We start from the raw sequence: 57671 nt of genomic DNA, 5'->3' as shown, positions 1-57671 counted from the left end.
TCACGATCTTCGGACCGGGGCGGGCATACGCCTCCAGGTGCCAGAACGGGATGCCCGTATTGTCGGGATGGGCCGGCGCTGACATGCCCGCCTGGAACGGGTCGAACGTCGCAACGGTCCGCCCCTGGCGTGCCAGGAGATCGTAGCCGCTCTCGCCGGCCCTGAGGGTACGGCGCGCCAGCTCGCGCTCGGACGTCAGGCTGGCCACCAGGAAGTAGCGGTTTCCCTCGCACACCAGCCGCGCCACCGTGACGGGGTCCACGAACGTGGCGACCCGCTGGAGACGGTAGCCGCGTGGCGCTTCGTTGCCGGCCCAGGCCAGCGGCTGGCCGTAGATCTCTGTCGCCACGCGGGCGCCGTCCAGGCGCTGGCGCAGCCAGCGCCGCGCCAGCACACGCGTATCGGTCGTCATCGCAAGCTGGTTGTGCTGGACCGTCGTCAGGGCCGCAGGCCCGAGCTGTACGGCCAGGGTCATCAGGGCCAGTCCTCCCACCAGCAGCGGCCGTTGGCCGGAGTGCGCCACGCCGAACCGCACCAGCCCGACCGTCCCGATGCCGGCCAGGATCGCCAGCGATGGCAGCAGCGGCAGCGCGAACCGTGCGAAGAACAACTCCTGGCGCAGCATCACCGCGAGACACCCGAGCGGCACGCTGAGGGTTGCCGCCAGGAGCAGCGGTCGCCGCAGGCCCAGCGCCACACATCCGGCCACGGCCACCGCCAGGGCCGGCCAGCCCAACCCCTGTACCAGGGTCTCGGCGTAGAGCTGCCAGACCGGCAGGTCGGACTGGCCGTTCCAGCGCACCGCTCCCAGCCGAGCCTGCTCCGCGACGCCCGTCGCCACCGCCGTTGGGCTGAGCAGGATCTCGGGTGCGCCGAGCACGGCCCCGAGCGCCATCCCCGCCACCACGACGGTCCCGCCGAGCAGCCGGGACCGCCACCCGGCCCGGAGCATCGCCGCCGCGAGCGGCAGCAGCACCCCGACGGCGAAGCTGTACTTGGTGCTGAACGCCAGCCCGGCCAGCACCCCGCCGAGCAGCAGTTCTCGCCAGCGACCTCCGGCCAGCGCGCGCCCCCCGACGTACAGCGTGGCCGCCAGGAACAGCGACGCCGTCGCGTCGTTGACGGCGTAGTGGGACAGGTGGACGTGCAGCGGCGCCAGCGCCAGGATCAGGCCGGCCGCCAGCCCTGCCCAGGCGGCATCAGGGGCAGTTGTACCGGCCGCCTCGACGGTTCGGCGCGCGGCGAACGCCGTCAGCAGGCAGGCGAGGCCGCCGAGCAGCGCACTCGTCAGACGGGCCAGCCACAGCTCGGAGACGGCGATCTCCTGCGTCGTCGTCCCCCGGCGGACGACGGCCGCGACGGCGTACTCGGCCTGCAGGAGATGGTGGAAGAACGTGGGGTTGCGGAGGTCGGAGACGGCGGCGGTCGCATCGGACTTGGCGTTGCCAGCCCAGGCCACATACTTCAGCTCGTCGAAGTAGAGGGCGGCCGGCAGTTGCCAGTCGATGCCCCACAAGCGCACGAAGAGGGCCAGACTGAGCACAGCCAGCGGCCAGAGCCGCCCGACTCGCGAAACGACGCGGGCCAACGTGCGGGCGGGTGGTACACTCCGGCCTACCTCATCCACCGGATTCGCACTTCCGTGATCTCCAGCGGTCAGCCCGCCCCGCTCGCCTCGCAGACCGTCGTCGCGGCCCCGGACGCCGAGCGCGCCGCCGAGCCGGCGGTCGACGCTCCCGCTGATCCCGCCGCCCCCACCGACGCCCGTGCGTCCTCCGGTGGGCGGCTGGCGACGGTCTGGGAGGTTCTGCGTCGCTGGGAGAGCTCGTTCGCGCTGCTGCTCATCAGCACCGTGTACAGCCTGATCCAGGGGGCCACGCAGAACATCATCGGCGTTGACGGGTACTATCACGTCAAAGTCGCGGCGCTGATGTGGGAGCAGGGATGGCGATTGCTCGCCCCGCTCGACTTTCCGTGGCTCCAGTTGACGATCCTCGGGCCGGGGCGCTACACCGACCACCACTTTCTGTTTCATGTGCTGCAAGCGCCGTTTACCGTTGGCGACTTGCGGGTTGGCGCGAAGATGGCCGCCGTTCTGTTCGCGGTCCTCGGGTTGTACACCACGTACCACTTCCTGAGCCGATTCGGGGTGCGCTACCCGGGCCTCTGGATCGCCGTGCTGATCGCCTGCGCCCCGATCTTCCTCTGGCGGCAGTCGATGGCCCGCACGCAGTCGCTCTCGCTGCTGCTGATCGTGCTGGGGCTGTGGGCGCTGTTCTCCGGGCGCAGCCGCTGGCTGCTGCCCGTCGGCTTCCTGGCGGCCTGGCTGTTCAACGGCTTCTTCTTCGTGCTGGGCGCGCCGGCCGGGGCCGTTGCCGTGAGCGTCGGCTGCTGGCTGGCCCGGCGCTGGTGGCTCCGCGAGGCGGCTGACGCTGAGGGCGCGACCGCCCGCCTCTCGCCGCCGCTCTCGTTCGCCCTTGCCGCGCTCGGCTGGACGCTGCTCGGGCTGGCGATCGGGCTGCTGACGCACCCGTACTTCCCCCGCAACGTCGAGTTTGCGTTCTTCCACCTGTTGCCCAAGGCCGTCCCCGCCGAGGCCGGCGAGGTCGCCGTGGGGCAGGAGTGGGCGCCCTACTCGTTCAACGGCTTCGTCGTGCGTGTCGGCCCGACGATGGCGCTGACGCTGCTCGGCCTGCTGCCGCTCGTGCTGACGCTCTGGCGACGGCAGTGGCCGGAGTGGCGCGCGCTCGTGCTGGCGATCCTGGCCGTCGGGTTCCTGGCGATGGTAGCCGCCTCGCAGCGGATCATCGAGTACTACCCGGCCATCAGCGTGATCTTCTGCGCCTGGAGCCTGTCGCACGCCGGCGGACCGCTCTGGGAGGTGCTGGGCAGGTTCTGGCGCGCGCTCCGGGCGCGTACCCCTGCCGCCACCGAGCGGATCGGCGGTCTCGCGTGGCGGCTGCGCCGCGCCGCGCCCGTCCTGGCGTTCGCCGTGCTGCTGCCGTTCATCATCAGCAGCATCGGCGTGGCCGGGCGTCAGGCCAGCACCGGTCTCGCCTGGAACACCTACCGCGACGGTGCGCTCTGGCTGGCCCGCAACACGCCGGCCCAGGCCTGGGTCTTCACGACAGGCTGGGATGACTTCCCGCACATGTTCTTCTGGAACACCCACAACTACTATCTCATCGGGCTGGACCCGACGTACATGTCGCTGGAAGACCCCGAGGGATACACGCTCTGGCGCTCGGTGACCCAGGGGCGCGTGCCGAACCCGTCGAAGACAATCCGCGAGCGCTTCAACTCCGAGTGGGTGCTGACGGACCTGGAGCACCGAGGCTTCCTGCGGGTGGCCGCGCAGGATCCCGGGTTGGAAGAGGTGTTCCGCTCGTCCACGGTCGTCGTCTACCACGTGCGCGGTGACTGATCGCCGTCGACCAGGGCCGCTCGTCGCGCCGCTGGTGGGTCTCGCAGTCGGGCTGGCGTGCGCGGCCCTGCTGGCCCCCCGCGAGCCGGTCCCGCTGCTGCTGGAGGCCCGCTGGCTGGCAGCGTACGCTCTGTTCGTGGGGCTGCCCGGCTGGCTGCTGATCCGGTTGATTCTGCCGCCGGGCGGAGGCTGGACGCTCGAACGCGGCCTGCTGGCCCTGGCGTCCGGCTACAGCATCGCGGTCCTGTTGGGGCTGACGTTGCACGCCCTCTTCCGGCCGATAGCGCCGTGGCAGATCGCGGCCGGCGGCGGGCTGGTGGTGGCCGTGCTGGCAGCCGCGAACGTCCGAGGGATGGCCGTCACCCCCCCGCGAGGGGGTGACGGCCTCCTCCCTCGTTGGCCTGCGGGCCTCCTCCCTGTGCTCCTGCTGCTCCTGCTGGCCGGGGCGCTCCGGCTGGCGGACCTCGGCTGGAGCGAGTTCCAGGGCGACGAGGCCCGCGTCGTCCTGCGAGCGATGGCCGCGCTTCAGGGGGCTGACGGCGCACTGGCCGCCCACCGCAAGGTGCCCGGCGAGATCCTGCTCGCGTACCTGTTCGCGGGGAGCCTCGGGCAGATCGTGGAGAGCGTCGCGCGGCTGCCCTATGCCATCTCGGGCGTCGGGGCCGTCCTGGCGTTCTACGCGCTGGCGCGCTCGCTCCTGGGGGGACCGGCCGGTCTGGCGGCCGGGCTGCTGCTCGCCGTCAACGGCTACTTCGTGGCGTTTGGCCGCATCCTCCAGTACGACAGCCTCGCGTTCTTCTTGGGGATCGCCGGCCTGCTCTGCTGCTGGCGCTTCGGACGGACGGCCTCGGAGGGCGCCACCAGCGAGGGCGCCACCAGCGAGGACGCCACCGGCGAGGACGCCACCCCTGAGGATGGTTCGCCGGTCGTCTGGGCGGCGCTGGCCTCGTTGTTGGTCGCCAGCGCCGCGCTGGTGGCCCTCGGCGCGATCTTCCTGGTCCTGCCCGCTCTGACGCTGGCCTGGCCGGGCCTGCGGCGCCACTTCTGGCCCATCTGGCCGCTCTGGCCCACTCTTCGACGCTGGCCGGCCCGCTCGTGGGCTGTGCTGGTGGCCTGGTGCTGGCCGGTGCTGCCGGCGCTGCTGGCGGCCATCCTGGTGCTCGGTGCGAGCGGCCCGGCGGAGGGGCCGAGCGGCGTGATGTCTTACCTGGGGCCGCGCTTCGGCGGCGACCATCCGTACTGGAACTGGGCGCTGCTGCTCCAGTCGGCCAACCACTACCTCTCGACGCCGTACCTGCTGGTCATGCTGGGCGGGGGCGTGGTCGCCGTCGTGGTTGGCGTGCTGGCCAGCTTCCGCGTCGCCGATACGCGCGGCGTGGTGCTGCGGCTGGTTCCCGCCCTCGGGCTGGCGGTGCTGACCTGGGATCGGCCCCGCGCCGCCGTGGCGCTCGCTGGAGTGCTGGCCGTCGTACTGGCGTTCCAGGCTGCGCGCCGCGTTCCTGGCCTGATGGACAACGCCCCCGGCTCGGCACGGCCGGGACTCGGGATGCAGGTCGCGTTGGCCTGGGCGGCCGGCCCGCTGGTCGTGCATGGGCTGCTGATCCGCGTCCCCGGCACCCACTGGCGGGAGGCGTTCCCCGGCCTGATCCTGGTGCTGGTGGCGTTGCTCGCGCCGGTGCTGGCTGGCGGCGCGACGCGGGCCGCTCGTTGGATGCAGGCGACCTGTTACGCCGTGGTCGGCCTGCTGGTCGTCGGCGGCGCGCACTACGCCTGGGTGACGCTGATCCAGCACCAGCCGGAGTATCAGCAGACCTACCCGGCGAACCGCCACCCGCTGGACTGGACTGACCGCGACGGGCGCGGCATCGGCGGGGTCTTCGGCGTCGTCCACCGCCACGGCTGGAAGGCGCTCGGCGTGCTCTCGCGGGATGGTGTGCTGGCCGGTCAGTTCGTGACCAACGAGAGCCCGGCCATCGCCGCGTGGTACCTGCGCCGCCCTCAGGGCTGCGAGGGCGCGATTGAGTACATCTTCCGGGTGGACCGCGCCCCGCACGACCGCAACCTCGCGCTGCCGGTCCCGTTGCCATCGGGCTACGTCACACGGGGCCGCATCCGCGAGGACGGCCGCTCGACGATCTCGATCCAGCTTGCGCCAACAGACCCGCAGCGGTATGGCGACATCCCGGCCGCAAGCTACGAGGCACGCTTCGACCGGGAGCTGGCCTCGGCATGGGGGCCAGTCGGGCAGTTGTATCGCGCTGACCTGGGGCTGGCCCAGTCACGTCGAGACTGCCCGCCACGCAACCAGTCTCCGTAACCGACGTTAACGTCGGGTGAAACCTGTTTGAAACGAGCCGTCATTCAGGTCGCCCTGCGACTGTGACGCTACCGTAGTATCGGGACGCTGGCGTCAGGACGCGTCGAGCGGCCACAATGGCGGACTGCGGGCCTCGGTGTTCGGGCAGGAGTACCAGGCATGCCGGTGCTCCCTCCCCATCCCAGGCTGCTGCGAAAGGAACCCTTTCCCATGTCGAGTCGATTCGTCGCCTGGCTCCGCGCCGCCATGCTCGCGGGCGTTGTTCTGCTGATGGCTGCCGCCAGCGCCGGCGTGCTGCAAAGCCTCGGAACGTCGCTCCTCTCCTCGACCGCTCGCGTGCCGGCCTCGGAGCGCGCGCTTGAGATGTTGCCCGTCCGCGTCGCATCCGCCGCGGATGACAACGACGACGACGACGAGGACGACGACAACTCGGACGACGACAACTCCGACGACGAGGACAACTCCGACGACGAGGACGACGATAACTCGGACGACGAGGATAACTCGGACGACGAGGACAACTCGGACGACGAGGATAACTCGGACGACGAGGACAACTCGGACAACTCCGACGACGAGGACAACTCGGACGACGACAACTCGGACAACTCCGACGACGAGGACAACTCGGACGACGAAGATAACTCGGACGACGAAGATAACTCCGACGACGAAGACAATTCCGACGACGAGGACAACGAAGACGCCGACGACGATGCGAGTGACTCGGATCCCGACATCGTGATCGACAACATCTCCGCCGAGGACGGGTACGCCTGGTAAGGCGCTGGCGGCTCGTCAGGCGTCAATCACAGGGTCGCTCAGTGCCGGCCGTCATCCCGACCCCATTCGGCGCGCTCAGGGCAAGCTACGCCAGGCACGAGCACACCCGCTCGTCATCCCGACCGCGGCGAGGCACGAGCGGAGGGATCTTCCCCAGGTGAAGGACGACTGACGAGGAAGATCCCTCGACTTCGTTCGCACGCTCACTCCGCTCGGGATGACGATGAAGGGAGCGGCCTCACGTCGCTCGGGATGACGGGGAAGGTCGTCAGGTTTGCCCTGAGCGTGCCGAATGGGTCGCGTCGCTCGGGATGACGGTGAAGCGTCGGCAGAGGTCCAACCCGGTCGTTCACAACTGACAGACCACTAGGGAGTGCTTGCGGCGGCCAGGATACAGGCCGCCGGCACCACCACCAGCTCGCGCTCTTTGAGGACGCCGCAGCGGTCGAGCAGGGCCTCCAGCGCCGGAGGCCGCTCCCGCTCGCTCCGTCGCCGCCGTTCGAGCAGGTCGGCGTCGGCGATGACCACGCCCACGCCGTACTGCTGAATCACCTGGGCCAGCGGCACCAGCGTCGGCGCGTAGTACGCCGTGCGGAACGCCTCGGTGCGGGCGCGCAGCGGCTCGTAGTAGCCCGGCTGGTATGGCAGCAGGTGCTCGAAGGACGTCAGCACGCCGCGCTGCCCGAAGAGGGGGAGGTTGCTGCCGTCGGCGGGCAGCGTCGCGACGAGCGTCTCCTTCGGCGTCTGCCGGAGGAAGGCGTAGATCGCAGGGTGCCGGCCCGTCACGTAGAAATCGCCGGGCGGGGGTGGGTGCAGCGCGAGCAAGGCGATCCCCAGCAGCGCGCTGCCCTGCCCGGCGGTCAGGCCGAGTCTTCCCGCAGCAACCCTCACGGCCGACGCCCCCTCGCCGAGCCGCTCTCCCAGCAGCGTCCAGCACAAGCCGCCAGCCAGCGACCACACCAGTGGCAGGCTGAACTGGACGTGCCGGGCCGGCAGGTACAGCCGGTAGAGCAGCAGGTGCGCGGCGGCGAACAGCCCGAGCGACGCCACCAGCACGACCACCAGCAGCATGCCAGCCGTGGGCACGGCTGGCCGCCCCACCAGCCGCAGGCGGCCCAGCAGCAGCCATCCCCCGAACGCCACCGCCAGCCCGAACGGCAGCACCATCGCCGGCAGATTCCCCAACAGCGGGTCTCGCGGGCTGAGCGCGAAGCCGCTGCGGCTGCTCTCCAGCCAGAACCGGTACGGATCGTCCACAAAGTAGGCGGCGCGTCCGCCCTGCTGGAACTCCGGCAGGCTGCGGGCCTCCGCGCCGGTCACCGTCCGACCGAAGCTGGCGGCGTCGAGTTGCCCCCAGACCGTCAGCCCGAGCGCTAGCGCCGTCGCCGCCAGGAGCCATGCCCACGCGCGCACGAGCGGCCCCCAGGAGATGGCCGCCCGCCAATCGGGGACACCGCGCGCCGGCGTCGCCTGCCAGATGGCCCAGCCGCCGATGGTCACGGCGGACAGCGCGCAGCCGAGCGGGTAGAACACGGCCTGGAGCGGCAAGATCGACAGCGCCAGCCAGGAGCGGCCAGATGCCAGGGCGGCGAGCTGTATCACCAGCAGCGGCAGCGCGTAGGCGCGCGGCGTGGCCGAGGCTACGTCGTCGTACTGCCAGACGATCCACACCAGCAGGACCGTCGAGAGCGCGGCGGCATCCAACCGCCGCCAGAGCGTCCAGGCCAGCCAGAAGCCGCCGAGCGCCAGCACGACGGTCAGCACCAGCGGCAGCAGCTTGCTGACCCAGATCGCGTCGGTCAACAGCGTGGCGGCCCAGTAGACGGCCTGATAGCCAGCCGGCGCCTGGGCCTGGTAGTACTCGGCGATCCAGTCGCCGGCGAACAGGGCCGGATCGTGGAGGCGCGGCGCCCAGAAGACGTGCTGCCGGACGTCATCATGGACGACGAGCGGGTTGAACAGGGCCGGACGCGAGGCCCCGAACGCAAACCCGAGGCTGACAGCCATGGTCAGCGCGAACCAGAACGCCTGTTGCAGCCTCACCGACGCCGTGCGCCAGCAACCCGCGCGAGCAGCCCGCTCACGCCTGACAGCTGCGCCAGCGCCAGCAGGACGACCACGAGCCATGCGCCGGCCGCCGCCAGGCTGATGCCAGCCCCAAGCTGGAGCGGGAACGGCTCGTAGGCGAAGCGGACGGTGTGGGAGCCGGCCGGGACTGCCACCAGCCGCTCGACGCCGTTCGCCCGATAGATGGTGACGCGGGCGTCGTCGACGTAGGCCCGCCAGCCCTCGTCGAAGCGGTCGGCCAGGACGAGGTAGCCGGGCGCAGGTAGATCGGCCTGCGCCACGATCTCGGTCGGCAGGTACGAGAGCAGCCGGACCTGTCCGAGAGCGGCGCTGGCCGCGCCGGCCTGCGCGCCATCCGGCGGCGTGCCCTCGATGACGGCCTGCCGCGCCGGATCCCAGGCCTGCTCGTGCAGGCGATCCGTCGTCACCGCGCCGTTGGCCGAGATCACCTCGTTGACCAGCGAGACACGCTGGCGCGCCGCCACATTCTGCAGCAGGGCGGCGGCAGCATCCTGCTGCAGCGGGACGTACTTCTGCTTATCCAGCGCCCGCACCGCGAAGCCGCTGCCATCGGCTGCCCGGACCCCGAGTCCGTACAGGTGCAGCCTGCCGACCGGCGAGGTCATGCGGACCTCGACGGCGGTGGCATCAAACGGCTGCGCCAGGGGGATCGTCACACCGTAGATGCGAAACGGGTCGCCGCGCTCGTGGCGGTTGGGGACCTGCTCCGCCCCCGCGAAGGCCACGCGCGGCCCGGCGTAGTCCGCGAGCGGCCACCCTGGTTCCGGCGCGTTGTACTCGGCGGTCTCCAGGCCGCCGCGCAGGGGCGCCGCGAGGCGACTGCCGTCCGCGCCGATCAGCGTGACCTCGGCGACGGCGGCCCCGGCCTGCGATTCGCCCAGCCCTTCGACCGCCGAGAGCACCGTGAGTGAGGTGGCCTGCGTCGGCACGATCCTGAACGTCTCCTGGCCGGTCGGGTTGGCGGACGTGCCGCTCATCAAGCGGTCGTAGGGGTGGTAGGTGACGCCCTCGAACGTGCGCGAGCCGGGCGCCTGCACGGCGGCCAGCACGTACTGCACGTCGAACAGGTCGAGCAGCGCGTTGTCCTGGTGAACGACGCTCTGCCAGTAGTCGGCAAAGCGAGGCGGCTCCAGTGAGCTGTAGCCGTTGACGGTCGCAACGCCGGCTCCGGCCAGCTGGTTCGCGCCGTAGCGCTGGTTGAGCACCGGCTCCACGAAGAGGCGGAACGGCTGGGGCCGGCTCTCCAGCACCATGGTGGCCGGCGAGGACGGCGTCAGATCCTGGGCCGGGGACTGGAAGTAGAACGAGGTGCTGAACAGCCACAGGTCGCCGGCGGTCAGCCAGAGCAGCAACGCGCCACACAGCAGGTCCAGGCGCGGCCGGTGGAGCCAGAGTCTGAGTACGAGCGGCGTGACGGCCAGCAGCCCCAGCCCGATGGCCGTGCGCGCGTTGTCCGGCCGGGTGAACTCCATCAAGCCGTAGTAGACGTGCCACGGCCCGAGCTGCCCGTTCTCCTTGCTGGTGTGGAGGGCGACGCGGAGGAGGTCTGTCGCGCTGAGCGGGTCGAAGCGCAGCCACCAGCGGAGTGCGCCAATCGCGAGTGCCAGCCCCAGCGGCAGCAGGAGCATCACGTTCAGCAGCCCGACGATGGTGCCGGACGCGCCACGGAACCGCGCATGCCGCGCGATCCACGTCACCCCGAGCGCCGAGAGCACGGCCAGCGTGAAGCTGAGCAGCAGGCTGAAGCGGGCCGGTGCGCGCAGGTAGCTGAAGCCGGGCAGGTTCCAGACGACCGTGTACGGCTTGATGGGGAGATAGTCCCCGAACACCAGCAGCAGGCTGACCAGCCCGACCAGGGCGTAGAACATCACGGCCCGGCCGCGCACGTAGCCGAGCGCCACCAGCGCCAGCAGCAGGGGCGTCACGCCGACGTAGAGCGTCGTCTCGTGGGTCGCCCAGAGCGCCCAGTGCCGCTCCGCGTCGAAGTTGAACATGGCCGGGAAGGCGAACGTCAGCAACTGCGGCGGCGAGACGGCGAAGCTGGTGGCGTAGTCGTAGGTGACGAGCGAGGCGCGGATCGAGCGGAGCCCCAGCTCGTAGAGCGGGACGATCTGGATGGCGGCCAGTCCCAGCCCCAGCCCGACAACGAGCAGGCCGAGCACCACCCGGCTGAGCAGCCACTCCAACGGGTTCCCGCCGATGTTGCGCCGGGCGAGCAGCGCCCGCAGCTCGTAGACGAGCTTGCCAAGCTGCGCCATCCGGCTGATGCTTGGCGAGAGGATCGTCGGGACGGAGGTCTTGCCGAACGGCCCGAACAGCAGCGCCAACCCGAAGACGAGGACGCTCATCAGGACCGGTTGGATGTGGACGCCGACCGCTTCCAGCGCCAGGATCAGCCCGCCGGCCGCCGCCCAGAGCAGCCGGCGTGGCCCGCGCGCCTGGAGGGCCAGCTCGGCGGTGAGCATCAGCCAGGGCAGCCAGGCCGCGCTGCGGAGAATGTTGTCGTGCTGGAGGTGGCCCACCATGAAGCTGCCGTAGGCGAACGCCAGCCCGCCGATGGTAGCGCCCCGCCGGTTCGCGCCGAGCAGGCGGGCGTAGAGGTACATGCCAACGGATGCCAGCGCGTAGGCAACGACGCGCCCGGCGCTGTAGGCCAGCGGCATCGGGAGCAGCGCCAGCAGCCCGAGCTGCACCGGCGAGAGCAGGCCGATCTCGCCGTCGGCCAGGAGCGGGTAGCCGCCGAAGATCAGCGGCGACCAGAGCGGCAGCCGTCCGGCCGCGACCTCGCCGGCAGCCCAGAGCGTGTTGGGATAGTAAAACGTCGTGGTGTCGCGGCCGTAGTAGATCGGGCCGCCCGTCAGCTCGGTGACGAAGACGACGACACTGAAGCCGACCAGGAAGAGGATCGGCGCGAGCTCTAGCAGGGCCGCACGGGTGGCCGCGAACGCGCGCGGCAGCGGCCGGCGTGACGCCACCCGAGGCCCACCGTCCGAGGCGACTACCAACGCTGGGCTCCGTCTCTGGGGCGTCGAGTGCGAGGTGAGGCAACTGTAGCGGGCGGACGGAGGGGCGAACAAGGGCAGCGCGAAGGGGCGTGGATCTACGACCCTCGCCCCTCGCCCCACGCCGTGTCAGCGGTACGACAGACACGGCCATCCCCTCCCTGGTACGCTGATTTCGTTCATCGATATGTGCGACCGACGCGGCGCAGCAGAGTTCCTACTGGTGAGAGGGGTGCAGCGCACTCGTGACTGACGATCAGGCGCCCACGCCGAAGCCGTTCCCGGCCGATCCCCGCCTGCGCGAGCGTCGCCCCGGCCCGACGCAGCCGCTGCCGGTCCCGCCGGGGCCGACCTCGCCCGGCTCGATCCCGCCACCGCCGCAGTCCCGGGCCGAGGCTGGCGCCGGCCCGCGCGCCTGGGGGCAGGTCGCCGGGCCAGCCGACCGCACCAGCTTCTTTGCTGAGCAGGCCCGCCACCGCCGCGCGACGTGGCGGCTGTCCGTCGCCTCGTCTCTGTCGGTGGTGCTGGCGGGCCTGCCGCTGTCGCTCGTGGTGACGCCCATCGTCTTCCTGGCCGCCATCCTGCTGGCGAAGCTGATCAGCCTGGTCGGGCTGCTGCCGGCCAACGTGCCGGAGTCGTTCCGCTTCGTGGCCTGGACGATTGGCCGCCTGATGGATGCCATCGACGTGGCGGACAAGGGGCCGATCCCGCCGCTGCTGCTGTTCCAGGCCGGCCTGGGGGTCGTGTCGCTGCTGCTGCCGGGCGTCCTGGTCATGCTGGTGTTCTGGCTGCTGTTGCGCCGCCTCTTCTCCGGGGCGGGCGTCGGCGGGCTGGTGCTGGGGCTGGGCGCTCGCCATCCGAACCCCGGCGACCTGGAAGAGCGGCAGCTGGTGAACGTCGTCGAGGAGATGGCGATTGCCGCTGGCCTGCCGGCCCCACGGGTCATGCTGCTGGACGGCCAGATCGCCAACGCGGCGGTGGTTGGGTCGTCGCCGGCGGACGCGGTGATCGTGGTGTCGCGGCGGCTGCTGGACGAGATGGACCGCGACGAGACCCAGGGCGTCCTGGCGCAGCTTGTCGCCTCGATTGGCAACGGCGACCTGGGCGTCGCCCTCTCGATGGTGACGGTCTTCCGGACGTTCGGGCTGGTGAACGTGCTGCTGGATGCGCCGATCAGCACCTCGGCCCGGGCGACGCTCTGGCAGCTGTTCCGCGTGCTGACGGACAAGGCCGGCCGCGAGGCCGACGCACGCGCCGCTGAGGCTGCCCGACTGCTCGGCTCCCGCGTCTCGATGGTCGAGATGGAGGATGTCGATCTCGTCCTGGGAAGCGAGGAGCAGAAGTCCCGCGCACCGCGCGGCATTCGGGGCCTGCTGCTGAAGGTGCGCATTTTCGGCCTCTTCCCGATCTGGGCTGCCGCCGGCCTGGCGAAGACGGCCCTCATGATGATGGTCCTCGGGCTGCTCAGCCCGATGCTGGCCTGGACGTGGCGGACCCGCCGCTTCCTGGCCGACGCGACCGCCGTGCAGCTCACGCGGAACCCGGACGGCATCGCCCGGGGGCTTCAGGGCTTGCTGGCGCGCGGCGGCGGCATCAGGGGCGGCGCCTGGGCGGACCACCTCTTCGTGGTGGGCGGGGCGGTCACGGATCGGCACCGCGTCAACCAGGAGGTCGTGCAGGAGCTGCAAGCAGAGGTCGAGCGGGAGAGTGTGGGCAAGTCGGGCGCGGAGCGGGTGGCCGCCCGCCTGCGCGCGGGCCACAAGTATCGCCAGCGGCTTGAGGCCGAGGCCGACCAGACCACGCCGGACGAGTCAGAGATCGGGCAACTGGGCTGGCTGTCCATGCATCCGCCGCTGGCGAGCCGCCTGAAGCGGCTCCAGAAGATGGGCGCACACGTCGATCCTGAGGCGTTCGAGGGCAGCTGGACCAGCAAGCTGCAGCTGGTGATGCTGGCGATCTTCAGCCCGTTGTTCCTGCTCATCGCCTTCCTGATGGGCGTGGTGGTGGTCCTCTGCACCGGGCTGATTCTCGTGTTCATGATGATCCCGATGGCGATCGTGTACGCCATCTTCGAGTGGCTGTTCTAGCAAGAGAGAGGAGACGCCGATGCTGGGGGCATTGCTGGGGATGGTCGGGCTGCTGGTGATCGTGGTGGCGATTGTCGCGGCGATGGCGGTGATGATCTACAACGGGCTGGTGGGCGGCCGGAACCGGGTCCAGAATGCGTGGTCGCAGATCGACGTGCAGCTCAAGCGGCGGCACGACCTGATCCCCAACCTCGTCAACGCCGTCAAGGGGTACATGCAGCACGAGCGCGACATTCTGGAGCGGGTGACCCAGGCCCGGGCGAACGCCATCGCGGCCGGCAACGACGTGGCCGCCCGCGCCGACGCCGAGAACCAGTTGACGGGGGCGCTGCGCTCGCTGTTCGCGGTGGCCGAAGCGTACCCGCAGCTCCGCGCCAACGAGAACATGCTGGCGCTCCAGGAAGAGCTGACCTCGACGGAGAACCGCGTCGCGTTCTCGCGGCAGGCCTACAACGACGCGGTGATGGAGTACAACACGTCCCAGCAGACCTTCCCGGCGGTGCTGTTCGCGGCCAGCCTGGGCTTCCGGCCCGCCGACCCGTTCGCCATCGAGAACGGGGCCGAGCGGGCGGCGCCGACGGTCTCCTTCTGAAACGTCATGGCATCCTGAACGGCCCGAGCCCCTTCGGCTGGCTCAGTGAGTGACGTACAGAGCGTTGTCCTGGGGCTCCCATGTCATGTTGAGCGAAGCGAACACCTCACCCGCTGACCGTCAGCGCTCAGTAGCAGATCTGTCATCCTGAACGAGCGAGCTTGCGAGCGATGTGAAGGATCTCACCAACTGACCGTCAACGCTTGCGTCAGCGGGTGAGGTCCTTCGCTGCGCTCAGGATGACATGGGGAGTTGCGCTCTTTGCACAACTGGACGGCGGCCCGTGAGGGCCTCCTCAACAGTGGAGGTGAGGGCCTCCTCAACACTGGGGGTGAGGGCCTCCAAAACACGGCGCGGTCAGCCGTCCAGCGTCAGCGAAGGGCTGCTGCGCCGACCGGCTCCCGCATGGCGGCCTCGGCGTCGGCCGGCGGCGCACTGTGCGCTGGCAGGCGCAGCGTGAAGGTCGTTCCCCGCCCCAGCTCCGTCTGCACCTCGATGCGCCCCCGGTGCTGCTCCGCGATCCACTGGGCGATGGAGAGGCCCAGCCCCGTCCCACGCGCCGTGCCGGTGTCGCGGTGGCGGGCGTGGTCCGCCCGGTAGAACCGCTCGAACAGGTGCGGCACGTCGTCTGGGCCGATGCCGACGCCGTTGTCCTGCACGCCGATCAGCACCTCGCTGCCCTCGCGGGTGACCATCAGGCGGATCAGCCCGCCGTCCGGGGTGTACTGGATGGCGTTGTCCGCCAGCACCAGCAGCAGCTCTTTCAGGTAGTCGTGGTTCCCCAGGACCGCCGCGCGCTCGACCGGGTCGGCGATGACGGTGTGCTCGTGGGACATCGCCATCAGGCGGGCCTGCCGGTAGACCTCCTGGATCAGCCGGTCAACCTCGATGACCTCGTTGCGCTCGACCCGCAGGCCGGAGTCCACCCGTGCGAGCGTCAGGAGATCGCCGACCAGCCGGCTGAGCCGCTCGATCTCGGCCAGGGCATCGGCCATCGCCTCGTCGCGGTCGGCCGGGGGCAGATCGTCGCCGGCCCGCTGGAGCAGCTCGAGGTTGGTGCGGATGGTGGAGAGCGGTGTCCGCAGCTCGTGCGAGGCGTCCGCCACGAAGCGCCGTTGCGAGGCGAGCGTGTGCTCCTGCTCCTGGTACGCCTCCTGGAGCTGATGGAGCATCTGGTTGAACGTCAGCGCCAGCCGGGTGACCTCGTCCCGCGAGGCCCGCACCGTGCGCGGCACATCGACCCGCCGCCCGAAATCGCGCGATTCGCCGATGGAGCGGGCGTCCCGGGTGAGCCGTCCGATCGGGCTGAGGGCTGCGCGCGCCAGGATGTAGCCGGCCACCGTCACGAAGCAGAGGCTGACCGAGCCGATGCCGATGAGCACCAGCCGCAGCCGGGCCAGGGTGACCTCGACGTCCCGCAGGGTGCGGGTGACCTGGATCACGCCGGCGATGTTGCCGTCGAGCCGCGACAGCTCCAGGGGCGCGTAGTAGATGCGGACCGGCACCCGGTCGATGATCGCCGTGGTGTAGCTCGGGGTGCCGGCCAGCGCCAGCTCGACGTTCGGACGGTCGATGGGGACGGCGCGGTCCCGCAGGTTCTCGGACTGGACGTGGACGCGGCCATCCACGTTCAGCACCTGGACGGTCATGCCGGGCGAGGTGAAGGCATCCAGGTTCGGAAAGCGAATGTAGACGTTGACGCGCGGCTGGCTGATCTCTCGACGTAAGTCGAGATCGATGGTGCCGCTCAGCTCGCGCACTTGATTGCGGAGGCTGTCGTCGATCTCCGACTCCAGGTAGTGTTCCAGCGACAGGTACACCACTACGGCTGCCACCGAGAGCGTCATCCCGACGATGGCCATGTACAGCAGGGCGATGCGCCAGCGCAACGGCACCGGCGGATGGAGCGCGTAGCGAATGCCGAGCCGCAAGACCCGCCGTATGAGCGATCGTTGTGGACGCGGCTGATCGGACATCGGCTCCTCAGCAGGGCTGGCGGGTGCGTGGGCGTGGGCGGTCATCGGCTGTGGCGCTCGGGTGGCACGGCGGTCACTCGCGGAGCACGTAGCCGGCGTGCCGGACCGTGTGGATCAGGCGCGGCTCGCTGCTGGCTTCGAGCTTGCCCCGTAACTGTCCGACGTAGACCGGCACGAGGTTCGATTCGCCCTCGAAGTCGTAGCCCCAGACCTGTTCCAGAATGTAGGTGTGTGGCAGCACCCGGCGCGGGTGTCGCATGAACAGGTGGAGCAGGTCGTACTCCTTGGCCGTCAGCCGGATCACCCGCTCGCCGCGCCGCGCCTCACGCGCGCCGGTGTCGAGCATCAGATCTGCGAACCGCAGCACGGCCGGCGCGGCCTGGGCCGCCGCCTCTGGCTCGCGCCGGCGCAGGCGCGCCCGGACCCGCGCCAACAGCTCCTGAATCGCGAACGGCTTGACGAGGTAGTCGTCCGCGCCGGCCTCCAGGCCGGCCACCTTGTCCTCGATCTGGTCCCGCGCCGAGAGCATCAGCACCGGCACGCCGCCGGCCGCATGGACCCGCCGCGCGATCTCCAGCCCGTCCAGCCCCGGCAGCATCACGTCCAGGATGATCAGGTCCGGTGACTCGTCGCGGGCAAGCTGCAAGCCCTCAGGGCCGCTGGTGGCCGTCAGGACGCGGTAGCCCTCGTAGGCCAGCACGCGCCGCACGGACGAGACGAGCCGGTCGTCGTCGTCCACCACCAGCACGGTGGCCGGTCCCTCGCGATCTGCCTGTGCCGAGACGCTCATCTCTGCCTGACCCATCCGGCGGAGTGTCGGCGCGACTGCTCGCCGCCGAGTGACGGGCGCGGACGCCATGGCGGCGCGCCCTGGGGTCATTGTACGGTCAGGCGAGAGGCGCCTACCGCTATTCGGAGATTGACGCGCTCGGTGGCGGTGGCGTAGTTCGGCGAGACGTACTCGTCGCCCTGGCGCGGGAAGCGCCGCTCGTCGATCTCGATGCGGTTCGGGCCGCCGTCCACCGAGATCCGCGCCGCCACGTTCGGCGGCACGATCACCTCGATGCGCGCCGCACCGCCCTCGATGGAGGCGTTGGTCTGGCCCTGGGCCGGCAGCGTGATCCTGGCCTGACTCGCGCCGGTCTCGATGGCCAGGTTGGGAACGCGCAGGCTTTCGAGGTTGACGTTCAACTCGCTGATGGCGGCCTCGATACGAAGATCCGTGGGGACGGTCGGCGAGAGCCGCAGCTGGAACCGCCCCAGGTCGAAATGGCGATCGCCGTCGTCGGGTGCGATCCGGATGGTGTGGCGGTCGTTGCGGACCGTCGCGCGGGCGTCGAAGCGGATGTTCTGGTGGCCGGAGACCAGCCCGTCCACCAGCACCGTGTCGCGCAGGTCGGCTGGCAGCGGCCCGACGTCGAGCGCGCCCGCGCCATACTCCATCTCGACGGCGGCGGTCGCTGCGCCCTCCAGCGGCTGGCTGAATGCCTGGGTCAGCGGGGCGTTGCTCGGGCGGGTGGCCTCGTGCCAGTACGACGCGAAGTCGATGGCCGACACGCCGATCCCCAGCACCGGGATCAGGACGACCAGCAGCACCAGCATGCCCCAGGCGACCCGCCCGGTGGCGAGCGCCTCCAACCCCAACAGGATCAGCAGGACCGGCCAGTACTGCCAGATGTCTCGCCAGACGGACCAGGGCAGGATCTGGAGGTTGTTCAGCAGCAGGACGATGCCGGCGCCGAGCAGCACGAGCGGCCCGACAAGGTGCCGCCGGCCGCTGCGCCGCTGCTCGGACCCCCAGGCCTCGTGCCTAGCCACGCCGCCCCCGCCCGAACAGCAGCCAGGCGCCCGCGCCGACCAGCAGCAGCGGCATCAGGTACTGCATCTTCACCCACCACAGCAGCCCGAGGTTGTTCCCGAGGATCATCAGGCCGATCAGGATCAGGAGCGCGCCGGCCCAGTGCTGCCGTCGCCGCCTCCGCTCCGAGGGCGGTGCGCCCACGAACGGCGCGCCGGTGGACGGGCCGCCGCTGTACGACGAGCCGCCAGCCGGCCCCCAGCCAGGGCCGCCGGCTGGCCCACCAAACGGACCACTCGCTGGCCCGCCGGCTGGCCCGCCGAAGGGTGGCCCGAACGGCGGCGTGCCCGGCCCCTGCCCGAACGGCGCGCCGAAGGGCGGCATGCCGCCTGGGGGTGTGCCGCCTGGGGGTGTCCCGCCTGGGGGTGTCCCGGGGCCGAACGGGGCACCGGTACCCGTGCCTGCCCCCATACCTGCCCCCGTGCCTGCACCCAGGCCCGAGCCGGACCCCGGGCCATGTGGAGGGCTGCTCGGCGGTCCGGCCGGTGGGTCGATCTCCAGCGGCGTGTCGTCAGCCGGCGCGACGCTGTCGGATGGCGTGCTGCCGATCCGCGGGCCGCTGGCGCCAGCCGACCCGGCCGGGACCGGCTCGCCTCCCGCGGGCTGACTCATGGGGCGGTCGGCGGTGGCCGTCTGGCCGGGTGCATCGCTGGCTGGGGGTGGGGTGGTCGCAGCGCCGGGGACACGCGCGGAGGTGGAATCGCCGGTCATGGAAGCATCCTTGCTCGTGGTAAACGGCGTTGCGCCGGACGGCGCGCCGCCGGGTCCGTAGCCTGCTGGCCCGTAGCTGCCGTGGTAGCCCGTCACGTCGGGCTCGCCGCGCGGGGCCGGGCCGCCCGTCTGCGCGTCTGAGCGCGGCGGATCGACGAAGTCGCGGATGCGGCCGGTCAGATCGTCAACGTCGCGCTTGAACGTGTCCATCCGCGACGTGTCGCCCCCCTCGAACGGCACGACGATCCAGAGGACGATGTACGCCAGGATGCCGGCGCCGGAGATGAACGTCGTGACGACAAACAGCAGACGAATCAGGACGGGATCGACGTCGAAATACTCGCCGAGCCCGCCGCACACCCCTGCGAGCATTTTCTGCGAGCGGCTGCGGTAGAGCCGGCTCGGCACATGGGCGGCCATGGGGTTTCCTCCCTGAGATGCGAGCGGACTCGCCGCTCACCAGTGGGACGGGTGGCACGGCGGGATTGTTGCAGCCCGGCCGCGCGAATCTCCTGACCCACGGTCGCGCACGGCTGCGCGGCGCATGATGCCGCGCCTACCCACCAGGCCGAGTCCGCCAGGCCGGGTGTTCTTCATCGAGCAGGGCGGGCAGCTCCAGCAAGCTCTGAATCTCCGCGTTCGGCACGATGCCCGCCGTGTTCGGGATGCCCTCCCGGTTGAGCCAGATGCCGCGAATGCCGACGGCTTGCGCGCCGGCCACGTCGTGCGTCAACGAATCGCCCACGTGCAGAACGGCGGCCGGCTCGCAGGCTGCCGCTTCCAGCGCCGCGTCGAATAGCTGCCGGTGCGGCTTGGGCCGCCCGTACTGATCGGCGAACAACGCGAAGCGAAATCGGCCGGCCAGCCCGCAGCGGTTCGGGTCGGTGTTGCCGTTGCTGATGATGCCGAGCGTCAGGTGGGACAGGGCGTCGAGCGCCGCCACCGTGTCGTCGTAGAGGCGCGTAGCGGCGACACGCTGCTCCAGGTAGAGCGCGTTCAACTCGGCTGCCAGCGCCCGATCTGGAGCGCCGATGAGTTCCAGGGTGCGCTCGAACGCCGCCAGTCTGATCTCGATCAACGTCGCGCCGCGCGCCTCCATCTCGACGGCTGTGTCGTCGCGAATCGCCATCAGCCGCTCGACCGTCAGCCAGGAGGGGCAGTCCGGCCGCTGGTGGCGCAGCGCGTCGAGCACGGCGGCCTGCGCCTGCCGCATCGCCTGCTCGAAATCCCAGAGGGTGCCGTCCGCATCGAAGGTGACTGCCTGAATCATCGTCATCATGTCCGGTGTGCTCTTTCTGCCGACGCGCCGTCTCGCACTCGATTTCACTGCCTGCTATCCTGTCCGCCAGCCTGCGCGCCTGTGCATGAAATGGGTAGTCGTGCAGAATCGATATGGCAGGTGCTGGTCAGACACGATGTTGTGCGGTATCGTGAGGATGCGGTCCATTTCGGTAGGGAGTGGTCAGCAGATGTCAGTGCCGACAGCGGCGCCAACAGACCATCTCGCGTATCGTTTTCCCGTGTCGGTGAAGGGTGTGATTCTGCGGGGCCGACAGGTGCTGCTCCTGAAGAACGGGCGCGACGAGTGGGAGCTGCCGGGCGGCAAGCTGGAGCCTGACGAGGAGCCGCGCGCCTGTCTGCGCCGCGAGATCGAGGAGGAGTTGGGGCTGACGGTTTCCGTGCAGTCCATTATCGACACCTGGGTGTACCGCATCATCCCGGGCATCGACGTGCTGATCGTGACGTACGGCTGCCAGGCCGATCCAGCCGCCACGCCGCGCCACAGCGAGGAGCACAAGGCCTGGGGCCTGTTCGATCTTGACGATCTGGACGCGCTCCCGCTGCCGCCCGGTTACGCTGCCTCGATCCGCTCCTGGGCCGTCGCTGCGCCGCCGTCTCGTACCCGCCCGGCCGGCGTGATCTGGAGCTGCCGCACCGCACGCTGAGCGCCCGATGCCGCCCCCCACCCCTGCCTGGCCGACCCCTGTGCGTTGTCGCCTACGCGATTGTGCGCAGGCCGTGCATCCCGGCATCCACTACGCTGGCCTTATCGAGTGGACGCGCACGGTTCAGCTCTGCGCCGGCGCTGGCGGCGCACACCCCTGGAGGTCAGATGACGACGCCGCTGACCGTCATGACCTGGAACGTCGAGAACCTGTTTCCGCCCGGCTACCCGATCAGCCCCAGCAGGCAGGTGACCGCCGAGGCGTTCGATGCGAAGCTCATGTACCTCACAGAGCAGATCCGCGCGGTGCAGCCGGACGTGGTTGCCCTGCAGGAGCTTGGCGGCGCGTCCGACGCCGACGACAGCGCGTTCATGGCGCTGGCCGGCCGCCTTGCCGACATCCTGCCGCAGCCGGCGCTGTCCGCCCATCCGGACAGCCGGCCCACTGGCGGCGGCATCCGGGTCGGGTTCCTGTCGCGGCTGCCGATCCTGGCGACGGCCGAGGTGGTCGATTTTGCGCCGGGCGAGCTGGCCGCGGTGCCGGGCTTCGGGTCCGCGCAGCCGAGCCGCCGGCTCTCGCGGGGCGCGCTGTGCATCGAGGTCGAGCCGGCGCCTGGGCTGCGGGTCCACCTGATCTCGGCGCACCTGAAGTCGAAGCTGATCACCTACCCGCCGGCTCCGGGCGGGCATCAGGCGCGCTTCGACACGAACGACGAGGACGAGCGGGCGCGCGGCACGGGGCTGGCGCTCCTGCGGCGCACCGCCGAGGCTGTGGCGCTGCGGGTTCACGTCAACGCCGTGCTCCAGGCTGCCGACGCGCCGCAGGTCGTGCTGCTCGGCGACCTCAACGACGAGCCGCTGGCCGCCACCACCCAGCTCCTGCTCGGGCCGGCCGACAGCGACGTGACCTCGCCGGACCGGCGGGACGGCGTCCGCCTCTACAACCTGTGCGACACGATCCCCCTGAAGGGGTCTCGCCCGACGGACGTCAAGGAGTTCCTGGCGCCTGACCGTCGCTACTCACGCCTCTACGAGGGACGCGGCGAGCTGATCGACCACATCCTGGTCAGCCGGGGGCTGCTCGGCACGCCGGAGCAGAATCGGCAGGGGCAGTGGGCGGTGACCGAGGTGACGAGTCTGGTCGAGAGCATCCAGGGGGAGAGTGTCGGCAACAACCCGACGACGCGTGTGGACGAGTCACACCCCGACCATGCGCCCATCGTTGCGCGGTTCGCCCTGTAGTCTGCCGCCCTACGAGTCTGCAGCCGCCAGCAGCCCGTGCTCCACCACCCACACCGCCACCTGCGCTCGCGACCGACACTCCGGCCGGCGCAGGATGTGCGCGACGTGGTGCTCGCCGCGCCTCGCATCGGCGCCAGCTCCCGGGCGATCTGGGCGTCGGAGTAGCCACGGGCGATGCGCACGGCCACCGTGCGCTGCCGGTGGGGGGCCGCGACTGCGCTGGCCGCAGTGCAGGATGCTGCGGGGCACCCCTGCCGGTGGGTCAGGCGCGCGAGGTCCGCCTGCAGGTTGCCCGAGCTGCCGCGATGGCCTGTGCCTCTTCGGCATACCTGCGAGGGCGGCTGTCGGCGTCGTCCTCGATGTCCAGGCCCCAACCTGCGCCATCCTGTCGCGTGCGATCGGCGCAGGCGACCGGCCCAGGCCATCCGCCGTACCGAGGCAGGACACTCCCGAGAGCCGGCAGCGCGTTGCGTGTCCCGCGCACCGCGGCCGGCCTCGCAGCCATCGTCTGGCGGGGCCGTCCGTCGCCGACTCGCCAGGCAAGACCCTCACGCCCGTGGCTTGAGGTTCTCCCGGCGCAGGTTCAGGATGCCGGTGCCGTAGGGCCGAAAGTCGACGGTGTTGGCGATGCCGTACAGGCGGCGCGGCTGCACCACCGGGATCCACGGCAGCTGCTCCAGGCCGATCTCGTTCATGCGCCGGTAGTTCCGCAGCCGCAGCTCCCGATCCAGCGACGAGCGGGCCTCGGCCCCGAGTTGCTGCCACTCGGGGTGCTGCCACTGCTCCGGCGCGCCGCCAGGGCCGAGCAGCCGGACCATCATGCTGTCAGGGTCCAGCAGCGGGCTGGCGGGATCGGCCCAGAACAGCCCCTTGAACGAGGCGTCGCGCAGACGGGCGGCCCGCTGCTCGGCGGTGATGACCTCGACGCGGCTGTTGATCCCCACGGCTCGCCACATCCCGTCGATCAGGCTGGCCATCTCGCGGTCACCCGTCAGGTAGCCGTCCGTCGTCTCCAGGGTGACCGGCTCGCCAGCGTAGCCGGCCGCCTGCAACCGCTGCCGCGCCCGACCCTGGTGGTACTCCAGCGGCGGCAGCGTGGCGTCAAACCCGAAATCGCCCTGGGCGATCAGCCCGTTCGGGACGACGCCCTGCTCGCGATGGACGGTCTTGATGAGCGTCTCGCGGTCGATGGCGAGCGACAACGCCTGCCTGACGAGCGGCCGGTCGAGCGGCGCGACGCGGACGTTGACGGCCAGTACGTGCAGCCCGTTCACGAGCACGCCGTCGACGCGGGCACGGTTGCTGCGTTGCACCGCGTCGAGCTGCTGGGCCGGCAACTGCAGGGCCAGGCCGACCTCGCCGGCGACCAGCCCGGCCGCGCGGGCCGCGCCATCCGCCCGGCCGCGCACCACGATCTGCGAGAACTGCGGCGCACCGCCCCAGTACCCGTCGAAGCGTCCCAGCACGAGATGGTCGTCGCGGGTCCACTGCAGGAACCGGTATGGCCCGGTCCCGATGGGCCGGCGGGCGAACTCGTCAGGGCCGACGCGCTGCAGGTACGCCTTCGGGACGATCTGCCCGCCAAATGAGGCCAGCCGCGCCGGCAGCAGCGGGTCTGGCTGGCGTGTCACGAACGCCACCGTCAGCGGATCGGGCGACTCGATGCGGTCGACCGTCGAGAAGAGCGCCGTCACCGCCGTCTTCGCCGAGGCGTCCAGGGTACGCTCGATGGAGAATCTGACGTCGGCCGAGGTGAGCGTCGAGCCATCGTGGAAGGGCACGTTCGGGCGCAGCCGCAGCTCCCACCGCCGATCTTGCACCTTCCACTCGGTCGCCAGCAGCGGACGGATGACGCTTTGATCCTCGTTGCGGAAGGTGAGGGTGTCGAACAGGGCAAACGAGGCAGTGGCGTCGGCGGGGAGCGTCGAGCGGTGCGGATCGAGGGTGGTCGGCTCGGCGTCCTGCAGGATGACCAGCTCGCGCGGCGCGCCGACGCTCGGCGTCGCGGTTGGCGCGGGGGCCGTCGGGACCACCGCCGGCGTACCGTTGGCGGCCGGCGTTGCCGCGCGGGTGGGACGTACGTCTCCGGCTGGAACTGCCGTCGGCAGGACGGTGGACACCAGGGTCGGCTGGCCCTTGGCAGCCGGACGGGCGGCGCTCCCGCTGCTGCCGCCGACGCCGCTCCCGCAGGCGGCGAGCAAGCCGGCGCTCAGCACGCCACCGGCCACCGCCGAGAGGGACAGCAAGACGCGCCGCCTGGCAGGGGAAGCAGGCATCGGCCGGCTACGCGTCAGCGCGGGAGACAAGCGGATCTGGCGCAGTTGGACCTGGCGAAGGCGAAGGCAAGCCGGGCGTGGGCCGGTCCGGCGAGGGGTAGTCGGGCGAGGGCCGGTCGGCGGCGGGCGCGTCTGCCGTGCGCCAGTCGCCGTTCTGCCGCAGGATCTCGGCGAGGCGGTACGCCAGCGCGCGGGCCTCGTCGGCCTGGGCGCGGCTGATGCCGCCAGCCCGCACCGCTGCTTCGAGATCGTCCTCGTCCACGACCCGTACGATGCCGCCCGGCAGCCGCATGACGTCCACTTCCAGATCGATGTAGTGAACGGCGCCGTTCCGCAGCTGGGCGGGCGTCTGGATGTTGAACAGCTCGCCCACCAGCGTACCGTCGCGGCGGTAGTAGGTGCGCCGCAGCACCCGCCCGCCGATGGGCGTCTCGATGGTGCCCCAGTCGCCGGCCAGCTTGGGGAGGTTCAGGCTGTCGTACTGGCCGCCGCCCGAGAACTGCCGCTCCAGGGTCAGCAGCTCGCCGTCCCAGGCCGAGACGATCCCGCGCATGGTGATCGTGCGCTTCCAGGGCTTGGCGTGGACAATCGAGGCCGGCGAGCCGACGCCGAAGTCCGCCCGACCACCACTCACCGCCGCTGACCGTCGATCTGCCTTGCTCATCCTGTTGCCGGGCCTCCAGGCCAGATGGTGACCGAGCGCGTGACGATCAGCCCTGGCGCACGCGGAACAGGATCGCCGTGCCGCCGGCCAGCACGCACCATGTCAAGAGCGCGCCGATGGTGACCAGCAGCCAGCGGTCCTCGTCGAAGTACATCCGCAGGCTGTTCAAGAAGCGATCCAGCCAGAGCTCGGGCGTCGAGACGACGACTAATTGGACCGGCACGCTCACGGTGTCCGCCGTCGTGTTGAACTGGCTCGTCTCGGAGAGGCGCGGGGCCGTCACCCGCCCGGCGATGATGCCATCGATGACCGTGCCAGCGGGCGGCAGGCTGGCCGGCGCGACGAGCGTGGCCGGCAGGACGGTCTCCTGGTTCGCGCGCCCCTGACCGCGCCGCTCCACGATGGTGATCGTCTCGCCCCAGTTCTGAGGCCGGGCGGCGGTCACGGGGAACGTTGTGCCGGCGTCGTCCAGCTCGCGGTCGAGCGTCAGCTCCAGGCCGGACGAGGCCCAGAGGCCGCTCACCGAGCGCCCGCTGTGGACGTACCAGTTGGTCGCCGCGCCCGGCGCGACCTTGAGCTGCGCCGGCGTGGACGCCGCAACCTTCAACGGGGCCGACGCGGTCGCCGCGACCTCGACGGTCGGGCCGGGCGGGCGGCCCTCCAGGTAGAGCGCGACGGGGTTGACGACCAGCAGCGCCAGCAGCGCCACGGGCAGGATGACCAGGAAGACGAGGCCGAGCAGTACCAGCAGGGGGCCGGGCAGGGCCAGCCCTCGCCGACGTGGCCTCGGCACAGCGGCGGCGGCCTGCCCGTTGGGCGGCTCGGCCTCGTCTGGATCGTAGCGGTAGGCGGCCGGCAGGCGTTCGGTCTCGGCCGGGGCGGCCGGCCGGACTGATGTCGCGCGCAGGCGCCGGGCCTCCGCCAGCGACGCCTCGGCCGCCCCGTCCTCGCCGATCCGGTGGTACGACTCCCCAAGCCGCTCGAACAGCTCGGGCGAACGCACCCCGGCCCGCACGTTCGCCTCGTACAGCTCCGTCGCCTCTTCGTCCATGCCGCGACGGGTGAAGATCCGGGCCAGCGCCTCGCGAGCGGCGATCTTCTCGGAGGGCGAGCCATCCCGCAGCGTCTGCAAGCAGGAATGAGCCTCGTCCTCTTCGCTGTCGTAGCTCACCGCAGCCATCCTGGATCGTTCTCCATCCCCCGACGACTCAGTCGTCGCCGGGGGCGTCGCTGGCCTTGAGGATCGCCCCGCCCAGATCCTCCCAGACGGTGGCAATCGCCGAGGTGTCCCAGCGGCCCATCCCCTTGACGCGCGCGGCCGTCCGCAACTGCTGAACGAGCGCCCCGATGGGCAGGGCTGCGCCGACGTCGCCGCCAAGCTCCAGGGCCAGCCGGGCGTCCTTGTACTGGAGATCCAGGGCAAAGGATGGCGGCTGGAAGTTCCGCATGAACACTTTGTTCTTGATCATGCCGTGCAGCATGGCGTTGTTCGCGCCGGTCGTGGAGAGCACCTTGTACATGATCTCCGGCGTCAGGCCGGCCTTCGCCCCGAGCAGCAGCGACTCTGCGTTGACCGCCGCCACCACGCCGCCGAGCAGGTTGTTGACCAGCTTCATGGTGGCCCCGGCGCCGTTCGGGCCGCAGTGGTGGATGTCGGTAGCGACCTTGCTGAGCACGGGCATGGCCGCGTCGATATCCTCCTTCTCGCCGCCGATCATCAGCACGAGCGTGCCGTTCTCGGCCTCGGTCTTGCCGCGCGCCATCGCGCTGTCCAGCACGTGGACGCCGCGCTTCTTCCCCGCTTCGTAGAGCTGCATGCTAACTTTCGGGTGAACGGTGCTGAAGTCGGCGTGGATCATCCCCTCGCGTGCCGCGTGGTAGACGCCCTCCTCGCCGAGCATGGTCTGGAGCACGTCCGGGCCGTCCGGCAGCACGCTGATGACGAGATCCGAGCCCATGGCGATGTCGGACGGACGCTCGGCGGCCGTGGCTCCAAGCCCGACCAGCTCCGCGACAGCCTCCGGGTTCAGGTCGTACACCGCGACGTCAAACCCGGCCTTGCGAATGTTGCGGGCGATGGGCCGTCCCATGGTGCCGAGACCAATGACGCCGACCTTCTTCACGACGATCATCCTCCGTCCCGCGCCTCGGTGCGCGGTCCCTGGTGACTCTAGCGCGCCGTGCGGCCTGCGTCAAAGTGCGGGGAAGACGGCACACATCCTGCTTTTGGCGCGTCGTGATCCGTTCATCGCACGACCCCCTTCCAACCGATCGCGCACCGCTGGTCACGGTGGCTCGGGCCGCGTCTCCGACCGGCCAGGTCACCACACGCCATCCGGCCACGATACGCCAGCGGCTGGCGGCCGGCCTGCGCCGGGCCGGTGATGCCGAGCGTCGGATCTTCGGGCGGGGCGGGTGGCCGCGGATCGTGCGGAACGCCCTCGTCAGCTTTGTCTTGCAGGCCGGCACGCGGATGGCTGCCGCGCTCTCCTACTATGCGCTGCTGGCGGCCGGGCCGCTGCTGGTGCTGACCATTGCTCTGGGCAGCGCCGTCCTCGGAGAACAGGAGACGCGCGACATCGTGGCGCTGACGCTGCCACGTCTGCTGCCGGTGAGCGCGGAGCTGCCGTCACAACTGGTTGAGTCGGTGGTGCGGTCGTCGCCGCCAGCCACCGGGCTGGCGCTTGCGACGGGCATCTTCTCGATGATCGGCTTCGCCCGGGCGCTGACGTCCAGCCTGAACGTCACGCTGAACGAGATCGGCGGCGAGCCGATCCGTCGCACGGCCCGGATCGTCCCGCTGCTGTACCTGGCCGTGCTCGGGCTGCTGTGGGGATCGTGGGCCTTCGAGGTCGTGGGCCGCGTTGCCGAGGCGAACGCGGGCGACGCGGTAGTGCCGCACCCGGGCCTGCTCCTGGGCCGCGTGACGCCGCTGGTCCTGGCCATCGTCCATTTCAGCATCATCCTGGCGATCGTGCCGCGCGCCCCGCTGACGCTGCCGGAGATCGTCGGGCCGGCGGCCATCGGCGGGATGCTCTGGGAGGCGGCCCGGAACCTGTTCGGCTGGCTGGTGGGCACGGACAGCTTCTATCTCCAGTTGTTCGGGCCGCTGGGTGGGGCGGTGGCGCTGCTCGGCTGGATCTATCTCAGCTCGGTGATCCTGGTGCTGACTGGGCAGATCGCCTGGGCCTACGCGATGGAGCGGCGCGGGCGAGGTCACCTGGCGCGGCGGCTGCCCCGGCAGGCCGGCCTGGAAGAGCGGGCGCAGACGCCGTTCGAGGTGGAGAACGCCGTCAACGAAGCCCAGCTCTAGCGCGGCCTGGCCGCCCGGGCGATTGCCTGCTGGTCTCGTCGTACAGCGGCGCCGGGGGTTGAAGAAGATTGACGAAATACCCACGTATTCGCTCCGTCACTCTGGAGGCCCTCACCCCCCGGCCCCCTCTCCCGGTGCGCGGGCGAGGGGGAGACACACGAGGCTGTCGTTCCTCCCCCTCGCCCGCGCACAGGGAGAGGGGGTCGGGGGTGAGGGCCTTTACTACAGTAAGGAATCCATCTTCATCAACCCCCGACTGCGCGTCTCGTCGCGCTTCGGGAATACCAATGAACAGGCAATCGCCCTGGCCCGGCCGCCCGAATGACGGCACCGCGCGCCCTCCAGGTGGTAGCGTATCGGCTGCGCGCGGCGGCTCGCTGGCGAGGGCCGCCCGCTTCCACTGTTCCCTGCACGCCGGCTGCCATCGGGGGCGGCCGAGCACTCCTGGGAGGGCCTTGATGGCGACTGAGATCCGTGGCGCGGTTGCGCGGGAGGTCGGGCAGCCGGCGCCCGTTGAGCGGATTGTCCTGGAAGATCCAGGTCCGGGCGAGGTACTGGTCAGGGTGCTGGCGAGCGGCGTCTGCCACACCGACCTGCACTTCCAGACGGGCAGCATCGGCTCGCTGCCGGTGCTGATGGGCCACGAGGGCGCGGGCATCGTCGAGGCGGTTGGGGCGGGCGTCTCCGAGCCGAAGGTCGGCGACTTCGTGGTGCTGGCCTGGCGCGCGCCCTGCGGCAACTGCCGCTTCTGCCACATCGGACAGCCGCACCTGTGCGCCGCCAGCCTGAACGCCCAGCCGCGCCAGAAGTCGCCGGCCGGCGAGACCATCCCCACCATCATGGGGCTGGGCACGTTCGCCACCCACACGGTGGTGGCCGCGCTCCAGGCCGTGCCGATCCCGCGTGAGGTGCCGGCCGCGCAGGCCTCGCTGATCGGCTGCGGCGTGATGACCGGCCTCGGAGCGGTCTTCTACACGGCGGGCGTCCGCCGGGGCAGCACCGTCGCCGTGTTCGGCTCGGGCGCAGTCGGCACGAGCGTGATCCAGGGCGCGCGCATCGCCGACGCCGCGAAGATCATCGCGGTGGACCTGGAGCCGCGCAAGCTGGAGTGGGCGAAGAAGCTCGGCGCGACGCACGTCGTCAACGCCAGCGAGACGGACCCCGTCGCCGCGATCAAGGATCTGACCGACGGCCACGGCGTGGACTACGTCTTTGAGGCGGTCGGCAACCCGAAGGTCTTGTCCCAGGCGCTGCGGAGCCGCGACCTCGCCGGCGTCTGCACGCTGATCGGCGTCCCCAGCGCGACCTCGACCATCGAGTTCCCAGCCCAGGAGTTCTTCGGGATGGGCGGCTCGCTGCGGGTCTCCTGGTACGGCGACTGCCTGCCGACGCGCGACTTCCCGCTGCTGGCAGACCTCTACCTGAAGGGCCGGTTGAACCTGGACGACCTGGTCACCGAGAAGATCGGCCTCGGCGACGTCCAGCACGCCTTCGAGCGGATGGAGCGCGGCGAGACGCTGCGCTCGGTCATCACGTTCTAGGTTGCCGGTCCTGGGTTTCGGGTTTCAGGGACCATTGCCCCCGAAACCCGAAACCCGAAACCCCGCGCTAACTCTTGAAGAAGAGCGTCGTCGGGTGGGAGGAGCATGGGGTGCGGCAGTGCATCGCGTTCATCTGCCGCGACGGCACGTTCCCCAGGTTGTTCTTGACGATCCGCACGCCCATGACCGCCGGCGAGAGGCCGACCGTCCCGATGGAGTACGTCTCCTCGGCCAGGATCTTCCAGATGTCCTTGGCGGTCTGGATCCGCTCGGCGTCCGGCTTCCCGAACGCGCCGCGGTACATTTCCAGCGCCTTGACCATCTGCTCGTCGTCTGGCTTCTTGCCCTGCGCGCCGCCCGATGCGTACCACTTGCCGTACAGGTTGCCCATGAACACATCCGGGCGCATCGGCAAGGCGTGCGGCGGGAACGAGTAGAGCATCTCCGACCCGTCGTTCGCCCAGAGGACCGTCTGCAGCTCGTTGCCGTCGCGGCGGCGCTCCATCAGCGTCCGCTCCTGCTCGACGACGTCGATCTGGATGCCGATCCGCTTCAGGTGCTGGGAGATCATCTCGCCGATGCGGGTGAACGAGATGAACTGCCCGGCCGTGCCGACCAGCTCGATGCGGAGGCGTCCCTTGCCGTCCTTGCGGAGGCGGTAGCCCTCGCTGTCCTTGGTCGTCAGGCCGATCTTGTCGAGCAACTGATTGGCCTGGGCTACGTCGGTGGTCGCCCACTTCTTCCGCCACTCGGGGCCGGGGCTGTAGAGCGAGTCGTCCGCCGGGACAATCGAGCCGGGCGTGCCGATGCCGAGCCAGAACGTCTCGTTGAGCTGATCGCGGTCGATGCCGATGGCCAGGGCGTGGCGGAAGTCGCGGTTGCGGAGCCAGTCGCCGACCTCCGGGTCGGCCTCGTAGGACTGGTTGGTCTGCCAGGTGGCGTCCGCGCCGTTGGCGGCCGGGTCCAGCCGGACGGTGTAGTTGCCCTTCTGCTGGTTCTCCAGGAAGACGGGCAGCTTCGAGAGGTCGGTGTGGCGCTCCTGCCAGTCGTACTCGCCGGCGATGGCGCGGAGGTTCAGCACCTCGAGGTTCTCGGCCAGCGTCATCTGGATCTTGTCGATGTACGGAAGCTGGTTCCCCTCGGTGTCCACGGCGTAGTAGAACGGGTTCCGCTCCATCGCCCAGTTCGGCGTGTTGATCGGCGAGGTCATCTTCCAGGGCATCAGCACGGGCAGATCGACGTTCCGCCGCCAGTCCGCTGCGAAGGTTGTGAAGTAGGTCTTCCAGTTGTCGAAGCCGGCCGCCGTCGCCTGCTGATCGACCTTCTCCTGGCCCGCGTACTTCGGGTGGAACTTCGAGAGGTAGTGCTTCGGGGCGATGGGGCCGCGCAGGAGCGGCGCGCCGTTGCTCTGCGAGGTGCCGATGTAGCTGGCGCCGGTCAGGATGTCGATGATGCCGGGGTACGGCTCCGGGAAGACGAAGCGGACGGTCTGATCGTCCACCTTCTCGACCTTGCCGGGCTTGCCGTTGATCGACATCTCGGCGGTCGGCGTGGGCGTCAGATCCTTGTTGCCGTACAGGTCCTCGAACCAGAAGACCACGTCGTCCGCGCCGAACGGGGCGCCGTCCGACCACTTGTGGCCCTTGCGGAACACCAGCGTCAGGGTCTTGCCGCCGTCCCCAACTTCCCAGGACCTGGCCACGGACGGCATCAGCTTGGTGCCCGTGAAGTCCCAGAATATCATCTTGTCGGTCGAGTTGATCCGGTTGCCGTTCTCGTTGTCGCCGGGGCCGGTGAACGCACGCCGCCAGGTGCCGCCGTACTTGCCGATCTCCTGCAACGGTTTGACGACCATCGGCTCGTCGGGCACGCGCTGTTCGACGGGCGGCAGCTTGCCGGCTTTGACCAGCTCGGCCAGCATCGGGGCCTCGCCCAGCCTGGCGGGGCGTCTGGCCTCCGGCTGGACGGTCGGGCCTTCGATCTTCCCGATCAGCTGGCTCCCAAGGCCGCCCTGCGAGGCTGGCTTGGCGGCCGCCTCAGCCGGCTTGGCCGGCGCGGCAGCCGCGGCGGGCTTCGCTGCCTCGGTTGGCGCGGCAGCCGCGGCGGGCTTGGCCGCTTCGGCAGGCTTCGCAGCCTCGGTCGGCTTGCTGGCAGCGGCGGGGGCCGTAGTGGCTGCCGGCGCCGCGGCCTGGGTCGGCTTGGGCGCTTCGGCCGGCTTGGCAGCCGGCCCGGACGGGGCACAGGCGGCCAGCAGGCTCACCCCTCCCAGCCCGAACGCCCCCTGGATCAAGAGGGTACGGCGCGAGATGCCGCGAGATGTTCCGCGCGTCTTCGCCATGCGGATGGACCTCCATCGAGTCGTGAAGGCCACCCACCTCGGCGGCCCTCTCCACGCTGTGTTGCGTCAGGACAGCGACGCCAGGACAGCCAAACCGTTGTAGCATGGCGTCCCTGACAAAGCAACGTTCTCCAGCGCTGCGACGGGAGAAGGCCTCGTATCCTCGGGCCGCGCACGCGTGTACGCCTTGTCTTGAAAGATCGTGTACAGGCGCGGTCTGTCAGCCACAATCTTCTGACGGCCCTCTGGCTTTGTCAGCACCATGAACCGGAGGAATCGACAGCGCAATCGCCAGAGTGCATCCTGTGCATTCGCCAGTGCAACCGTGCCCTGCACGTTTCGCCTGTCCAGATCTTCTACCTATCCTGTCTGGCGGCGCTGCATGTTCCGTCCAACCCACGTCGACTCCAGGAGGCGCGTAGACCAGGAGTCCGAGACTCGGCTGGGATACATGATGCGGCTACCCGGACCGGATATTCGACGCGCGATCGAAGATCCAAGACGGTTTGCCAGCTCGACAAGGCGAGGTCAGCGAGCACGAGGAGCCGCACCCCGACGCCGTCCAGGGGGCTGCTGCGTAGCGTCGATTGAAGCACGCATCTCCCCAGCGAGTCGCAGGGATCACTGGCATCGACGGCCGTCCGGAGCGGCCACCGACACCGTGTCCTGCAGTGCGTCGTCAGGCGGCAGCCCGCCAGGCCTCCGACGACGCATGGCTGCCAACCACCCGTCCGGGCGACCGTTGTATCGGGTGAAAACGCATTCGTGGGAAAAGATCGCTATCGGTCAGGTGACCGATCATCGCCGTGATGAATGCGCCCCCAGAACGAAATCTCGACGGACACCGTACGGCGCTGCGTTCGGTATCGGATGGGCGGCGCGTACGGCCTACATCTGTGAGATACGCGCACAGATACGACAGGCAAGCACATCGCCTGCATCTGCAAGGATTCTGAGACATTTCGTGCACATGACACCCGTCTCCTTGCGCGCAATATCCTCGTTGATCCATCACAAGCAGCCTGAGAGCAGTAGTGTGCGGCCGAGACACTGCTGTGCCGGGGGGCAGGCGGCGACTGGTGGGGAACGAGTGGTGTGGGTGATGGTGTCGCGGGTTGCCCGTGGGCGGTCCGTCACTGTGGGCGCACCGATTCTCAGTGAGAGGATTGGCAAATGGTGCGGTGGTCGAATCTCGGCCTGCGATGGAAGCTCCTGAGTGCGATGGGTATCGCACTGGTGATGATGGTGCTCCTGACAGGCCTGACACTTAGCGGCACGGCGCATATGACAGATGCGAACCGGGTGGTTGTAGAGCGGGCCAGGGCGACAGCCCAGACTGATGCGGACCGGCAGGCGGTTGCGCGGGCCGAGCAGGAGTTTGTGTCGGCGGCGCAGTCGCTGACGTGGGAGATTCTGGCGGGCAGCAGCCTGGCCATTGTGGTTGGGCTGGCTTCAGTGCTCTGGATCTCCAACACGCTCTTGCGGGCGGTGAATGCCGTCGGCGTCACGACGCAATCCCTGGCGGAACACTGTGCCACAAGCCTCGCGGACGGTCTGGCGGCCTTCGCGAGCGGTGATCTGACGGTGAAGCTCCAGCCGGTTACACCGCCACTGCCAGACATGGGGCAGGATGAGATCGGGCAGATGGCGACCTCGACGAGCCTGCTCCGCACGAAGATCATCGCGACGATTCACAGTTACGAGCAGGCCCGCGCCGATCTTCAGTCGCTGCTCGGGCAGGTACAGGCGACGGCGGACGGCGTATCGGTGGCGTCCGGGCAGCTTGGCAGCGTCTCGACCCACACGCGCGCCGCTGTGCAGCAGGTCACCGGCGCGATTCAGCAGATGGCGGCCGGCGCGCAGCTGCAGTCCGGCTCGGCGCAGGTCACCAATACGGCGGTCAGCCAGCTCCTGACGGCTATCGACCAGGTGGCCCAGGGCGCGCAGGAGCAGGCGCAGACGGTTTCCGGTGCGTCGCAGATGACCAGCGAGATGGTCGAGAACGTCGAGCATGTCGCCGTCACATCCCAGTCCGTCGCGGCCTCCAGTCTCCAGATGCGGGCCTCGGCCGAGCATGGCGCAGAGGCGGTGCAGCGGACGGTGGCTGGCATGCGCGAGATCCGGGACGTGGTCTCGGATGCGGCCGGGCGCGTCGAGGAGCTGGGACGGCTGGGTGAGAAGATCGGCGCAGTGGTCGAGACCATCGACGACATCGCCGAGCAGACCAACCTCCTTGCCCTCAACGCGGCCATCGAGGCGGCCCGGGCGGGCGAGCACGGTCGCGGCTTCGCGGTGGTGGCTGACGAGGTCCGCAAGCTGGCCGAGCGCTCCCAGCGGGAGACCAAGGCGATCTCGGACCTGATCCGCGAGGTTCAGAGCGGCACCCAGAACGCCGTCGCCGCGATGGCCCTGGGGGCGCAGAAGGTTGAGGACGGCTCGGCGCAGACGGACCAGGCCGGCCAGGCCCTGGCCGAGATTCTGGCAGCGGTGGCGGGCACCGTCGAGCAGGTGCAGTCGATTGCCGACGCGACGCAGTCGATCAGCACGCGTGCTCGCAACGTGAGCGATGCGATGACCGCCATCTCGGGCGTGGGCGAGGAGGCGATGGCCGCCGCCGAGGAGATGACGGCGTCGGCGCAGGGCGTCGGTGCGGCCGTCGAGTCAATCGCCTCAGTGGCGGAGCAGAGCAGTGGCTCGGCTGAGGAGATGGCGGCGTCGGCGGAAGAGATGAGCGCGCAGGTCGACGAGATGTCCGCGCAGGCCGACGAGCTGACGGACGCCGCCGAGCAGCTGCGGACGCTGGTGAGCCGCTTCCACCTCGACACGGCGCGGGCGGCCCAGCCGGCCGCACAGCCGGCCGAGCGCGGACGCGGCGGCGGGCGGCGAGGCGTGGCCCGGCTGGTCAGCTAGGACAGGGCGGAGAGGGGGAGTACGTGAGTCTCCTCCTCTCCGGTGTACTGTCATTCCTCGTCACCGGCTGACACGTCAGTCATCACCGGGCGCTGAGGTTCGCCCGTCCTCCGGGCGGCTGTTTCCGACCTTGTGTGGAAAGATGCCTCGGCGAGCGCTCGCACGTGTGGATGACCTGCTCCGTCAGCCCGGGAACGATACGCCGCCGTTCACGCTCATCGTCACGCCGCTCATCTGGGCCGAGGCATCCGACGCCAGGAACGAAATCGCGTTGACGACATCCTCTGGGCTGTTCAGGCCGAACGGCGCCTCGCGCTCGAGCTTCTTGAAGGCCCGCACCAGGACATTGTCCGAATCCCCCTGCGAGGCGTACCAGTCGTAGCCAGGGGTGTCGCGGGTCAGGGTGATCGCGACGGCATTGATGCGTACGTGGTGGCGTGCCAGCTCACGCCCGAGCGCCCGCACCATGAAGATCAGCGCTGCTGCCGCCCCACCGATGAGCGACTCGCCGGGCGTCGGGGTGCGGCCGGCATCCGTCGTCAGCAGTACGATGCTGCCCGACCGAGCCGGCACCATCACGTCGAGGGCCGCGCGCACGGCATGAAGCCGCGTGAAGATGTGCGTCTGCACGTAGTTCAGGTAGTACGAAGGATCGATCTCGTGGAACGGGCGCGCGGGCGTATGGAGGCCCGCGCCGCCGCTGCCCACCAGGATATCCAGCTTCCCAAACTCTTCAACCGTCATCTCGACGGCCGTCCTCACCTCGTCGTAGCTGGTCAGGTCGGCGGGCAGGACGAGGCCGCGACGTCCCAGCGCCTCGATCTCCTCGACCAGCTCCAACGCGGGCGCCGGATCGCGTGCCAGGATGCCGACGTCGGCGCCATTGCGTGCCATCGCCAGGACTGCCGCCCGTCCGATACCGGCCGTGCCCCCCGTGACGAGCGTCACCTTGCCCGTCAGGTCCGTCCGAAGCTCGCGTGGCCCATTCACCGGTACATCAGCCATGTGTAACCCCTCCACCTACGCCACAGAAGGCTGGACCGACGCCGCCCACGGCTTGTGTCACGATGCCGCTCCCTGCCAGACAACAGCGCCGCCCAGGATCGTGCATCGAACCGGCGGCAAGCCGGTCCAGGTTGAGACGGGCGTCTCGCTTGCCAGAATCACGAGGTCGGCGCGCGCCCCCGGCCTGAGCACCCCGATCTCCCCTTCCAGGCCAGCCGTTGCCGCTGGCGCTGCTGTCAGGCAGGCCAGTGCCTCCTCGGCTGACAAGGCCTCGGCCCGACCGAACGGCAAGCCAGTGGCCGTCGTGCGGCCAGTCAGCGCCGCGAACGCCTCCTCCGGCGACGGCTCGCCGATGGGCGCGTCGGAGCTGGCCGCGTACGGAACCCGACTGTCGAGCAGCGAGCGGACGCGGTACAGCCAGCCATGCTGCTCCTGGGGATACTCGGCCAGGAAGTGGTCGCCACGCTGGCGCAGCAGGGCCGGCTGCCCAACGACGTGGACGCCAGCCGCCCGCAAGGACGGCAGGAAATCGTCCGGGATCACCGCGCCATGCTCGATGCGGTCTGGCGGCAGCGACGCATCGCGCGGGCCAGCGCGTTGCAGCGCCTCCAGCGCTGTCACCAGCTCGGCCTCGGCGACGGCGTGCAACGCCACGGGCCAGCCCTGCCGTCGCGCCCGCCCCACCTGGGCGTTCAGCACATCGACATCCATCGTAGCTTCGTCCACCATCAGCTTGACGTGCGTGGCGACGAGCCGAAGCCGTCCGTTCCTGCGCGCGGACAGCGCCTCCACGTGCCCGATCCCGACCATCATCAGCAGGCGCTGCGCGAGCGCGCCCTCCTGCTGGAGCCGCTCGAACAACGCCAGCTCATCGGGTCCGTTGGTCTCGGTGGCATCCTGGACCGTGGTGATGCCCTGCGAAAGCAGCCGCTCCGAGGCGGCGCGCACGTCCGCCGCGATCTCCCCGAACGCTGGCCGGGGCAGCCGGCCGTGCAGCAGCCTCGCGCCCTGATAGACTCGCCCCGTCGCCCGGCCGGTGTGGACGTCCCGCTCGACCTCCGACAACGGATCGTCCAGCAGGCCGAGCATCGCCAGCGCGGCGCTGTTCAGCAGATCCAGGTGGCCCGTGCGGTGCTGGACCCGTACCGGGTGGTGTGGCGCGGCCCCATCCAGGTCAGCCCGATCCGGCAGGCGGTGGTCAGGCCACTGGCGCTCGTCAAGCCCGATCGCTCGGACCCAGCCGCCCGGCCTCAGTGTCGCGGCTCGGGCCGCCAGCGCCCGCTGCACCTCCGCGATGCTCTTGAGCCCGCGACAGTCCACCCAGGACGACCGCCGCGCGTAGGCCAGCAGGTGCAGATGCGGATCGTGGAACGCTGGCAGGATCGTGCCGCCCTCGGCATCGACCAGGCGGGTACAGGGTGACGCCTCATCTCGCAGCCACCGCCCATCCCCGAGGGCCACGATCCGTCCGTCTCGCACCAGGACGGCATCGACCCCTGGGAAACGGCCGCCGGACAGGGCCAGCCGCCCGTTGACGAGCAGCAGGCTGCTCTGCCCGACGTGACGACGTTGCCCCTGTCGGAGAGCGGGGCCAGCCGACGATCGGCCTGCCGGGGCGCGTGCGTTCATGGCCCCCTCAATCGGACGAGGGCAGCTTCTTCGCTTCCTTCAACTGCATCTCCTGATCGCAGCAGCTGACGGCGCCACTCCCAGGCTTCGTGCAGAGCGTCTCGGTGCCGCACGTCGCGCAGACGAATCGCTTGCCGAGTTGATTAGCCACCGCTCGCCTCCCCTGACGCCCCGGCGGTCGCCGCCCGTGCGGCCCCCCCGGCTCGTAGCTGCATCTCCTGACCGCAGCACGTTAGCGTACCGGTGCCGGCGCGTGTCACCAGCATCTCGGTCGCGCACGTCGCGCAGACATACCGTTTGCCCGTCTGGTTCGCCACGAAGGCCCTCCCGTCTTAGTTCGGCGTGCCGTAGCGAGCGCGAAGCTCACTGCGGACCAGTTTGCCGACCGAGTTGCGCGGCAGCTCGTCGGCGAAAATCACGACATCTGGCTTCTTGTAGCTCGCCAGCCGATGGTGGACGTACTCGATCAGCGATTCTGGCTCGACGGTGTGGCCGTGGTGCGCGACCACCACCGCTGCCACCCGCTCGCCCCATTCCTCGTCCGGCAGCCCGATCACCGCGACCTCGTCCACGTCCGGGTGGGCGTGCAGCACCTGCTCGATCTCGTCCGGAGCGATGTTCTCGCCGCCTCGGATGATCATGTCCGAGGTCCGGCCGGCCAGGAAGACGTAGCCCGCCTCGTCGATCCAGCCGAGATCGCGGGTGTGGAGCCAGCCATCGTGGAGGGTGGCGTTGGTGGCTTCGGTCTGCCCGTAGTAGCCACGCATCACCCGGTCCGTCCGGATCGCGATCTCGCCCACCTCCCCCTGCGGGACAGCCTGCCCGAACGGGTCCAGGATCGCCACCTCGACGCCGGGCAGCGGCCGGCCAATCGAGCTGAGGCGACGGACCTTGCGCTCGACGTCTTCAGGTGAGCCGTCCAGACGATGGTCGTCCGGCCCGAGCATCAGCACGGTGGAGGTGGTCTCGGTCTGGCCGAACGCGTTGATAAACCCGACCGTCGGCGGGAACTGTTCGATGGCCTGCCGGATCACCCCGAGAGGCATCGGCGCGGCCCCGTACGAGACGATCTCCAGCGACGACAGGTCCGCTTCGCCGAAGGCCGGGTGAGCCAGCAGCCGCTTCATCATCGTCGGGACCAGGAAGGCGTGGGTGACGTGCTCCGAAGCGGCCAGCCGCAGCCACGCTTCGGCCTCGAACTGCCGCATCATGACGATGCGCCGCCCGGCAAACGTCGCGGCCAGCGCGGCGCTCAGCCCGGCGATGTGGTAGAGCGGAGCCGCCAACAGGACCGCCCCTCGGTCGGCGCCATCGGCCGGCTCCGTCGTCGAGAACACGAAGTTGACGAGATCCTCATGGGCCAGCATCACTGCCTTGGCTGCTGCCGTCGTGCCGCTGGTGAACATCATGACGGCGAGGTCGTCGTCGGCCACCTCTTCGGGGTAGCACGGCTCGGCCTCGTCGGCGAGCGCGTCGAGACTGGGAAGACCGTCCACCTGCGCGTCGAGCATGACGAGCATCGGCGGCTCCGGCAGGCTTGACGCCGCCTCGCGGGCAAGGTCCAGGTAGCGCGCGCCGACGCACAGGACGCGAGGCGTCGCGACGCCGAGCATGCCGCGCAGGTCATCGCCGTGGACCCGGTAGTTGAGCGGCACGAAGACGCCCCCGAGGGCCACCGCGCCGAACAGGACATCCAGGACGGCCGGCGTGTTCGTCTGGAGGACGGCGACGCGGTCGCCGGCCCCGACGCCCAGCCCGGCGAGCGCCCCGGCGGCCCGCATCGCGCGGTCCTGGAGCACCTCGTATGGCGTGCCTGTACCCTCGAAGCGCAACATTTCCTGCTCCGGGTACATGCTGGCCGGAATGACGAGAAGTTCGGCGAGATTCACGATGTGATGAGCCCTTCTCCAGGATCGTCGGGGGCACGGCGGCGATTGCGAACGGCCGCCGCCAGTCCCTGTTCGAGCCGCAGCCCCTGAGCGAGCGGCAGGTCTCGCCCTTCGCGGATCGCGCGACGCACGGCCGAGACAGCATCTGGATCGCGGCTGGCAAGGTCGAGTGCGAGCGCCGCGGCCTCTGCCAGCAGTCGGTCGGCTGGCACGACGCGGGTGACAAGTCCCAGCCGCAGCGCCTCAGCGGCATCGACGCGGCGGCCGGTCAGCATCAGATCCAGGGCAACGGCCGTCCCACAGGCCCGTGGAAGGGTCTGGGTGGCGCCGGCGGCCGGGATCATCCCGAGGCGCGTCTCCGGCAGGCCGAGCTGGGTGCCTTCGGCGGCCAGCCGCAGATCGCAGAACAGGGCGATCTCCAGCCCTGACCCCAGCGCGAACCCGTGCAGCGCGGCGATGGTCGGGATGCGGATCTCTTCGAGCAGCGCCCAGTTGTCGCGGCTGAAGCGGATGCGGCGCGCGGCTGTCGGCGAGGGCGCCGTCCCGAACTCGGTCAGGTCGGCGCCGGCGCAGAAGGCGCGGCCGGCCCCGTGCAGCACCAGGACGCGGATATCGTCGTCGTCGCGGACGGCCGAGAGTACCTCGAAGAGCTCGTCGCGCATCTGGACGTTGTAGACATTCAAGACCGAGGGTCGGTTCAGGGTGATCCAGGCGACGTGGTCGCGCACGTCGAAGCTGATCGTGTCGTAGGTCATCGGCGGACCTCGTTCGTGGGAGCGGACCCGCGATTGGTCGACCGGCGTCGGTGGGGCGTCACCACGACGCCCGCGCGTATCAGCCGGTCGATGGCGTCTGGTGAAAGGCCGGCCTGCCGCCGCAGCACTGCGCGGCTGCCGGCCCCGAAGGCTGGGGCCAGCAGCGCCGCGCCGGCTGGGACCGAGGGGATCCCATCCAGGCGGAACGGCGCTCGGGCGAGGTGGGCGTGCCGTGGCGCACGACGTTGTCCGTCGAGCAGACCGCCCTCGCGCAGATGGCTGTCGGCGAGGATCGCCGCCTCGTCGACGGACAGGCCGGGCGCACGATGCTCAGCGCCATGCGTCAGCGACCGCACCTCGCGCGCAACGTCCTCGAGGGCGACCTCCAGACGCGCGCCGCGCCCATCCGCGTCCCGCGCGATCAGCAGGGCCAGCAGCCCGGCCGCACCGTAGCAGCCGGCCAGGTAGTCGAGGTACGCCACCGAGGATGGCGTGGGCACGCCGCCGGGCGGACAACCGGCCAGCCCGGTGGCAAGCTCCAGGCTGCTGCCGTAGGCCACGTGGTCGGCGTGCGGGCCAGCGGGCGAGAAGGCGCGCAGGGAGAGCATCAGCAGAGAGGGGTTGGTCGCCGCCAGCGTCGGGTAGTCCAGACCGAGATGGGGCATCACCCGCCGACTGAAGTTCTCCAGCACGAGGTCGGCGCTGGCGACGAGTCGCAGGAACAGGTCGCGTCCATCCCGGCAGGCGAGGTCCAGCACGAGGCTCCGCTTGCCCTGGTGCAGATCCGCGAAGACGCCGGGGCAGGCGGTGTGAGCCGCGCGACGTGTTCCGTCAGGCCGCTTCGGCCCCTCGACCTTGACGACCTCCGCTCCGAGGCTGGCCAGCAGTCGCCCGGCGTACGGCCCGGCCCAGACCATGCCGAGGTCCAGAACGCGCAAACCGGAGAGCGGCCGGGCCGGAGGAACGAGCTGCCGAGGGGATCGGGTGGTGGCCGCCAGCGGCCCCGACTCGATACGGAACGGTCCGGCCGCGTCAGCGCACTGGTGCGCCGAATCGGAAGCCGCGGGCGGCTGTGCGCCCAGGCCAGCCACCTCCTGGGGGGAGAGCGCCGGGGTCATCGGGATACGCCAGAGCTGCGCCGCCTCGACAGCCTCGGCGCGAGTCCGATGCCCAAGCCAGCCGGCCAGGGGATCGGCCGGCGTGGCGTCGGCGCGTAGAAGGATGTCGAGGAGGGCCACGCTGTGCCCAGAGGCGTCGCCGTCGCCAGAGGCGTCGCCGTCGCCAGAGGCGTCGCTGTCGCCAGGGGCGTCGCTGGCAACGAGCGCGGCGAGCAACTCGCGGTCGTCGTCGCCCAGCGGCCCAACCCCGACGTAGCCGTCGAGACACCGGAGGACGCGCAGCCCCCGTTCTGCGCGCGTCCCGGCGTTGGGCGCATCGGCAGGCTGCTCGTCGGGGCAGAGGGCGCGTGGGAGGATGTCGCCGAGACAGCCGGCGAGCACGTCCACGGTCGCAACCTCGATGCGGAGCGCTGGCGCGGCCGGTCGTCCAGGCGACCGCTGCCAGCGAATCCCGGCGAGGGCCGCGACGGCAGCATGTGCGCCGGTCAGTGCCGCCACGACATCCGGACGGCATGCAGCGAGGATCGGGCTGCCGTGGCAGGTGGCGTCGGTTCCATCGTGCTCGCAGCGCCTCACCGACAGAACCACCCGGGCCAGGTGCTCGGGAACGCTGCTGGCACTCGCGCGTGGCGGCAGGATCTCGCCGCTGACGAGCGCGAGGTCATACTGGCGGCCCTCTGGGTGCGCGGCCGCGAGCACCGTTGCGCCAAGCTGCCGCAGGATGCGGGCGGCCACGACCGCGCCGTCGTCTGGCCTGGACGTGGACGCCAGCAAGACCCGAAGCCCATCCAGCGGCTGCGTGCGCGTCATCGGGCCTCGAAGCGGGGCGGACGGCGCGCCAGGAACGCACTGAGTCCCTCGGCGCGGTCGGCGGTGGTCTGCAAGAGCGCCGCCAGATCCGCTTCGAGACGCAGGCCGGCTGCCAGGGGCAGATCGGGCGCGGAGCGGATCGCCTCACGGGCGTAGGCCAGCGCGATCGGTGCGCTGGTACGCAGCGGTTCGAGCAACGCATCGAGGCTCGTGGTCAGATCGGCCGGTGTGGCGACGCGATGGACCAGCCCGAGCGCCAGCGCCTCGGAGGCGGTCACCACCTCTCCGAGCAGCAGCAGTCGCGTCGTCAGCGTGGACCCGACGGCTCGTACCAGCCGCTGAATCCCGCCCGCCACCGGCAGCCGGCCCCAGCGGATCTCTGGACTGCCAACGCGCGCGTTGGCCGACGCCAGCCGGAGGTCGCACGCGAGCGCCAGCTCCCAGGCCGGCCCAACCGCGTCGCCGCCCAGGCAGGCCACCAGCGGGGGGCTCAGGCGGTCAAGGGCTGCAAGCATGTCGGCCCAGACGCTCCCGAGCGCGTCGAGATCGGCCGCGCTCGTGGGCGGCTCCAGCCAGAACGCCCCGCTGCCGGACGCCAGTACGACCGCCGCCACCGGCTCATCCCGCTGCTCGATCTCGTCGCAGGCATCTTGCACGGACCACGCAAGGCGAGCAGACGCCGGGCCGAGCGGCAGGGGCGCCGGCACGGTCAGGAACACGATGCGATCTCGTTCGGTCACCTGGAGCAACAGCCTGTCTCCCCTGTCAGGCGCACTGTGAGGCAAGGCCGCGATGCACCTGCCCGCACGTCGTGTATGCTCTGTATACGTGGCGAGCACGGCGACGTGCAAGTGCTGGGTGACGGCCCGACGACGGGCTGCGGCGGCGCCTGTGCGGACGCCACGACGAGCCAGGCAGACGACTGCCGTGGGCGAGGAGGGCAGATGGCGGGGCTGAGTGTGGACGAGCGCGTCCTGCACCTACGGGAGGCGGCTGAGGCAGTCGGATTGACGGCGTCAGAGGTCGTGCTGCCCGCCGACCCCGAGCTGCAGGTCAACGGCCTGGCGTTCCATCTGCTCGACTGGGGCGGGACCAGCCAGACGCCGGTGCTCTTCCTGCACGGCGGCAGCCTGACGGCGCACACCTGGGATCTCGTCTGCCTGAGCCTGCGTGACGAGTACCGCTGCTTTGCGCTCGATCTGCGCGGCCACGGCGACAGCAGCTGGTCGCCAGACGGTGACTACTCGCTGGGTGCGTACGCCGCCGATGTGGAGGGTGTCGTCGAGGCGCTCGGGCTGGACCGCTTCATCCTGGTGGGGATGTCGCTCGGCGGCGCCATCGCCCTGACCTACGCTGGCAGGCACGCTGTCCGGCTGGCCGGGCTGGTGATCGTGGATACCGGCCCAGAGGGTCGTCCGAGCGGTCGGGCGCGGATCGCCAACTTCGTCTCGCACGACCGCGAGCTTCCATCGATCGAGGATTTCGTGACCCGTGCGATGGCGTTCAACCCACGCCGCCAGCCGGAGTTGCTCCGCCGCAGTCTGCTCCACAACCTGCGTGAGACGCCGACCGGCGCCTGGACCTGGAAGTGGGACCCGCGGCTTCGACGGCCGCGTGACCCTGGGGACGCTGACCGCCGTCGGGCTGGCCTCTGGGACGCCGTGTCGCTGATCACCTGCCCGACGCTCGTGCTGCGTGGCGGCGACAGCGACGTGTTCCACGACGAGGATGCCGAGCGGTTGGCGGCGGCGCTCCCGCGTGGCGCGTGGGTCCGCATCGATGGGGCCGGCCACACGGTCCAGGGCGACCGGCCCGTAGCGACGGCCTCGACGCTCCGGACGTTCTTCGCCAGCATCGGCGACGGCGCGTAGGGCCGGCAGCGGGGCGCGCCCGGGCAGGTGGCCCGGTGCGCCCCGTACGAATGCGCCGGCTTAGCCTGCGACCGCCAGCCGACCGAGATCGTGGGCCTCAGCGGCCGAGTACCCGGCGGCGGACAGCACCGACGCGGTGTGCGCGCCCAGCGCAGGCGCCGGTCCGTCGAGCGTTGGCACTTCGCCGTCGATCCGCCACGGCATCCGAATCGTTGGCACGTCGCCAAGCTCGGGGTGCTCGACGGTGTGGAGCAGATCCAGGGCCGCCACCTGCTCGGAGGCCAGTACCGACGCGTGGGTGTTGACCGGCACGCCTTCTGCCCCGAACGACTGGATGAGCGCCAGCGCCTCATCTGAGGTGAGGTTGGCGAGCCCACGCTCCCAGAGCGGCTTGACCGCCTGGGCCACCGGCCCCAGCCCGACAGCCGCCCGGCCGCCGTCCCCGAAGCGTTCGTCCTCCAACGCCTCTTCCAGAATGCCGAGCGCGTCGAGCAGCCCGAAGTACTGCTCCTCGCTGCCACGCCGGAGGCTGAAGTAGATCGCGCCGTCCTTCGTCTTGTAGGCGTAGGTCGGCGGGGTCATGTACGTCTCGGTGTGCGCCCCGATCCAGGTATCGGGGTAGCCCATCGCGGCCCAGACCGTCTTCCGGGTGTAGATCAACGAGCCCATCATGCTGACGGAGGCCCGCTGTCCGCGCCCGGTGCTCAGACGCTGGAAGATGGCGGCCAGCACGGCCTGGTACAGAAAGATGGCGCTGTTGATGTAGCCGATGTCCGTACCGACTCGCCGTGGCGGCTCGCCGAGCGACCCGAGCGAGTTCGGGTAGTCGGCGGCGGCCTGCACCACCAGCTCGCTGCCGGGCCGGTTGCGGTGCGGCCCGTGGTCCCCGAACGGTGTGATGCTCGCCTGGATCAGGCGCGGGTTGTCCTGGGACAGCGTTGCGTGGTCGAGCCCGAGGGCCGCCGCGCGGTCTGGTCCGAGGTCATCCACGAAGACGTCGGCGGTCTTGAGCAGGCGGCGCAGCGCGGCGCGCCCGCTCTCGGTGGTCAGGTCGAGGACCACACTCTCCTTGCCCCGGTTGAGGGCGAAGAAGACGGCGCTGTCCGACCCCATCGTGATGGCGAAGCGGCGGGCGTAGTCACCCTCGGGTGGCTCGATCTTGATGACACGCGCGCCCGCGTGGCGCAGCATCAGGCTCGTGTACGAGCCGGACACGCCCTGGCTGATGTCGACGACCGTGAGGTCGCGGAGTGCATTGGCGAACGTGGGAGTGCTCCTTTCCGCAGGGGACGCCAGAGAGAACGGCATCCGAGGCTGGTGCAGCGGGCCACACCGGCTGACGTGGGAGTGTCAGCCGGCGTGGCCCCTGCGCCGCCGTCTGGTCTCAGGCCTCGACGGTCGCCGTCTCGGGGGCCGGCGTCTCCGCCGACTCCTTCGGGCTGAGGCTGGCCAGGACCTCCTGCGTGTGCTGGTCGGGGGCCGGCGCCGGCAGCACCGGCACCTCGAACTCGCTGAAGCGCCAGGGGTAGCCGCTGGTGCTGATCGGTCCCTGGTGTGGCACGTCGATGACCACCATCATGTCGTTGGCGGCCACCTGCACGTGCTCTCGCAGGATCTCGAAGTCGAGGAACAGGGAGTTCGGGACGCCGAGGCGCGTCAGCTCCTTGGTCCACCAGATGCTCGGCTTGCTGGCGAAGATCTCCGTAAGCGTCGCCGAGAGCTCCTCGCGGTTGTCGACGCGGCCCGTGTTGGTCGCGTACCGCTCGTCCGACGCCAGATCGGGCCGGCGGATCGTCTCGCAGAGCGCCTGCCATTGGGCGTCGGTCTCGACCGTCACGGCGACCCACTTATGGTTCTGGCACTGGAACGCCTGGTTCGGCGCCGAGAACGTCGCGGCGGTTCCGCGTGCGGTCGGCGCCTCGCCAGCGAAGTACTCGGCGAGGCGAGTGATCTGGAGGTTGAGCGCGCAGCCGAGCATCGAGATGACGATGTGGGCGCCCTGCCCGCTCTGCTCCCGCTCGATCAGCGCCTGGATCGCCGCCGACGAGATGTAACTCGCCGTGGTGGCGTCGATGTGGCCGTAGCCGCGATGGAACTCGCCGCCGTTGTCCTCAGGCCCATTGATCGAGGCGAACCCGCTGAACGCCTGCAGGTTGGGATCGACCCCCGCGAAGTATTGCATCGGGCCACGGTCGCCCCAGGCCGAGCTGGAGATGTAGATGATGCGCGGGTTGACCTTCGAGACCGACTCATAGTCGACGCCGAGCCGCTTTGCCACCCCGGGGCGGAAGTTCTCGACGAAGATGTCACAGGTTTCGAGCAGGCGATACGCCCACTGCCGATCCTTTGTGTCCTTGAGATCGAGGACGATGGCGCGCTTGTTGAAGTTGTGCGAGGTGTACGCCGTGGGGAAACCGCGCTGCCGGGGCAGCATGGTCCGCATCACGTCGCCCTCGGGGCTCTCGACCTTGATCACGTCGGCCCCAAGGCCGGCCAGCAATTCGGTCGCAATCGGACCGACGCCGGCGTTGGTCAGGTCGAACACGCGGATCCTGGCAAGCGGTTGGGTCATACGGTCGTCCTCCAGAGACAGGGCGCTCAGGCCGGCGGCTGCAGGTTGAGAATGCGCTGCGCGTTGCCGCCCAGCATCAGGTCAACCTCTTCCTGGGTGAATTTGACGCCGTACTGCTCGGCGGTGGCGGGCAGATCCTTGAAGGTCTTGAGCCAGTGGGGCAGCGGTGAGCGGTCGCCGGACGTGCTCGGGCCGAAGCCGAAGTCGCTGGCCCAGAGGATCCGGTGTGCCCCGACGTAGTCGCGCATCACGCCGAGCTTCTGGATGAAGCCTCCAAGATCCTTGCGGGCGTCGCGCGGCCACTGCGAGAGGTCGAGGTAGCCGTGCGGGTGGCCGCTCGCGACCTGTGCCGCTTCTTCCCACCACGCACCGTGCCCGGCGTGGGCGTAGATGATGGTCAGGTCTGGGTATTCGCCGTGGAGATCGGACAGGTTCATCGGGCGGGCGAAGCGCGAGGTCGCCGGCGCTGGCGTTGGTGAGGTGTGGAACGTGACCGGCACGCCCAGTTCCAGGCACTTCTTGTAGAAGGGCGTACAGACCTCATCGTACGGGTAGTAGCCGTTGCCGGGGTAGAGCTTCAGACCTCGGAAGCCCCACTCCTTGACGGCCCGCTCGAACAGCTCCAGGCCGCCCGGCCGCCGGGGGTCCACGCCGATGAAGGCGTAGAGGCGTCCCTTGTAGCGCTGCATCAGCTCAGCATAGTGCTCCACGACCTTCGGGAAGGGGATCTCGGCCTCTTCGCCGACGTGGATCGCATGATCCACGATCATCGGCACCATGATGTCCACGCCGTGCGCGTCCATCTCGCCGATGGTGTACGTGCCCTCGGGATCTGCGATGGCCTTCGTGGTGCGCGGGAACAGCGCCTCTGGATCGCGGAACGGCAGCGAGCGGTACGCCGCCGCGCGGGCGTAGAACATCCGTAGCCTCGCCGAGATGAACGTCGGCGAGTGGATGTGCATGTGCGCGTCAATGATCATCGTCGATCCCTCACGAGCGCGCCGGCTGGAATTTTGGCAGGGTGACCTCGGGGGTCACGTCGTCGAAGACGACTTCTACGGGCATGTCGAAGCGTAGATCGGCGACGTCCACGTTCACCATATTGGTGATCAGGCCGATGCCCTCGTCGAGCAGGACGTAGCCGACGTTGTAGGGCATCTCGTCCTGCCAGCCCTTGTTGTAGAGGTGGTAGACCTGGTTCCAGGACCAGAGCGTGCCTTTGCCACTCAGCAGCGCCCATTCGAAGCTGTCCGAGAGGCAGTCCGTGCAGACCGGCGTGACCGGAAAGCGGACGTGGCCGCAATCGGTGCACTTCTGCATCCGCAGCTCGTGGTTCTTGATGTGGTCCCAGAACGGCCGGGTGATCTCGTTGTCGAGGTCCGGGAGTGGCTTGAGGTACTCGGCCATCGTCTAGCCCTTTCGCAGGATGACGGCGCCCGCGTCGGTGCCGCCGGTGCCTTCGCCGGTGCAGAGGATCGTGTCGAGGCGCTTCTTGATCTGGCGGGGGCCAGCCTCGCCCCACATCTGGCGGGCCGCTTCGACGTAGTGGAGGATGCCGCCGATGTAGCTCTCGGCGGTGTGTCCGCCGTTCGTGTTGAGGGGGAACGCGCCGTCGAACTCGGTGCGGCCGTTCTGAATGAACTCCAGGCCCTCGCCAGGCTTGCAGATGCCGAAGTTTTCGAGGGCGAACAGACTCAGGATCGTGAAGCTGTCATAGACGTACATCGCGTCCATGTCGCTCGGGCCGAGCCCGCTGCTGCGATAGACGCCCTCGGCGGCCATGCCTTCCATCTGCCGCTGGAGGATGTACGAGGGGTGCTCCTGGGCGCGCGGCACGTGCCCCTGGCCCATCCCCGAGATCAGGATCGGCGGCTTCTTCATGTCGCGGGCGCGCTCCGCGGAGGTCAGGATCAAGCAGCCGCCGCCATCGCTGATCAGGGCGTAGTCAGGGCGGCGCAGCGGCCAGACGATGTACCGGTCGTCCAGGTACTGCTCGATGGTCATCGGCTTGCGAATGTAGCCGTGCGGGGTCAGCGAGGCGTGGCGGCGTGCGGCGACGGCCAGCGCGCCGAGCTTCTGCTGCAACGGTCGCAGCGAGTCCTCGTCGCTCTTCTCCAGGCCGTAGTAGTCGTGGAAGTAGCGGTGGATCGCCAGGGCGAGCCGCGCGCCCGGACCGAAGTGGCCATACGGCGCATGATGCTCGTAGCGTGGCGTGTTGAACCGTCGCCGCACCGAGCGGTTGTTGCAGGCGTAGACCACCGCCACCGTCTTGGCGAGGCCGTGGTGGATCGCCAACGCCGCCTGCTGGATCGCGATGGTGGTGCTGGCGCCGCCGAACTGCCCGGTGAAGAGGAACGGCGGGTTCAGCCCGAGCGTCCGCGCGACCTCCTGTGCCGATCCGTGGATCGGGTCCAGGGCGCGGACCGAGATGCCGTCGATATCCTCTTTCTCGAGGCCAGCATCGTCGATTGCCGCCTTGAAGGCCTCGGCGGCGAGCGCGTAGGCATCGGACCCGGGCAGCTGACCCTGCCGAGAGATGCCCGTCCCCACGATGGCGACGGTGTCCTTGATGCTATCAGTCACGAGCGGTGACCTCCTGTCCCCTCTGTGTGCGTGCGTAGCTCGTTCAGCACCTCGTGCGTGTGCTCTCCCAGGCGGGGTGGTGGCAGCGTGACCGACGGGCGGGTCATGACCAGCTCGAACGGCACGTTGACGCCGCGCAACGGCCCCAGATCCGGATGCTGGACCGTCACGAGCATCTCGGTGGCAGCGACCTGTGGGTCATCCAGGACTGAGCGGAGCGTGTGCGCCCGCACACCCAGGCCGCCGTGGCGGTACACCAGGGCCAGGATCTCGTCGGCCTGAAGCTGGGCGAGGCGGGGCGCCATGGCCTCGGCAAGCTCATGGTGGTGTGCCTGGCGTTGACGCTGACCTGCGAATCGCGAGTCGTCCGCCAGCGCGGGCAGCCCCAGGTCACGGAAGAACCGCGGCCAGGTGTCCTCCTGGCCTGTTCGCGCCAGCGTGAAGTACACCGGCACGTCCGCGGTGGGGTACGGGTGCTCGGGCGGCTGCGACGCGGCGCGCACCGGCCCGATCCACTCGTCAGGGTCGCTCTCACGGGCTAGCTGCGAGCACTCGGTGGAGAGCAGTGTCAGGAGTTGATCGATGCCGACCTTCTGGCCGCGTCCGGTCCGGGCCTGCCGAATCAGCGCTGAGACGATGCCGACAAAGGCGTGCACGCCGGCTGTCAGCCCCACCACGTCCGCACCGAGGCGGACCGGCGGCTCGTCGAGTGCGCCCAGGAAGCGTCCGATGCCAGCGAAGCCCTGGACCGTCAGCTCGGAGGCGGGCCGAGCCACGTACGGCCCAGCCTCGCCGAACGGCGTGATGACGCAGTGAACCAGGGCCGAGAGGCGCGTTCGCAGCGTCGCGTCGTCCAGGCCGAGGCGCGCGGCTTCGGCGGGCAGCAGGTCTGAGATGAACACGTCGGCGGTCGCGAGCAGCCTGTCGAGCGCCGCCCTGCCCCCGGCGGTCTCCAGATCGAGCACCACGCCGCGCTTGCTGCGGTTCACGCTCAGGTAGGGTGTGCTCTCGTTCCCGACGAATGGGGGGCCGAGCTCGCGGGTGTAGTCACCCTGTGGCGGCTCGACCTTGACCACGTCCGCACCGAGATCGCCCAGGAGCATCGAGCAGGAGGGGCCGGCATACCCCTGGGAGATGTCCACCACGCGGAGGGGCGCGAACGGCCGGCCGTCGCTCGCTGCCCCGCCTCTGGATACAGTGAATGCAGAGGCAGCCGAACGCGAAGCGCCGTTGGTGTGCGCCGGGCTGGCTGCCGCTGCGTCCTCCTGGGCCGGCGCGGCCAGGCGCTGGCGGATCTCGACGCCGTGCTCGTCAGGCCGGGGCGAGCGGGTCAACGTCGCCGGGGTCTCGCTGAACTGCCAGGGTGGACGCACGATCCGGACGCGGCCCCAGGGCGTCTCGACCATCTGGCTCAGCGCAGCGGCGGTGACATGCGGGTCTGACCAGAGCGGCGCATGCGTCGGGGCGGCCCAGTGCAGCGCGGCCGGAACGCCATGCTGGAGGAGGCGCTGCTCCCAGTCGGCAGCCGGCTGCTCGGCGAAGCAGGCTGACAGCACGGCCACCAGTGCATCGCGGTGTGCCACGCGCATGCGGTTGCTGGCGAAGCGGTGGTCCTCCGCGAGGTCCGCGCGTCCGAGCGCCTGGCAGAGCCGCTGCCACTGGTCTGGCGTCTCCGTCGAGACGAACAGCCACTGACCGTCGGCGCACCGGAACGCCTGGCTGGGGACGCAGGTCGGGCTGGCGCTGCCGAGCGGCTCGGGCGAGGCGTCCCCCAGGGCGGCCTCGGCGAGGCGGGTGATCACCAGCCCCAGGCCGGCCGCAAGCTGCGAGGTCTCGACCTTCTGGCCGCGCCCCGTCCGCTCGCGGATGTAGAGCCCGGCAAGGATCGCCTGGAGCAGCCGCTGCGCGCTGGCCATGTCCACGAAGCCGGCCTGCCGCAGCAGTTCAGGCTCGCCGCCGGGGCTGCCGTTGACCGACACGAATCCGCTGATCGCCTGCCCGAAGTGGTCGGTGCTGCCAAGCTCGCGCATCGGGCCACGGCTGCCGTACCCAGACGCCGAGCCGTAGACGATCCGTGGGTTGACCGCCGAGACGGCCTCGTAGCCGAGGCCCAACCGGTCGATCACGCCGGTTCGGAAGTTCTCGATCAGCACATCGGCGCTGCAGGCCAGCCGAAACGCCACGTCGCGGTCGGCCGGATCGCGCAAGTCCAACAGGATGTTCTGCTTGCAGGAGTTCACCGTCATGTAGACGATGCTGACGCCCTGCTTCAGTGGCATGACCTTCTGGCTGCCGTCGCCAGTCGGCGATTCGATCTTGATCACCTCGGCCCCAAGCTGCCCGAGGTACATCCCCGCTGCCGGCCCCACCGCGAATCGGCCGAAGTCGACAACCCGCAGGCCGGCAAGCGGTCCCACGCCCGCAGCCGGCTGGTCTCCCTGTCCGCTCCCGTCCGTGGTCATGGCTTACCGCCCCCGCAGCTTCGGATCGAGGGCGTCGCGCAGCGAGTCGCCCAGCAGGTTCGCGCCGAACACGATGGCGCTCATCGCGACGCCCGGCCAGAGCGCCATCCACGGCGACTGCAGGAAGTAGCGCTGCGCGGCCGTCAGGTCGCTGCCCCAGGAGGGGTTTGGCGGTGGCACGCCGAGCCCCAGGAAGGAGAGGGTCGCCTCGGCCAGGATCACCTGCCCGAACAGCGTGGCGGTGTAGATGAACCACGGCGCCAGGCAGTTTGGTGCGAGGTGCCAGAGGATGATGCGCGGGCTGCCGCAGCCGATGGCCTGCGCCGCCTCGATGTAGGTGGTGCTCTTGATGGTGAGCGCCGCCGAGCGCACCAGCCGGTTGACGCGTGGCACATTGCCGATGGCGAGGGCCACGACGATGGTCGGCAGGGACGGCCCGAGCGCTGCGACCAGCGCCAGCAGCAGGATCAGGTTCGGGAAGGCGAGCATCACGTCGGCGACGCGCTGGATCAGCATGTCGACCCGGGTGCTGCTGAACGCGCTGCACAACCCGATCAGGCCGCCAACCAGCGACCCTGCCAGCGTAGCGGCGATGGAGATCATCAGCGACTGCCGAGCGCCGTAGATCACGCGGCTGAGGATGTCGCGCCCGAGGTTGTCGGTGCCGAACGGGTGCTCCCAGGATGGCGCTTGCAGCTTGGCGAGGATCGCCGTGTCGTTTGGGTCGTACGGCGAGATGATCGGCGCGAAGACGGCCGCCACGATCAGGATCAGGATCACCGCGCCGCCGATGACCCCCAGCGGCCGGCTGCGGGCGAAGCGTCCGAGGGCCTTCTTCGTGGAGCTGGCGCGGGATGGCTGGTTGACGGGACGGGGGACGGAGATCGTGGCCATCAGTAGCGAATCCTCGGGTCGAAGAACCCGTAGAGCACGTCCACCAGAAGGTTGACGCCCATCACGAAGGCCAGGGTCGTCATCATGATCCCCTGGACGAGCGGGAAGTCCCGTCGCTGGAGCGCCTGAATCAGGAGCTGGCCGACGCCCGGCACGTTGAATATGCTCTCGACGACGGCCGAGCCTCCCAGGAGCGCGGCGGCCTCCAGCCCGAAGTAGGTGAGGGTCGGGAGGAACGAGTTCGGGAGGATGTGCCGCCAGATCACCAGCCGGGCGCGCACGCCTTTCGCGGTGGCCGTGCGGGCGTAGTCCGAGCGCAGCTCTTCGAGGACGCTGCTGCGCAGGACCCGCAGCGCCACGCCGACCGGGCGGAACCCGAGCACCAGCGCCGGGAAGATCAGCTGCTGAAACGCCAGCCACGGATCGCGGTACGGCGGCGCATACTGGGCGGGCGGATACCACTGCCAGAACGTGGTGAGCATCAGGATCAGCAGCATGCCGATCCAGAACGGCGGCATCGACAGCCCGCTCAGCCCGACGATCCTGAGCAGGTAGTCCAGCACCGAGTTCTGGCGGAGTGCCGCCAGAATGCCCATCGGTACCGAGAGCACGATCGTGATGGCCAGCGCCATCAGCATCAGGGCGACGCTGGTGGGGAAGCGCAGGAAGATCTCGGTGACGACCGGGTGGCCCGTCATGTACGACATGCCGAGGTCGCCCTGCATCACCGCCCCGAGCCACGTCACGAACTGGAGCGGGATCGGCTGATCGAGGTTCAACTGCGCGCGGAGCGTGGCGTAGGCGCGCTGATCGACGGAGCCGCCCTCGCCGCCGCCAAGCATCATCAGGACCGGGTCGCCCGGCAGGACGCGGAAGATCACGAACAGCGCGAGCAGGCCGCCGAGCGCGGTCGGCACCATGATCAGCAGCCGATGCAGAATGTACCTACCCACCGGGCCACCCTCAACGTCGAGTGACGGAGCAGACGCGGCGCGCTGCCGGGCCTGCCCCAGGCATGGCGATTAGCGGTCGAGCCAGACGGTCGCGTAGTCCTCGTTCGTCAGCCAGGACTGGACGGTCAGCCCCTGGACGTCCGGCTTGCTGACGGTGACGTCCACGGGGTAGAGCAGCGGCACGGCCGGCATGTCGGTCAGGAGGGTCGTCTCAACCTTGCGGGCCAGCGACTTCAGCTCGGCCCCGGACAGGATCCCGGAGATCCTGGCGAAGTCGGCGTCGACGTCCTTGTTGCAGTGGCGCGCCCAGTTCTCGGGGGCGTTGCAGATGAACTGCGAGGCCAGCTCGGACGGGTGGATGCCGGCCTTCATGGTGGGGAAGTACCAGAGGATCTGGTAGTCGTAGCGCTGGCGTTGCTCGACTTCGACGGCCGTTTCAGGGGTGTCCAGGGTGACCTGCACGCCGAGATCGCGACGCCAGCCGTCGGTGATGAGGGTCATCGCCTCGACGTACTCCTGCTGATTGCGAACGAGCGCTTTGGCCTGGAAGCCGTTCGCGAACCCGCCCTTCGCCAGCAGCGCCTTGGCCTCGGCGATGCGGTCGGCCTTGGGCTTGTCCCAGCCCACCAGCTTGTTGACCTCGGCCACGTCCAGGCCCATGCCGGGCAGGAAGAAGCCGCTGCGGACGGCCCACTCCGGACCACCGTACCGCGCCACGATGGAGTCGACGTCGATGGCCATCGCCAGGGCCTTGCGGACGTCTGCCGACTGGAGCGGTCCGGGCACCGAGGTGTTGAAGTAGACGGCGCGGCCCAGCGGTCGGGCTACTGGCTGCGGCGGGGAGCCGAGCTTCAGGGTGGGCGCCTGTTGCTTGAGCTGCTGGGCATCCTGCGGGTTGCTGACGCATCCCTTGACCCAGCTGCAGGTGTCGCCCTGGCCGCTGATCATCGTCGGCATCAGCGCGTCGGTGCCGACGACCTTGATGGTGATGCCGTCGAGGAACGGGAGGCCCTGGACGTAGTAGTCCGGGTTGCGCTCGTACTTGTACTCCTGGCCGGGAACCGAGCTGACGAGCTTGAACGGGCCTGTCCCCATCGCGAACGCCTCGGTCTTGCGGTCGGCGGTCGGATGGAAGTCCGCGGACAGGATCACCGAGTAGCCCATCGCAAAGGTGGCGAGGCGGGAGGCGCTTGGCACCTTCCAGAGCACGCGAACGGTGGAATCGTCGACGACTTCGACCTTGTCCAGGTCGGCGAGGTCACCCGCGAAGAACGTGATCTTCGGATCGGCCATGCGCTCGATGCTGAACTTGACGTCCTTGGCACTGAACGCCGAGCCGTTGTGCCACTTGACGCCCTTCCGCAGGAAGAAGGTCATCGTCTTGCCGTCGGCGCTGACCTCCCAGCGCTCGGCCAGGTCGGGCACGAGATCGTCGCCGGTGACTGGGGCCGACTTGGTGGGGTTGATGCGCAGCAGCTGGGAGAAGACGGGCGAGCTGTAGGTGATCGATGACCACGTCAGCGTGAAGTAGGGGTCGAACGAGGTGGGGCGGAGGTTGCGGATGTTGACCAGGGTTCCGCCACGCTTTCCCTGGGGAACGGCGAAGGCGCCCGGCGCGGCCGGCTTGCTTGCTGCTGCTGCTGCTGCTGCGCCGCTGGCGGCTGGAGCAGCAGCAGCGGCCGGGGAGGCAGCCGCCGGCGAGCTTGCGGCCGGCTGAGCGGCGGCCGGCGAGCTTGCGGCCTGGGCTGCCGGTGCACTCGTTGGCGCGGCGGGCGGCTGGGCGGCGGCCGTTGGCTTCGCCGCTGGCGCGCTCGGCGCACAACTGATCAACAGCAGCGCCGCGATGACTACGAGAACACCGGGTGCGGCCTTCGAGCCGAGCATCGTCCGTCCCTCCCCCAATGGAGCGTGTACACACCACCTGGGCTGTGCTGGCCGCCGTGGCCAGCCGCCGCCGTCTGCGTGGTGCGTCTTCCTGGCGTACACACTGTGTACGTAGGCGAACGCGTGAACGGTACCACGCTGTTTTGCGACCGTCAAGGCGTTGTCAGGTCCGTTTGGACGAGCGGCGCTGCCACTCCAGACGGCCCATGACGCGGGCGGAGGGCCTACGGGCGCGAGGACGGGCGGGGGCGCCTGTTGGCAGGTGGCAGGATCAATTTCGGGACGGGAGCGTTGATCGCAGGGGGATTCCCACCCCCATTCCACGCGCGCAGCGAGTTCACCTGATCGCGGGTGGGGTCCATGGTCGGGCGAGCGTGTCGCACCCGTGCGAGGGCGTCGTCAACCGGCAGGTTGTCCCGCCAACAGAGAAACGCCGCTGCGAACGTCGGCGCGCGGTTGATGCCCATGATGCAGTGCAGCAGCACCGTGCGCCCCATCCGGTGCTGGGTCTGGATCTCGCGGACCACGGCCGAGAACCGGCCGGCCGCGATCTCCTCCCAGTCCACCGTCGGGTACGGGATCAGGCGAACCCCGAGGGCCTCCCAGCTTCGTGGCTCATCTGGGTCCGGGGTGTGCAGGGTGATCACCGTGTCGATGCCGAGCGCACGCACCTGCCGGCGCTGGGGCGGGTCCGGCCGCCGCCCGATGGCGAACGCCGGCTCGAGCCACGCAACATCTGGGATGTCGTCGTTCGGCTGCGGACCGGTGGTGTCGGCGTTCGTTCGGACGTGCGGTGCGCGCATCAGGGCTGCGACCGCCGGAGCATCGTCACCCGCACCTGCTGTTCGCGGACGATGTGGTCTCGCGCGAGCTGGGCTGCACGCTCGGCATCCCCAGCGTCGATGGCTTTCAGGACTGCGTCGTGCTCGGCGGCGGCGGCCAGCGCCCGCCCCGGGTAGTTGTAGGTTGGCGAGGCGAACGCCGTCAGCATCTCCTGAATCTGCTTCGCCAGTTGGAGCAGCAGGGTGTTGTGCGAGGCCTCGGCGAGCGCGATATGGAACTGGCTGCTGAGCCGCGCTGTCCCGCTGATGTCCCCGAGGTTGCCGGTTTCGACGATCTGCTGGTTGATCCAGTGCAGACGTGCCCGCTCCGGCGGCCTGGCGTGGGTTGCTGAGAGGCGGGCCGCCAGGCTGTCAAGCTCGACGCGCACCGTGTAGACGTCCAGCACCTCGCGCTCGGCGATCCGCCTGATCACCAGCCCGCGACGGGGGATGCGCGTGCCGAGGTTCTCGGCCTCCAGCTTCATCAACGCCTCGCGGACCGGGGTCCGGCTGACATTGAACTGGCGCGCGATCTGCTCCTCGATCAGGCTCTCACCCGGCTTCAGCTGTCCAGAGATGACGGCCTCGCGAAGCGTCGCGTAGACCGCGTCGGCAGTGCTCGCGGTTTCCGCGTGGATGCCCCAGATCGGGGCGAGCGATGCCAGACTCTCCTCGATGGTCACGCAGCCTCCAGCAGGGTCTGAGTATACAGTGCATGCGCGAGGCATCTCGCGAACAGACGCTGCGTCTCGTGACGCGGTTGCGCCCGCCAGTGGCACACTGGCGTCGGGCCGGTCTGCGTCGTGGCGCAGGTCTCTCGTGAAACGGTCTGCACAGGCCCAGAAGGCAGCAAGTTTACACGCACCCGACCTGACGTCGCCTGAGGTTGGAGAGGCACGCACAGCATGATGACAGGTTGGGCCTGCACCGCGTCGAGCCGGCCCGCGGTGGGGCGGGTGATGACCCAGGGCGATTGCATGTTCATTGGTGTCCCCGAAGCATCGTGGAACGGGCGGGCGGGGACTGAAGTCCCCGCCTACAGTCACACCGTCGCTGCGCGACGGACGCAGGGAACGGCCGGCACTGGTGCGACTGGAGCGTCGCGCAGCGACTGCAGGAGTGTGGGCGGGGCTTTCAAGCCCCGACGAGGCGGCACGACGCGCTCAACATACGATTGCACTGGTAGCAGCCGCGGGGCGATTGCATGTTCATTGGTGTCCCCGAAGCATCGTGGAACGGGCGGTCGGGGACTGAAGTCCCCGCCTACACGCATTCAGTCGCTGCGCGACGGCCGTCGGGAACGGCCGGCACTGGTGCGACTGGCGCGTCGCGCAGCGACTGCAGGATGGTAGGCGGGG

42 protein-coding genes and 1 pseudogene (1 of these 43 running past the window's edge) are annotated in these 57671 nt (G+C 69.9%); 11 read left to right on the top strand and 32 right to left on the bottom strand.

Annotated features, from left to right (window positions below; all coding sequences use genetic code 11):
• On the bottom strand, positions 1 to 1543 hold the 5' portion of the coding sequence (locus tag IT306_09105; GenBank protein MCC7368568.1) for a glycosyltransferase family 39 protein. The gene continues 50 nt to the left of window position 1, outside the view; only the first 1543 of its 1593 coding nucleotides appear in the window; it begins with the start codon at positions 1541 to 1543; its stop codon lies beyond the left edge, outside the window.
• A 99-nt stretch (positions 1544 to 1642) separates the two neighbouring features.
• Here IT306_09105 and IT306_09100 point away from each other — a divergent pair, with 99 nt between their 5' ends.
• The 3 genes from IT306_09100 to IT306_09090 all read left to right on the top strand — a co-directional run bounded on the left by IT306_09100 (position 1643) and on the right by IT306_09090 (position 6524).
• Entirely contained in the window at positions 1643 to 3424 is a 1782-nt protein-coding gene (locus tag IT306_09100; protein ID MCC7368567.1) for a hypothetical protein, read from the top strand.
• Positions 3417 to 5741 carry a glycosyltransferase family 39 protein gene (locus IT306_09095; protein MCC7368566.1) on the top strand — a complete coding sequence of 775 codons (2325 nt, stop codon included), beginning with the start codon at positions 3417 to 3419 and terminating at the stop codon, positions 5739 to 5741. Before IT306_09100 ends, IT306_09095 begins: the two co-directional genes overlap by 8 nt.
• Before the next feature lie 210 nt (positions 5742 to 5951).
• A complete protein-coding gene (locus IT306_09090; protein MCC7368565.1) occupies positions 5952 to 6524 on the top strand; it encodes a hypothetical protein in 573 nt (190 codons plus the stop codon).
• A gap of 366 nt (positions 6525 to 6890) precedes the next feature.
• Here IT306_09090 and IT306_09085 read toward each other — a convergent pair whose 3' ends face one another.
• Positions 6891 to 8567, bottom strand: coding sequence for a hypothetical protein (locus IT306_09085; GenBank protein MCC7368564.1), 1677 nt, complete (start codon positions 8565 to 8567; stop codon positions 6891 to 6893).
• Positions 8564 to 11587 (bottom strand): hypothetical protein, encoded by a 3024-nt coding sequence (locus tag IT306_09080; protein ID MCC7368563.1) that lies wholly within the window; start codon positions 11585 to 11587, stop codon positions 8564 to 8566. Before IT306_09080 ends, IT306_09085 begins: the two co-directional genes overlap by 4 nt.
• Before the next feature lie 272 nt (positions 11588 to 11859).
• On the opposite strand from IT306_09080, the gene IT306_09075 reads away from it, so the two are divergent.
• Together IT306_09075 and IT306_09070 are read left to right on the top strand one after the other, a co-directional pair.
• Positions 11860 to 13701 carry a M48 family metalloprotease gene (locus IT306_09075; protein ID MCC7368562.1) on the top strand — a complete coding sequence of 614 codons (1842 nt, stop codon included), beginning with the start codon at positions 11860 to 11862 and terminating at the stop codon, positions 13699 to 13701.
• 40 nt (positions 13702 to 13741) lie between these two features.
• A complete protein-coding gene (locus IT306_09070; GenBank protein MCC7368561.1) occupies positions 13742 to 14293 on the top strand; it encodes a LemA family protein in 552 nt (183 codons plus the stop codon).
• A 371-nt stretch (positions 14294 to 14664) separates the two neighbouring features.
• Here IT306_09070 and IT306_09065 read toward each other — a convergent pair whose 3' ends face one another.
• The 5 genes and pseudogenes from IT306_09065 to IT306_09045 form a co-directional block, all read right to left on the bottom strand.
• Complete coding sequence (locus IT306_09065) at positions 14665 to 16269, bottom strand: HAMP domain-containing protein (GenBank protein MCC7368560.1); 1605 nt, start codon at positions 16267 to 16269, stop codon at positions 14665 to 14667.
• Between the two features lie 73 nt (positions 16270 to 16342).
• A complete protein-coding gene (locus IT306_09060) occupies positions 16343 to 17059 on the bottom strand; it encodes a response regulator transcription factor (GenBank protein MCC7368559.1) in 717 nt (238 codons plus the stop codon).
• Between the two features lie 86 nt (positions 17060 to 17145).
• Positions 17146 to 18087: a hypothetical protein gene (locus IT306_09055; GenBank protein ID MCC7368558.1), complete on the bottom strand. Its 942-nt coding sequence runs from the start codon at positions 18085 to 18087 to the stop codon at positions 17146 to 17148.
• Between the two features lie 985 nt (positions 18088 to 19072).
• A pseudogene (locus IT306_09050) lies at positions 19073 to 19246 on the bottom strand (PspC domain-containing protein).
• 148 nt (positions 19247 to 19394) lie between these two features.
• On the bottom strand, positions 19395 to 20117 hold the full coding sequence (locus tag IT306_09045; GenBank protein MCC7368557.1) for an HAD family hydrolase: 723 nt from the start codon (positions 20115 to 20117) through the stop codon (positions 19395 to 19397).
• 190 nt (positions 20118 to 20307) lie between these two features.
• Here IT306_09045 and IT306_09040 point away from each other — a divergent pair, with 190 nt between their 5' ends.
• Both IT306_09040 and IT306_09035 read left to right on the top strand, forming a co-directional pair.
• Positions 20308 to 20784 carry an NUDIX hydrolase gene (locus tag IT306_09040; protein ID MCC7368556.1) on the top strand — a complete coding sequence of 159 codons (477 nt, stop codon included), beginning with the start codon at positions 20308 to 20310 and terminating at the stop codon, positions 20782 to 20784.
• Between the two features lie 167 nt (positions 20785 to 20951).
• On the top strand, positions 20952 to 22025 hold the full coding sequence (locus IT306_09035) for an endonuclease/exonuclease/phosphatase family protein (GenBank protein MCC7368555.1): 1074 nt from the start codon (positions 20952 to 20954) through the stop codon (positions 22023 to 22025).
• Between the two features lie 548 nt (positions 22026 to 22573).
• Here the strand turns inward: IT306_09035 and IT306_09030 are convergent.
• Genes IT306_09030 through IT306_09015 form a run of 4 tightly spaced genes read right to left on the bottom strand, consistent with a single transcriptional unit; the run spans position 22574 to position 27097 of the window.
• Positions 22574 to 24271: a hypothetical protein gene (locus IT306_09030; GenBank protein ID MCC7368554.1), complete on the bottom strand. Its 1698-nt coding sequence runs from the start codon at positions 24269 to 24271 to the stop codon at positions 22574 to 22576.
• 37 nt (positions 24272 to 24308) lie between these two features.
• Positions 24309 to 24965 carry a DUF402 domain-containing protein gene (locus tag IT306_09025; protein MCC7368553.1) on the bottom strand — a complete coding sequence of 219 codons (657 nt, stop codon included), beginning with the start codon at positions 24963 to 24965 and terminating at the stop codon, positions 24309 to 24311.
• 46 nt (positions 24966 to 25011) lie between these two features.
• A complete protein-coding gene (locus IT306_09020) occupies positions 25012 to 26136 on the bottom strand; it encodes a hypothetical protein (GenBank protein MCC7368552.1) in 1125 nt (374 codons plus the stop codon).
• Positions 26137 to 26173: 37 nt separating this feature from the next.
• Positions 26174 to 27097 (bottom strand): NAD(P)-dependent oxidoreductase, encoded by a 924-nt coding sequence (locus IT306_09015; protein ID MCC7368551.1) that lies wholly within the window; start codon positions 27095 to 27097, stop codon positions 26174 to 26176.
• 158 nt (positions 27098 to 27255) lie between these two features.
• Between IT306_09015 and IT306_09010 the strand changes: the two genes are divergently transcribed.
• Positions 27256 to 28278 (top strand): YihY/virulence factor BrkB family protein, encoded by a 1023-nt coding sequence (locus tag IT306_09010; protein ID MCC7368550.1) that lies wholly within the window; start codon positions 27256 to 27258, stop codon positions 28276 to 28278.
• 458 nt (positions 28279 to 28736) lie between these two features.
• Entirely contained in the window at positions 28737 to 29819 is a 1083-nt protein-coding gene (locus IT306_09005; protein ID MCC7368549.1) for a Zn-dependent alcohol dehydrogenase, read from the top strand.
• 67 nt (positions 29820 to 29886) lie between these two features.
• Here the strand turns inward: IT306_09005 and IT306_09000 are convergent, their stop codons facing one another.
• Positions 29887 to 32157 (bottom strand): ABC transporter substrate-binding protein, encoded by a 2271-nt coding sequence (locus tag IT306_09000; protein ID MCC7368548.1) that lies wholly within the window; start codon positions 32155 to 32157, stop codon positions 29887 to 29889.
• Positions 32158 to 33378: 1221 nt separating this feature from the next.
• Between IT306_09000 and IT306_08995 the strand changes: the two genes are divergently transcribed.
• Complete coding sequence (locus IT306_08995; GenBank protein ID MCC7368547.1) at positions 33379 to 35067, top strand: hypothetical protein; 1689 nt, start codon at positions 33379 to 33381, stop codon at positions 35065 to 35067.
• A gap of 183 nt (positions 35068 to 35250) precedes the next feature.
• Here IT306_08995 and IT306_08990 read toward each other — a convergent pair whose 3' ends face one another.
• From IT306_08990 to IT306_08955, 8 genes are read right to left on the bottom strand one after another with little or no spacing between them, the layout of a single operon-like run.
• A complete protein-coding gene (locus IT306_08990; protein ID MCC7368546.1) occupies positions 35251 to 36072 on the bottom strand; it encodes an SDR family oxidoreductase in 822 nt (273 codons plus the stop codon).
• Between the two features lie 57 nt (positions 36073 to 36129).
• On the bottom strand, positions 36130 to 37701 hold the full coding sequence (locus tag IT306_08985; protein ID MCC7368545.1) for an amidohydrolase family protein: 1572 nt from the start codon (positions 37699 to 37701) through the stop codon (positions 36130 to 36132).
• Between the two features lie 7 nt (positions 37702 to 37708).
• Complete coding sequence (locus tag IT306_08980) at positions 37709 to 37852, bottom strand: hypothetical protein (protein ID MCC7368544.1); 144 nt, start codon at positions 37850 to 37852, stop codon at positions 37709 to 37711.
• Positions 37845 to 38018, bottom strand: coding sequence for a hypothetical protein (locus tag IT306_08975; protein MCC7368543.1), 174 nt, complete (start codon positions 38016 to 38018; stop codon positions 37845 to 37847). Before IT306_08975 ends, IT306_08980 begins: the two co-directional genes overlap by 8 nt.
• 15 nt (positions 38019 to 38033) lie before the next feature.
• On the bottom strand, positions 38034 to 39590 hold the full coding sequence (locus IT306_08970) for an AMP-binding protein (GenBank protein ID MCC7368542.1): 1557 nt from the start codon (positions 39588 to 39590) through the stop codon (positions 38034 to 38036).
• Positions 39587 to 40345, bottom strand: coding sequence for an enoyl-CoA hydratase/isomerase family protein (locus IT306_08965; protein MCC7368541.1), 759 nt, complete (start codon positions 40343 to 40345; stop codon positions 39587 to 39589). The genes IT306_08970 and IT306_08965 overlap by 4 nt, the downstream gene beginning before the upstream one ends.
• On the bottom strand, positions 40342 to 42273 hold the full coding sequence (locus IT306_08960; GenBank protein ID MCC7368540.1) for a CoA transferase: 1932 nt from the start codon (positions 42271 to 42273) through the stop codon (positions 40342 to 40344). Before IT306_08960 ends, IT306_08965 begins: the two co-directional genes overlap by 4 nt.
• Positions 42270 to 43022, bottom strand: a complete 753-nt coding sequence (locus IT306_08955; GenBank protein MCC7368539.1) for an enoyl-CoA hydratase/isomerase family protein — start codon at positions 43020 to 43022, stop codon at positions 42270 to 42272. The genes IT306_08960 and IT306_08955 overlap by 4 nt, the downstream gene beginning before the upstream one ends.
• 195 nt (positions 43023 to 43217) lie before the next feature.
• On the opposite strand from IT306_08955, the gene IT306_08950 reads away from it, so the two are divergent.
• A complete protein-coding gene (locus IT306_08950) occupies positions 43218 to 44144 on the top strand; it encodes an alpha/beta hydrolase (protein MCC7368538.1) in 927 nt (308 codons plus the stop codon).
• Positions 44145 to 44204: 60 nt separating this feature from the next.
• On the opposite strand, the gene IT306_08945 is transcribed toward IT306_08950, so the two are convergent.
• From IT306_08945 to IT306_08895, 11 genes are all read right to left on the bottom strand, one after another.
• The gene (locus tag IT306_08945) at positions 44205 to 45359 is read right to left on the bottom strand and encodes a CoA transferase (protein ID MCC7368537.1); all 1155 of its coding nucleotides are present in this window, start codon (positions 45357 to 45359) and stop codon (positions 44205 to 44207) included.
• A 169-nt stretch (positions 45360 to 45528) separates the two neighbouring features.
• Positions 45529 to 46716, bottom strand: a complete 1188-nt coding sequence (locus IT306_08940; GenBank protein MCC7368536.1) for a CoA transferase — start codon at positions 46714 to 46716, stop codon at positions 45529 to 45531.
• 26 nt (positions 46717 to 46742) lie between these two features.
• Positions 46743 to 47696 (bottom strand): amidohydrolase, encoded by a 954-nt coding sequence (locus IT306_08935; GenBank protein ID MCC7368535.1) that lies wholly within the window; start codon positions 47694 to 47696, stop codon positions 46743 to 46745.
• 10 nt (positions 47697 to 47706) lie between these two features.
• Positions 47707 to 48123 carry an OB-fold domain-containing protein gene (locus IT306_08930; protein ID MCC7368534.1) on the bottom strand — a complete coding sequence of 139 codons (417 nt, stop codon included), beginning with the start codon at positions 48121 to 48123 and terminating at the stop codon, positions 47707 to 47709.
• A 3-nt stretch (positions 48124 to 48126) separates the two neighbouring features.
• The gene (locus IT306_08925; protein ID MCC7368533.1) at positions 48127 to 49299 is read right to left on the bottom strand and encodes a thiolase family protein; all 1173 of its coding nucleotides are present in this window, start codon (positions 49297 to 49299) and stop codon (positions 48127 to 48129) included.
• A complete protein-coding gene (locus IT306_08920) occupies positions 49296 to 51761 on the bottom strand; it encodes a CoA transferase (protein ID MCC7368532.1) in 2466 nt (821 codons plus the stop codon). The genes IT306_08925 and IT306_08920 overlap by 4 nt, the downstream gene beginning before the upstream one ends.
• Before the next feature lie 3 nt (positions 51762 to 51764).
• A complete protein-coding gene (locus tag IT306_08915) occupies positions 51765 to 52655 on the bottom strand; it encodes an ABC transporter permease (GenBank protein ID MCC7368531.1) in 891 nt (296 codons plus the stop codon).
• Complete coding sequence (locus tag IT306_08910) at positions 52655 to 53608, bottom strand: ABC transporter permease (GenBank protein ID MCC7368530.1); 954 nt, start codon at positions 53606 to 53608, stop codon at positions 52655 to 52657. Before IT306_08910 ends, IT306_08915 begins: the two co-directional genes overlap by 1 nt.
• Before the next feature lie 69 nt (positions 53609 to 53677).
• A complete protein-coding gene (locus tag IT306_08905) occupies positions 53678 to 55492 on the bottom strand; it encodes an ABC transporter substrate-binding protein (GenBank protein ID MCC7368529.1) in 1815 nt (604 codons plus the stop codon).
• 224 nt (positions 55493 to 55716) lie between these two features.
• Positions 55717 to 56295 carry a dual specificity protein phosphatase family protein gene (locus tag IT306_08900; protein ID MCC7368528.1) on the bottom strand — a complete coding sequence of 193 codons (579 nt, stop codon included), beginning with the start codon at positions 56293 to 56295 and terminating at the stop codon, positions 55717 to 55719.
• Positions 56295 to 56996: a GntR family transcriptional regulator gene (locus IT306_08895; GenBank protein MCC7368527.1), complete on the bottom strand. Its 702-nt coding sequence runs from the start codon at positions 56994 to 56996 to the stop codon at positions 56295 to 56297. Before IT306_08895 ends, IT306_08900 begins: the two co-directional genes overlap by 1 nt.
• Positions 56997 to 57671: the final 675 nt, after the last annotated feature.

The sequence above is a fragment of the Chloroflexota bacterium genome, from assembly GCA_020850535.1.
In the GTDB taxonomy this organism is placed as follows: Bacteria; Chloroflexota; UBA6077; order UBA6077; family JACCZL01; genus JADZEM01.
This window is presented reverse-complemented; position numbering and strand designations above follow the sequence as displayed.

Coding starts and splice junctions, on each gene's coding strand:
- IT306_09090 (MCC7368565.1), top strand. CDS start 5,952: ATGTCGAGTCGATTCGTCGCCTGGCTCCGCGCCGCCATGCTCGCGGGC.
- IT306_09070 (MCC7368561.1), top strand. CDS start 13,742: ATGGTCGGGCTGCTGGTGATCGTGGTGGCGATTGTCGCGGCGATGGCG.
- IT306_09065 (MCC7368560.1), bottom strand. CDS start 16,269: ATGTCCGATCAGCCGCGTCCACAACGATCGCTCATACGGCGGGTCTTG.
- IT306_09060 (MCC7368559.1), bottom strand. CDS start 17,059: ATGAGCGTCTCGGCACAGGCAGATCGCGAGGGACCGGCCACCGTGCTG.
- IT306_09045 (MCC7368557.1), bottom strand. CDS start 20,117: ATGATGACGATGATTCAGGCAGTCACCTTCGATGCGGACGGCACCCTC.
- IT306_09040 (MCC7368556.1), top strand. CDS start 20,308: ATGTCAGTGCCGACAGCGGCGCCAACAGACCATCTCGCGTATCGTTTT.
- IT306_09035 (MCC7368555.1), top strand. CDS start 20,952: ATGACGACGCCGCTGACCGTCATGACCTGGAACGTCGAGAACCTGTTT.
- IT306_09025 (MCC7368553.1), bottom strand. CDS start 24,965: ATGAGCAAGGCAGATCGACGGTCAGCGGCGGTGAGTGGTGGTCGGGCG.
- IT306_09015 (MCC7368551.1), bottom strand. CDS start 27,097: ATGATCGTCGTGAAGAAGGTCGGCGTCATTGGTCTCGGCACCATGGGA.
- IT306_09005 (MCC7368549.1), top strand. CDS start 28,737: ATGGCGACTGAGATCCGTGGCGCGGTTGCGCGGGAGGTCGGGCAGCCG.
- IT306_09000 (MCC7368548.1), bottom strand. CDS start 32,157: ATGGCGAAGACGCGCGGAACATCTCGCGGCATCTCGCGCCGTACCCTC.
- IT306_08995 (MCC7368547.1), top strand. CDS start 33,379: ATGGGTATCGCACTGGTGATGATGGTGCTCCTGACAGGCCTGACACTT.
- IT306_08990 (MCC7368546.1), bottom strand. CDS start 36,072: ATGGCTGATGTACCGGTGAATGGGCCACGCGAGCTTCGGACGGACCTG.
- IT306_08985 (MCC7368545.1), bottom strand. CDS start 37,701: ATGAACGCACGCGCCCCGGCAGGCCGATCGTCGGCTGGCCCCGCTCTC.
- IT306_08965 (MCC7368541.1), bottom strand. CDS start 40,345: ATGACCTACGACACGATCAGCTTCGACGTGCGCGACCACGTCGCCTGG.
- IT306_08960 (MCC7368540.1), bottom strand. CDS start 42,273: ATGACGCGCACGCAGCCGCTGGATGGGCTTCGGGTCTTGCTGGCGTCC.
- IT306_08950 (MCC7368538.1), top strand. CDS start 43,218: ATGGCGGGGCTGAGTGTGGACGAGCGCGTCCTGCACCTACGGGAGGCG.
- IT306_08940 (MCC7368536.1), bottom strand. CDS start 46,716: ATGACCCAACCGCTTGCCAGGATCCGCGTGTTCGACCTGACCAACGCC.
- IT306_08935 (MCC7368535.1), bottom strand. CDS start 47,696: ATGATCATTGACGCGCACATGCACATCCACTCGCCGACGTTCATCTCG.
- IT306_08930 (MCC7368534.1), bottom strand. CDS start 48,123: ATGGCCGAGTACCTCAAGCCACTCCCGGACCTCGACAACGAGATCACC.
- IT306_08920 (MCC7368532.1), bottom strand. CDS start 51,761: ATGACCACGGACGGGAGCGGACAGGGAGACCAGCCGGCTGCGGGCGTG.
- IT306_08915 (MCC7368531.1), bottom strand. CDS start 52,655: ATGGCCACGATCTCCGTCCCCCGTCCCGTCAACCAGCCATCCCGCGCC.
- IT306_08905 (MCC7368529.1), bottom strand. CDS start 55,492: ATGCTCGGCTCGAAGGCCGCACCCGGTGTTCTCGTAGTCATCGCGGCG.
- IT306_08900 (MCC7368528.1), bottom strand. CDS start 56,295: ATGCGCGCACCGCACGTCCGAACGAACGCCGACACCACCGGTCCGCAG.